The following is a 57,468-nucleotide window of genomic DNA, read 5'->3' as shown; positions in this document are numbered from 1 at the left end:
TCCCCAAGTTCATGAACCTCTTTATATATCCTATCCCTCTTCTGGGAAGTATAATTCTTCATAAAAATTGCCAGCCAGTCCTTTTGGCTTAACTCGAAATCCTGAGATACCTCAGAAGGCCTAAACTGAACTTGAATAGCCGCAGACCAGTTAATATACAGAGGTTTTCCTTTGCCGTTATAGTCAAGAGGTGGTATTTTCATCATATCTACCATGCGAACATCCTCTACAACAACTCCAGCATCCTTCTTTCTGTATCCGAGATCAATATAATACAGAGAGAAGTTAGGGTCTATATTTTTTGAAAGGCAGATTTCTGCCACCTTAGCCAGTTTGCGAGCAGACATGATATTTGGAGGCTGATCACTTTTACCCAAATCATGACTTTTAACGTCAATAAGAAAAACTGCCGACCCATCAAATAGAGAAGAGTCCGAAAAAAGAACTATATCGGCCGTATCGCTTTGCTTACCCGGAACCAGCTCTTCTGGCCAATTAGATAACGCTTTTTTTCCAGGGTTCACCAAAGAATCGACAGCTTCATTTCCAAAAACAAAGCCATCAGGCACTCTCCCCTGTACCACAGTCTCCGAGAGGTACTTATTAACCGCTTCATGCTGCTTGAAGGCTAATCCAGGGTAGGTCTTCGACAAAGCATTATAGACCTCTTCTTCAAGAGGAGTTGCTATCCTATGCCCAGAGGTTTCCTGATTCGGCTTTAAATTTAAATCAATATAGCCTCGATTCACAAAATATTCTCGAATAGCTTTTTCGACATCCTGCATTTTAAGAGTCACCCTTAGCTCCCCTCTGAAATATTAGTATCATAGTGAATGTTGCGATTCTTAACTGATTTAAACAAATTAATAATACGCACAATAATCTCCTCATAGGCTACATTTTCTGATACACTTTCTCGAATTGTATTCGTTACAAGGTCATGGAACGCGATATCTTCATCATCATCCCAGTCGATATATCTGAAAGGTATCGACGCGAGGGGCTTTTCCGAGAATTCAGCGATTCCGCCCTTCATAAGTCCCTTGTATCTGTACCAAGCCGTAACACGCGGATGAACCAAGTAAGCCAGGATATACTCTATTGATTCCTTCGTCCCCTCCAGAGGAGAGAAAGCTGTTACGTCCTGAGTTGCCACAACACCCGCGGGAACAAGGCAGAACCGTGCAGATTCTTTATTCGTGACACGCTCCTTACATGGAACGAAAATTTTAGGAATCTCCGTATAAAAATACTTTTGAGACCGTTTAAAAGCCCACTCCCAGAACGGAAGAGACCTCTGATACGAGTAACGTTCTACCAGCTTCTCTTTATAAGAAACTAGTTGCTCATACAGAGAGGGGTATTTTGAAGCTACGTCAGATTCCGTAAGGCCCTCCGGAATATCGATATACCTGCTACTTCCTTCCATGTAAACATTTTTAATATCTTTACCTTTAACAACAGTGGCCAAAGCTGCTTGTTCAGCTTCGTTCAAGTTATCAACAGGGGCATCCCAACGAAAGGCTTTATCCAATCCAGAAACCATTCCATTAGCAATATGCACATAATCACCCAATAAAGCCACACGCCGCATCTTCTCATCAAATAGATCATCGGTCTCCGTCATCATGGTGCATGCGTCTTCAAGTTCGGCTATATCGTTCAAAGTTTTCCGGTCAGCAAAAATCCATTGTTCCCCAGCGGTAAATTGAGGAATCATAAATTTCTTAAATTCATCACCATTTAGACTAATTGACTCAGAAACCTTTCGAGGGCCACCATATTCATAAAACTGAATTTCCTGAATCTGGGCATTTTTAACAAACCTAAAAATTATAATTGAGCTTGAAACCCCTTGAAAAACATTACTCTCACCAAAGTTAATAATGTGAGAGAATGTCCCCTGACTCAACATCCAAGACCGAAGATTCTCGGAGTGGAGCGTATGCATCCAAAAGCTTGGAGTAATAAAAATTAATTCGCCTCCGTCACGAAGGTTTCGTATAGCATTAGCTATGAATACAGTCAGGTAATCCGACAAAGAGTTAAATAGCTTACCCCACAAGGGATGTTCTTTAATCTCGTTTTTCTGGAATTCTTCAAGGTTCTTCCATCGGATATATGGAGGATTTCCGATAACGGCAGAGTATTCCCCGTCCTTCATCCACGAAACAAACGATTCATGATAAACAGTATGTATCACATCTTGCTTCAGCGAAGAGTCGATTTCAATTCCTTCAATATTCGAATAACCGGCTTCGTGAAGCACATCCAAAAATACCCCTTCTCCGGCGGAAGGTTCAAGTATTTTGCTTTCTCGGGGAGATTCAATTAAATCAACCATAATTCGAGCTATATGGGACGGGGTAAAGTACTGCCCCAAAACATTCTTTGCCATAAAATCCTCCTTCAATAGTTACACATTATACAGCAAATATTTATCCGCTTATGCCGAATTAAAATATTTCTCACCAGGCCACAAAATATTTAAACCTTATTACCAATAACGGAACAATCACAAAATGAGAAAAATATGAGAATCCCAAGCTACACCATTACCCGATCTTGTCACGGCAACACCGCCCCCTTCTCGCTTCCCTTTTTAAGATATGGGGATGCGCGCAAGCAGTCCGCTCAGCGTAAGGCTATCGCGTATGCGCGCCTGCCCCTGCAGTTGCCGCTGATTTGCAACGCGCTGAAGATCTGGCGCCACTCCAAGTAGCACCTTCGCCGTAGAACAACGGCACCTCGGTGTTTTACACGTAAAACACCGAGGTGCCGTTCACCTTAACATACCCGTTGTTAAGCCTCCCGTAACCGGCATTGCCTACACTTGATGTAAAGCCAACCTGTCACAGCGGCAGGTGCACGACCCTTGGAGACAACGATGGACGCTCTTATCACTATGGTTATTACCGGTGCAATTATCGGTGTGATTGCGCGCTTCTTCATGCGAGGCCGCCAGAACATTTCGATTCTTTGGACCATTGTCTGCGGCGCTATCGGCGCGGCTGTCGGCAACTGGGCGGCAACCCAGCTGGGCGTCGCCGCCACCGCAGGCATCGACTGGATGCGCTGGATCCTTTCGATCTTCGCGGCGATGCTGACCATCTCCCTGTACCTGGGCATGACCGGCAGGAAGTAACAATCTGAGCTATTGAGGGCTCACTGAGTCTCTCATGTACAAAGGCGGCGCCTCCCCTAGCGTGAGCTAGTGCGGGAGGTGCCGCCTTTTCTGCGCCTCACAGGAGGCGTTTTATGTCTTCTTGGCTTATATCGCCTTGGGCTATGCCTTCTTGGCTTATGCCTTCTTCACGACGGAGGACTTCAGGTACATCTGGCCTGCGCCGGGGACCTTCGCCTCAATGTCGTGGCCGTTCACGGGGGATTCGAGCAGGCGGATGCCGCGCACCTTGGTGCCAGCCTTGATATCTGCGCCGCCTTTGACCTTCAAGCCCTTGACGATGGTGACGGAATCGCCGTCGACGAGCTCGTTACCGACGGAGTCGAGAACCTTGGAGCCTGCTTCTTCTTCGGTTTCGCCTGCTGCGGTGCGTTCCCATTCGTGGCCGCACATGGGGCATGCCCAGAGTTCACCCATCTCGTAGGTGTAGTTTTCGCTGCATTCGGGGCAGGCGGGTGCTTCGATTTCGTTGAGGTTTTCGCTCATGGTTCCTTCTTCGAGCTGTACGGATGCGCCGCTCCCCTGCACCTAGTTACCGCGGCGTTGGGCGGTGGTGCTGCGGCGTATGGGCGCGCGTCAGCGAGGGCGGAGGTGCGACGGTGGTGGGTTGCGAGGATTCTCGCGTTCGTGCCGACTATACCATTTGGCGGGTGCGAACCGCATGTGTGGGGCTGGTTTTTACCGGTCTTTTGGAGTGGGTTCGGGGCGTGGGTGAAGCCGAAAATAAAATTTGCATGGTTCGTGCGTAATATTTACGAAAAATCGGGTTTTTGCTCATTATGCAGAAGATAAGGCGTGTAAAGTATCTAGAGCATTTGTACGTTTATTGAGTGAAAGGCACGGCTTCATGAAGCTTTCTGCACGTAACCAGTTCGCTGGCAAGGTTGTTGAGATCACCGAGGGTGCAACCAACGGCATCGTTAAGATTGAGATTGCTCCCGAGGTTGTTATCTCCGCTTCGATTACCAACGAGTCCATTAAGGAACTGGGTCTGAAGGTTGGCGAGACCGCGTACGCAGTCATCAAGGCTTCCAACGTTATGGTTGGTGCTGACCACTAATCCCGGCCGATAAGGCTTACACCCGGCGGCTGCCTGCTGTAGCGCGCGAGGGTTAATAGGGCGGAGCCCGCACTGTGTGTACAGTGCGGGGCTCCGCTTTTATGTTTTATCGCTTAGACGTTGAAGCGGAACTCCATCACGTCGCCATCATACTTGGCTATCCTCATGACTCTTTTCATCAGCTTCCTCTTTTGGAGGCATAAGATACAACTGAGCATTATAAAAAGCTCTCCGCATACCTGGATTGCCCCTTACAATATTCATCTGATTTTCAGAAGAAAATCCAAGCTCTTTCAAGATATTTAAAAGCACAACACACGTAGTCACTAAAATAATAGCCTTCTGCGCATTCTCATCATAATGTAATACATGCCCCTCATGAGAAATCTTATTGCGCGATTTTGCAGCCGCTTCTGCCCAATATTCGACATCAGGAACCACTAAAGAGATGATATTTTCACCAATACGATTTGCAAGCTCCTTAAGACGAACTTTTAGAAGTTTTTGCTTCCTGCCTTTATTTACCTTAGGCACAGATGCTACTCCTTCTTTCTGATTCTCGACATCTTTTTCACCTGATTTTTCAGTCCGAGACTCTCGATCCGACTGACATTCAGCCATCTCTTCAACTTCTGATATTTTTCCTTGCTTCTCCAAGTTAAAATGCAATATCTCAGCTGAGTTAACGGCAGTCAGAAGCGCATTTTTATCAGATATCTTAGGGGAATAATGTAGACTCAAAATTTCATTGGCAGCATTCTGTAATTGGCCATATAGCTCATACCAAAGAGGAAGAACTTTATCAACTGAAACAAGCTCACATGTAAAAAGAACACTCTGAGAATCCGCCCCTTTAGAATCAGTGCAACCGACATTGGAGAGAGAATAAAGAACATCAACAGGTTGACTTTGGTCCGAACTTTCACCTTCAGAGCTATAGAGACGAAGTGAAATAATGCCTACAAAACGAGAGACAGCGAACGAGATTAATTTCTGAAGTATTCCAACTTCTTCTAAGACTTTCTGTAAATTATTCGAATCAACATAGTCAACTTTCATGCAAACTTTATCGCTAATGGTACCAACCGTCTCTCCTGCTAAATACTCAATCTTACCCGGTGAAAAAGAGTGGATAATATTATATAAGTTACCGCTCACCACAGCAGCCGGCATCGGCTTAACAGATAATGAAATTCCACATTTTTTCTCTCCGATTTCATCAATATCTTCATATTTAAATTCAGATTTAGATGATTTAACCCAAAGATTTAAATCCTCTATACCTACTTCGAATCCACTAAAAATCTTATCCTCTTTATCCAGAATATGCGCGCCAACAATCGCTCTATCTACGACCGCAACCTGAAGTACTGCACCAGGATTTCCGGAGAAACTCACATTGGATTCAGTAGTAGAAACCCCAAATAGAGTAATTTCACTATTCCCAGAAGTTCCATAAACAATACCCCAATTCTCCAAGCCTGGGATATACAGATTTCCATCGGAATAGTTAAATCCACTAAAGCTACCAATTAGTTCAAGGAATATCTTGCCTTTACCGTCGTATTTAAGGACCCCCGGGACTAAATTTCTAGGGTTCTCTGGTAGCCACCAATAACCCTGCCACTCATGTTTTTCACAAAGCAATAAGGGTGATTTCATCATCCAAAACTCCTAAAATGTACACCTGCAACACGTATACATATACGCATTCAAATCAATGTTCATCGCATCCATCATAGACTATCGATTGTATCCTCTTCTCAATATCTCAAAAATGGTATCCACAAATATTTGCAGGGCCAGGTTTTATAGTCTGCTTGAAATTTGTTGGGGAATCTAATAATGAAAATGCACAAGAATTGTCAAAGTTCAGAATTAGACACCATTTCAGCTTGCATTTAAAGGGTACAAAAAATCCGGTGACAGTGAGATGAATTTCGTCATCCCTCCGTCACCGGAATCTCAAAGTCCTATCGACCCGTCAGACTTAGACGTTGAAGCGGAACTCGACCACGTCGCCGTCCTGCATGATGTAGTCCTTGCCCTCCATACGGACCTTACCGCGAGCCTTCGCCTCCGCCATGGAGCCAGCCTCATCCAGGTCATTGAAAGACACAACCTCAGCCTTAATGAAGCCGCGCTCAAAATCAGAGTGAATCACGCCAGCAGCCTGCGGCGCAGTATCACCCTTATAAATAGTCCAGGCGCGAGCCTCCTTCGGGCCAGCAGTCAGGTAAGTCTGCAGGCCCAGGGTCGAGAAGCCCACGCGAGCCAGCTGGTCCAGGCCGGACTCATCCTGACCGTTCATCTCCAGCATCTCGCGAGCCTCCTCCTCAGACAGCTCCACCAGATCAGCCTCCAGCTTCGCATCCAAGAACACAGCCTCAGCCGGCGCCACCATGTCACGCAGCTCCTGCTGCTTCTCCTCAGACGCCAGAATGCCCTCATCCGCGTTGAACACGTAAATGAACGGCTTAGCAGTCAGCAGGTTCAGCTCCTTCAAGTGAGACAGCTCCAGCTTCGCGTCCTTCGCACGAGAAATGATGGTGTCACCATCCTCCAGGATCTTCTGCGCGGTCTTGTAAGTCTCCAGCTGAGCGGCGTCACCCTTCTTAATCTTCACAGCCTTCTCCAGACGCGGAATAGCGTTCTCCAGAGTCTGCAGGTCAGCCAGAATCAGCTCAGTGTTAATGGTCTCCATATCGGAGGCGGGGTCGACCTTGCCGTCCACGTGAATGACGTCCGGGTCATCAAACGCACGCACCACCTGCGCGATAGCGTGCGCCTCACGAATGTTCGCGAGGAACTTGTTACCCAGGCCCTCACCCTCAGAAGCGCCCTTCACAATACCCGCAATATCAACGAACGAAACAGTCGCAGGCAGAATACGCTCCGAACCAAAAATCTCAGCCAGACGGTTCAGACGCGCATCCGGCAGGTTCACCACGCCCACGTTCGGGTCAATGGTCGCGAACGGGTAGTTAGCCGCCAGCACAGTGTTGCCGGTCAGAGCGTTGAACAGGGTGGACTTGCCCACGTTAGGCAGGCCAACAATGCCGATAGTTAGAGCCACAAGTTTTCCTTCGAATCATGTGCCGCGCCAAACACTCAGGATGCGCCGCGTAAGTGATGCGGCGGGTGCGGGCGGGCACAGGGCGAAAATGGTGCCCGCTTCCAAGCGCGGCACCGTCGGTCTCAGGAAGAAACGGGTGCGGGGCGCCTGCGGGCATAGACACTACCATTCTACCGTGTTCGCGCAGGAGCCGCCCCGAGTGCAAGGATAGGCACCGGTTAGGAGAAAGTGAGGGCGAAAAAACTGAGGCGAGGAAGCACCGCCGCTCCCCCGCCGGGGTCAATGAGAAAGAGATGAGAAGCTGCGGGCTAAAGCCAGCCGTTCTCCGTAGCGATACGCACCGCATCCTGACGGGTCGAGGTTCCCGTCTTCGCCATCGCCGCCGACAGGTAATTGCGCACCGTACCCGAGGAGAGAAAAAGCTCCGCGGCAATCTGCCGGGCCGTACCGCCCGACGCCGCCTGCCGAAGAACCTGCGCCTCACGCTCCGTCAACGGAGAAGCACCCGTCACCAAAGAATCCGCCGCCAACGACGGATCCACCACGCGCAACCCCGCATGCACGCGACGAATCGCCTCCGCCAACTGGCGAGCACCCGTATCCTTCACCACAAAACCACTCGCACCGGCCTCCAGAGCGCGGCGCACATAGCCCGGGCGGCCAAAAGTCGTCACAATCAGCGTGCGCACCGGCTCACCCGACTCACTCAAAGCACCCGCATCACGCAACGCCGCAGCCGCCTCAATACCATCAGCCAGCAAAGTACCGGGCATCTGCACATCCAACAGCACCACGTCCGGCTTCAACAGGGCGACCGCACCCAACACCTCATCACCACTACCGACCTGACCCACAATCTCCAGGTCAACCTCCAGGCCCAGCAGAGCGGCAAGAGCCTCACGGATGAGCTGCTGATCGTCAGCGAGCAGAACACGAATCATGGGAACCTCCCAAAGGGCGAAGACGGGGTGATAACGGCGGGCGGAACAACCGCGTGAGGTTGTCTACCACCACCATACAGGGGCGGGTAGCTCCCCCGTCCAGGGCGCGGCGCCAAGTTCCACAATCTACAGCAGCGAAGAATCGCCGTCCATGCTCACTCGGATGCGTGTGCCCACCCCACCGCCGGGGTTCTCCGCCAGCCACTGTTCGGGTGCCGGTTCAATCACCACGCTACCGCCGGATGCCGCCACACGCTGAGCCATGCCCGTCAGGCCGTTACCGCGCGCATCGCCCGCGCCCACACCGTTATCGAGGATGTCCAGACCGGTTGCACTCAGACGCACCCGCGCCGCGTTCGCGCCCGAGTGGCGCACCATGTTCGTGACCGCCTCACGCAGCACCCAGGAGAACAGCTTCGCGTTCACGCCAGCCACCGCGAGCGCGCTCTGGGCCTCCGGCAGTTCGGCGCGGATACCGGCGGTCTGCAGGGCACGGCCCGCACCCTCAATCTCACCCGAGAAGTCGGGCACGCGCAGGCGCGTCACGGTGGAGCGGACCTCCGCCAGGGATGCGCGGGACAGCTGCGCGATAGCCTCCATCTCGGCGCCGGCGCGGGCGGGGTCAATCTCCAGCAGGCGCTGGGCCAGCTCCGCTTTGAGGGTGATGACGGTCAGGGAGTGTCCGAGCACGTCGTGCACGTCGCGGGCAATCTCTTCACGTTCCTCGGAGAGCGCCAGGGAGGCACGTGCTACGTCCGCGCGTTCGCCCAGCTCAATCAGGTAGGAGAAGCCCAGCATGCCCACCATCGGCGCACCGATAAAGAGGGAAATACCGCTGTGTGCGGTGACGTCAAAGCTGGTACCCACCATAAAAATTAGCCAGCAGGCCAGGGCAATCGTCGCCGCTACACCCAAGCGCAGGCGGTACGGGGCGATTGTGCCAAAAATCCAGAACGCCACAAAGTACATGCTGAACGACAAGAACACCATATACGCCGATTCCAGCCGCAGCGCCGTCAGGCCAACCACAGGCAGCGCCATCAGTAGCGTCCAGATGACGCTTCGACGCACCGTGGAGGCGACCGGCACCAGCCACGGCACCGCGTACGCCGAGCAGTTCACCACCGCAAACAGTGCCACCAGCGCCACACCGGCCCAGCGCACCGGCCCCAACTCCGGGGTGGTGAGGAAGCTGTCCAGCGGCATGAGCAGAAACACCAGCCACGGGGCACTGAAGCCCAGCGCCAGCCAGTTCACGTTGCCGCTGCGTTCGCGGTGGAGGAAGCGGAAGCGGTGCTTGCCCAGGGTGCGCTTCGCGGCGGAGGGTGCCGCCTCGTTCTCCGTGTGGGGGTGTTCGTTCTCGTAGGAATGGGTGTGGGTTTCGGTCATGGTTCTAGCCTAACGTGCGGGTGCCAGGGGTCCAGGTGCCACGGGTGCAGATGCCACCGGCGCGGCGGTGTCAGTAGCGGCAGTGTTAGTAGATGCAGTGTGAGTGGATACGGTTTCCGCCGCAGCCTCGGGAGCCCCTGATACTACGGAACCCTTGAGACTGCGGCGGGAAGAATCATTTAGCGGCGGGTTGCGCGGCGCATCAGCAGGGCAGAAACACCCAGGAAGATTGCCGCCCACACGACCAGGCTCACCACTGCGTACCAGAGCGGCTCGGTCACGAACCAGTCCTCACCGCCCAGAATAATGGTCTGACCTGCGGTAAAGGGGTAGCGGGCAATCTCGGCGGCACCGTACAGCGGGGTGAAGCGGGCGTAGTTCAGCAGGTCGGTGCTCAGCGGGGAGAACACGGTACCGAAGAAGCTCATAATCACCAGCAGACCGTTCGCAATGGACACGGCGTTCTCGTTACGAATCAGCAGACCCATCATGATGCCGTAGAAGGCGAACACCAGACCGCACAGCACCGTCAGCGCGCCAGCGGCAAGCTGCTGGTTCACAGGGATCTCAACGCCGGTGAACATGCCCACAATGTTCACCGCAATCACCGGCACCGCAGAAATCACCAGGGCGGTCAGCGCCTTCGCGCCCAGGTACCTACCGGTAGTCAGCGGGGTCAGTGCCAGCTGGCGGTTCCAGCCGCTGGAGAGCTCGGTGACGGTGCTACCGCTAATCGCCACGGTGTTCTGCACGGCGCCGTACAGCGCCATGCCAATCATGACGTACGCTGCTACGTTGCCGTCACCCATCGGCTGGGAGGAGTAGTCCTGCATCGCGCCAAAGAGCAGGAAGAAGACGATGGGCAGTGCCACGCCGAAGAAGAAACGGTCGGTCGAGAGAATAGAAGCGCGGATGTCGTAGAGTGCGTAGCGGAGCATGATATTTTCCTTGAGGTGTGTAACGGCGGCGTAGCGTTTAGATGGTGTGGTGTTTAGGCAGTCTGAATGTTTAGGCGTCGGATGCCTTGGAGGCGGCGGCCTGCTCGGTCAGCAGGGTGAAGGACTCGTCCAGGGAGGGCTTGGTGACCTCCAGGTCGCTGATGCTGTAGTTGTTCAGCAGAGTGCGCAGTACCTGCTCAATCTCCAGCACGGAGATGCGGTGGCGGTACCCGCCGGACTCTTCGGTCACCTCGACCGGCACATCCAGGTCGGTGATGGGCGCGGGTGCGAGGAAGGAAAGGTGGCGGTGGCCGGTCAGGGCGCGAATCTCATCGGAGGAGCCGTCAGCGATGATGGAGCCGGAGGCCATGAGCACGATGCGCTGGGCGAAGTTCTGTGCTTCTTCCAGGTAGTGCGTCGCAAAAAGAATGGTCGTTCCTCGTTCTGCGATGGCTTCCATACGCTCCCAGAAGGTGCGGCGCGCATTCACGTCCATGCCGGCGGTCGGCTCGTCCAGGATCAGCAGTTCCGGCGAGTGCATGGTCGCCAGGGCGTAACGCAGACGCTGCTGCTGACCGCCCGAGCACTTGCCAACCTTACGCTTGGCGATATCGGTCAGATCGGCGCCGGCGAGTACCTCATCCACGTCAATGGGCTTGGGGTACAGCGCCGCAATCATCTCGACCGTAGCGCGAATCGTCAGGTCCTTGAGCAGGCCACCGGTCTGCTGCACCGCACCGAGCAGACCGGCGCGTGCCGCCTCGGAGGCGTTGCGACCGAAGACGCTCAATTCGCCGCCGCTGGGCTGGGTCAGACCAAGAATCATGTCGATGAGGGTGGTCTTGCCTGCACCGTTGGGGCCGAGCAGGGCGATGATTTCGCCGCGCTTGACGGTCAGGTCAATCGAGTCGACGGCGACCACGGTGCCTGCCGCACGGGTGGTGAAAACTTGGCGGAGGGAGCGGGCGGAAATAACGGTTTCTGCGGTGTTGTGCTTGCTGTTCTGAAGTGCTGCGGTGTTCATGTTTCTATTACACCGCCGGTTTTCGCGCCGTTGCGGTACAGAGTGTCATGACCTGCACATGACAAATGTCATGAGTTCGCGGAGAGGCTGTTATGACGCGGTAATTTCCGGGGTAATAGGCCCTGGGCAACGAGGCGGCAGCGGAGGCGGTCACGCGAAGCGGGAGCTCCGTCCTCAAGGCGCCTGTATCAATCGTTGTTGGGGCACCGCAGAGGGGGGGGCACTGCCTGCGGCGGAGGTGCCGGTTACGCGGAGCGGAGGCTCCGTCCTCAAGGCGCCCCAGCGCCGCAGAGGGGGCACTCCCCCGCGAGCGGAACCCGGCGCGTACCGCCGTCCCAAACAGTGCATCCCCGCACATCAGACGCAAAAACCCCGCGTCTTCTCCCCACGTAGGGAAGATGACACGGGGTCATAGGCTAAAAGTATTAGCGGTTGGGCTTAGCGCCGCGGCCGCCGAGCTGACGGCCCACGTTCTCGTCGTTCTTCAGGGCGGAACGCAGCTCCTTCGGCAGGGAGAAGAGAATATCTTCCTTCGCGGTCTCAACCTCTTCAATGGTGGTGTAACCGTACTCGGCCAGCAGAGCCAGCACCTCTTGAACCAGCACCTCGGGCACCGACGCGCCGGAGGTCAGGCCCACGGTCGCCACGCCCTCGAACCAGGACTCGTCCACCTGGTGTGCAAAGTCCACACGCTCGGCACGCTTGGCGCCGTACTCAAGTGCTACTTCCTTCAGGCGCACGGAGTTCGAGGAGTTTGCCGAACCCACCACGATGACCAGGTCTGCGCGCGGAGCAATCTCCTTGATAGCACCCTGGCGGTTCGAGGTTGCGTAGCAGATATCGTCCGAGGGCGGATCCTGCAGCGAGGGGAAACGCTCACGCAGACGCGCCACGGTCTCCAGGGTCTCATCCACAGACAGGGTGGTCTGGGAAATCCACACGACCTTCTCGGGGTCTCGGACGGTCACCTGGTCCACCTCATCGGGCGAGTTCACAATCTGGATGTGCTCGGGCGCCTCACCGGCGGTACCCTCGACCTCTTCGTGGCCGGTGTGGCCGATGAGCAGAATGTCGTAGTCCTGCTTGGCGAAGCGCACAGCCTCGCGGTGCACCTTGTTCACCAGCGGGCAGGTCGCATCAATCGTGTTCAGCGAGCGCTCGCCGGCAGCAGAAACCACCGCGGGGGACACGCCGTGGGCGGAGAAAACGGTCACGGAACCTTCGGGAACCTCGTCCACCTCATCCACGAAGATGGCGCCCTGCTTCTCGAGGGTCTCCACCACGTGGCGGTTGTGCACAATCTGCTTGCGCACGTACACGGGCGCGCCGTAGTGCTCCAGCGCCTTCTCAACGGCAATCACGGCGCGGTCGACGCCGGCGCAGTAACCACGGGGAGTGGCCAGCAGGACTTTCTTCTCGCCGTTCACGGGCGCGGCGGCTTCGATGTCGGCGCGGCTGCGACGTTCGCGAGGAACGGGCGGCAGGCCCAGGGCAATAGTTTCAGTGGACATGGTTACTATCCTAGGTTATTCGGACTTCTAGTGTGTGATGACTGTGGCATCGCTCGCAGTGGTGCGGCCCAGGTGGACCAGGTGCACGAGAATCCCCACCAGCAGCAGGATGACCGCCGCGGCGAGACCGTAGCTTGCCGCAGCTCCCAGGTGAGATGTCGCCAAGGGCCGGGTTACGTTCCACGCCCCGTCGATAAACGCGGTTCCGGCGGCGCTACGGCTGGTAATCCCCAGGGAGGCGGGGGTCTGGGCGCCCAGCCAGGAGGCGGCGCCCCAGCAGGCCAGGGCGTACAGCAGGGCGGAGGCGACCGGCACCAGCACGCGGCGACGAGGCGCAACCAGGACGGCCACGAAGAGCAGAACTGCCGCCAGAACAATCAGGGTTCCGGTGGCCTGCCCAATTGCGGCGACGCGTTTAATCGCCGAGTGGACCACCCAATCGCTATCCTGCGTTGCGCTCCCCTGGGCCACGCCGTCCCGGACCCTGTCAATGTTCAGGGTTTCGGGGCCGAGCTTCGTCAGGTCCGGGTCGAAGGGACCGATCGAGCCGACCTTTTCGTCCAGGGCCCGGTAGAAGGGCGTGAGCACGATAACGGCGGGCCCGTCGTGGCTCAGGTTGTACCGCCGAGTCTCTTCCGCGATATCGCGCCAGAGGCTTCGGTATTCCTCAGTTTTTGAGAGCTCACCGGCGGCGCGGTTGAGCATGGAGCGAATCCCGTCTTCGGTGGGCTTCACCAGAATGGAGTATAAGCCGCTTGCTTTGGTTCCGTCGAGGAAGGTTGTCATAGCTTCGCTCTTCATGAGGTCTTCGACCGCGCCGTCAGCGATGCGGGTGGCCAGCTGCTGGTCGCTGGCCAGGTTCGCTGAAATCTCCGAAAAGCCGGTCTCGGAGGCGATATTTGCCCTCACCCAGGCACCGCCCGTGGCGCCCAGGGCGCACAGCACCGAGAGCAGGCTCAGCACGAGGGCGATAACCGTACGCAAACCCGCCGCAACGGGTGCGTGCGCGGGAGGGGCCGCCGCGGACTGTGCGGCGGGGCTCAGTAAGCCGCCGGCCGGATAGCCCGATGCCGGCATCGCGCGCGTGGGCTGCAGGAGCGAGGTCTCTTCCTCGTCCAGGTTGCGGGTGGCGTTGTGATGATCTGGTGAACGCATGAGCCTAGCGTACCGCCTCAACCTTAAGGTCACGAGGCGACTCGATGAGAATGTGCCATCAGCTGAGGGATTCGCCCGCTCCCCGTTCCGCTCGCCCGGAGCCCCGTCACCGTTCGGCGGGCAGAAATTCGGCGTATCGGCGACAATAGGAACATGAACTTCTACAACCCCTCCGCAGCACGGCCGACGCTCGTGGTGCCGCCCGTGCACGAGCGGCAGCTTCCCGCGAAATCGCAGGAAACCACCGCCACCAACCCCTGGCCGCTGGCTTTGCTCGCGCAGAACCTCAAAAACTATGTGGACAAGGTTCCCGAGCTGTGGGTTGAGGCGCAGGTTGCCTCGCTCAACGGCCGCGGAGGCAACGTCTTCATGGAGCTCAAGGACGTTCAGGAGGATTTTTCCTTCACCCTCGCGCTCTTCGGCCGCGCCGGTAGCGGCCTCGCCGCCGACGTGACCGTGGGCTCGCGCATCGTTACCCGCGCCAAGCCGAGCCTGTGGAAGAACGGCAAGCTCTCCCTCATCGGCAAGGAAGTGTACGCGGTCGGCACCGGCAACCTGCACGAGCAGCTACAGCGTCTGCGTGAGCAACTCGCCGCCGAGGGGCTGTTCGCCGACGCCCGCAAGAAGCCGCTGCCCATGCTTCCCAACCGCGTGGGCCTGATTACCGGTCGCGACTCCGATGCTGAGAAGGACGTTATCCGCAACGCCTCCCTGCGCTGGCCCGGCGTGTCCTTCGAGGTGCGCAACACCCGCGTGCAGGGCGAGGGCGCGGCTCAGGAGGTCATCGCCGCGCTCGCGGAGCTGGATGCCCACCCCGAGGTGGACGTCATCGTCATCGCCCGAGGCGGCGGCTCCTTCGAGGACCTGCTCCCCTTCTCCGAGGAATCCCTCATCCGAGCCGTCGCGGCCGCCGTCACCCCGGTGGTCTCGGCGATTGGCCACGAGGCGGACTCCCCCATCCTCGATGCGGTGGCCGATTTGCGCGCCTCCACGCCCACGGATGCGGGCAAGCGCATCGTGCCCGATATCTCCGAGGAGGCGGCCCGCATCGCCGAGGCCCGAGCCCGCCTGGACCGCGCGGTACTCGGCTATGTGGGCATGCAGATGAGCTACATCGCGCAGCTGCGGAGCCGCCCGGTGTTCACCCATCCCGATTCGGCGCTGCTCATGCGTGCCGACGAGGTGAATCGCCTGCGCGAACGCGCCCTGCGGGCCACCGAGCACCGCATCGAGCGAGAGTCGGGAACGTTGGAACACACGATTGCGCGCGTGCGGTCCCTCTCCCCCGCCCAGACCCTCAGCCGCGGCTATTCCATCGTTCAGAATTCTGCGGGCGCTATTGTGCGTGACGCCTCGGTGCTGCACGAGGGCGAGCAGATTACGGTGCGTGCGGCGACCGGTTCGGCGCAGGCGACCGTGACCTCCACGAATCCCTCGAACATCTCCTAAACCTCGATACCCCTAAGTTTCACCCCCAGTTTTTACCCCTGAAAGGTTCCTCAATGAGCGAGAACATTAGCTTCAACAGCGCCGAGCTGGGCGCACCCGTCGAAACTCTCGGCTACGAGCAGGCCCGCGCCGAGCTGGAGCAGGTCGTGCGTCAGCTGGAGTCCGGCACCAGCAATCTGGAAACCTCTATTGCCCTGTGGGAACGCGGCGAGGCCCTGGCCGCCCGCTGCGAGGCGTGGCTGAAGGGCGCGCAGGAGCGCCTGAACGCGGTGCGCGGCGAGCAGGGCGGTCAGGAACCCACGGCCAACTAGCGCGCCCCTCCCCGGCTCCTCCGACTAACGATAAAACGGCCTGCCCCGCAGCTCTGATGAGCTGCGGGGCAGGCCGTTTATATTCCGGTAGGGTTCGCTAAGCGGCCGGCGAGATATCCCTCGCTAGTGCTTCTGCTTGTAGTCGGCCATGAAGTTACCCAGACGCTCCAGGGCGCTGGTGAGGGTCTGCGTATCGGGCAGGTACACCAGGCGGAAGTGGTCGGGGTCCTTCCAGTTGAAGGCGCGGCCGTGGCTGAAGAGAATCTTCTGGCTCTTGAGCAGGTCGAGAGCGAACTGCTCGTCATCGGTAATGTCGAAGCGCTCAATATCAATCTTCGGGAACAGGTACAGCGCACCGTCGGCGGGGGTGCAGCTGATGCCGTCAATCTCGTTGAGCATCTTGTGGGCCAGGGTGCGCTGCTCGTACAGGCGGCCGCCAGGAGCAACCAGCTCGTTGATGGACTGGTAGCCGCCAAGCGCTGTCTGGATTGCGTGCTGTGCCGGGACGTTGGAGCACAGGCGCATGGAGGCGAGCAGGTGGATGCCCTCAAGGTAGCTTGCGGCGTCCTTCTTCGGGCCGGTGATTGCGACCCAACCCGCACGGTAACCGCACACGCGGTAGGCCTTAGACAGGCCGGAGAAGGTCAGGCAGAGCACGTCGTCGCCGGTGAGGGTTGCCATGTTGATGGCCTCTGCACCATCGTAGGTAATCTTTTCGTAAATCTCGTCGGAGAACACGACCAGACCGTGCTCGCGAGCCACATCCACAATCTGCTTCAGAATCGAGCGCGGGTAGACGGCACCGGTCGGGTTATTCGGGTTAATCACCACGATGCCCTTGGTGCGCTCGGTAATCTTCGACTTAATGTCTTCGATATCGGGGTACCAGTTGTTTTCCTCGTCGCAGAGGTAGTGCACGGGCTTGCCGCCCACCAGCGCGGTGGATGCGGTCCACAGCGGGTAGTCGGGCATGGGGACCAGGATTTCGTCGCCGGTCTCGCATAGTGCCTGCAGGGTCATCGGGATCAGCTCAGACACACCGTTACCCAAGTAGATAGACTCGGTGTCCAGGTTCATGATGCCGTGGTTCTGGTAGTGCTGCACAATGGCGGTACGTGCGGAGTACAGGCCGCGGGAATCGGAGTAGCCCTGGGTTTCGGGCAGGTGACGAATAATATCCATCATGATCGCGTCCGGCGCCTCAAAACCGAAGGGGGCGGGGTTACCGATGTTCAGCTTAAGGATGCGGTAGCCCATCGCTTCCATGCGGTTCGCCTCGTCCAGAATCGGTCCGCGAATATCGTAGTGGACGTTGTTCAGTCGGGAGGACTGGCGGTACTTCGTCATGATGTTTTACTTTCTAGGGTGATCCAAAATGAATTGCGCTGCGTCGTCATCGGCGATGGGGTTGGATCCGCTGGTGAGCTGCAGCAGGAACGAGAGGTTACCCGTGTCTAATGTAGATGATACGCGGTTAACCGCGTTGCGAGCGCTATCTGGCAGGGTGCGACGAATAATCGGCACCAATTGTTGTTGCAACATGGCACTGGAGGGGTCCTCCAGCACGACCAGGCGGTTGTCGTCGATGGCCGGGTTCACGCTGTGCAGCAGGGTCACCTGCACGCTGTCGTCGGTGAGGGCACGCACGCGCTCGGCGGGGTCATTCTGCTGCGTGACGGCGCGGGCCGTGAAGCGGTAGAGGCTGCGCAACGACTCAATGCCGTAGGTCCCGACCGAGTAGCTATCGGGAATGGAGAAGCCCAGGGTGGATCGCACATCGCGCAGGCCGACCAGCGAGGTGAGCTTGTAGCGGGCGCTGACGGCGCGGGTGGTGACCAGCACATCCTTGTTGGTGGCGCTGGCGCCGTTCAGCAGGTTCAGCCCCTCGGGTAGGATGCGCGAGATGGCGTTAGTCATGTCGGTGGTGGTCATGGCGCGCAGATTGATGGGATCCGCCGAACGGGTCGCGGAGGCGCTGGCCGTCGGGTCGGCCGAGGAATCCGCGGAAGGGCTTGCGGTGCCGGAGGCCTCTCCGGTCGCTCCGCTACCGGAGGCCGTATCGCTCGGGGTGGGGCTCTGCGTAGGAGCCGGGGGCAGGGTCACGCCGGCGGCGGCCGCGGAGGCGGTCACCGAGGCCGCCACGCGCTCGTTCTGTACGGCGGCGGGGCTGAGCTTGCCATCATCGGTCAGGTAGAGCAGCAGGTCGCCGCTGTAGTCGATGACGATATCCAGCGGGTCAACGTCCTGGGCTTCGACGGAGGCGGCCCCGCGGTCCACGGGTAGCGCCTCGTAGGCGGCGGTGGCTTCGGCCTCGCTCACCTCGGGGGTGGTCGATTCGGTTCCGGTGCTTTCCTGGCGTCCCGAGGGCGCGAGGAGGGCGCGCAGGGCCAGGCTGCGGCTGTGGCCCGTTTCAACCAATTCGACGGTGTAGCCGACCCTCCGCAGGGCCTGAGCATACACGTGGGCCACTGCGTGCATTTCGCGCAGGGCACCGTAGCCGATGCGCAGGGTGCCGTAGGTGGGGGCGGAGGGGTCGACCTGCGGCATCGCGTCGTGGGTGGCGCAGGCGGCCAGTAGCGGGGCAAGCGCCGCGGAGCCCAGCAGGGCGCGGCGGGTTAGGGTGCGGCGGGTCATGAGGTGAGCTTCCTGGCGTTCTCATCGGCGAGAAATTCGCGATATTCTCGGGCCCAGCTTGCGGCGTTGGTGTACCCCATCATGGAGGCCACCTCGTCGATGAGCGTGCCGTAGCGAATCGTATCGAGCTCGGCGATGGGCACCCAGCGCGCGGTGTCGGAGGAGCCGTTCACCTCGTGGCGCAGTTCGCCGGTGACGATGTGGGCACGGAAAACCACCCGCAGGGCGCAGAAGGGTAGCGCCTCCGGGTCTTTTTGAGCCTGAGCCGAGCGCACGGGGAAGTGACCGGCATGCACGCCCAGGATGTCCTCAATAGCGACGCTGTATCCGGTCTCTTCGAGGGTCTCGCGCAGCGCCGTTTCGTCGGCCTGCTCGCCCGGTTCCATGCCGCCACCGGGCAGCGACCAGAGGGGGCTGAGGTTCCGGTCTTCGGGCACCCAGTGGGTCATGAGCAGCTTACCCTGCTCGATGATGACCGCGTAGGCCGCGGGTCGGGTTTCCATTGATAATGCCATGGTTCGATTTTACCGCCTAGCGCTTCTTACCCCGGCGCGCTGAGGCCGTCTTGGAGGTCTGGCGGGCGTTGCCGTTTTTCTTGGCGTTGGCGCGCTTCTTATCGCGTGCCTCGCGGCGTGCGTTAGCGGCGCGGGCCTTCGCCTTGGCCTTGGCCTTTTCCGCGGCCACGCGTTCGGCGCGTGCCTGGCGAGTTTCGGTGCCGCGATCGCTGCTGGCGGTACGCCCGCGCACGATGCCGATAAAGTCCTGCAGGAGAGCCTCGAGCTCCTCGGGGCGCGGCTCCCCCTTGGGCGCGCGCGGCCAGACCAGGTGCACCGGGTAGGTGTCCAGATCGGGCACAGGGCGGTAGGTGAGGTCCTTGCGGTGGTAGAAACGCGCGATGGACATGGGCACGATGTACAGGCCCACGCCGGCGGCCACCAAATCGATAGTCTCCTGGTCGTTCAACCCCTCGGGCACAATGCGGCCGGAGCTTTCACGCCAGGAGCGGGAAACCTCCTCGTAGGCGGGAATATCGGAGGCGGGCTGAAGCAGGAACTCCTCGGCCAGTTCGGCCACGGGCACTTCGTCGAGCACGGTGAGAACGTGGTCCGTCGGCAGGATGACCACGGGCAGCTCCTCGTAAAGGCGGATGCTGTGGTACTTCTCGCCGTCGGTGCTGGCCGGCTCGCGGTAGGGGCGCAGGATGCTCATGTGGGCGAAGGGGTTCTCGGGAACCTCCACTCGCTCGATAGGTGCGGGCTCTGCGTTTTCTGCGGGGCTTGCCGTTTCGGAGCCTTCCGCAGACTCCGGGTCGATCAGCTGCAGGTTCTGGTGAAGGGAGTCCAGTCCGCGCGCCTCGCGCACGGGCACCTCGGCCAGGGGCACGCGGTCGCCATAGCGTTCGTGCCAGCGGTTGAACCACTTGCCGGGCATAATGCCGGGTACGTAGCTCACGCGCAGGGCCGAGCGCTGCAGAACCGGCACGGGTAGAGCCTCCGGGGTCTGAATCGTGGCCAGCTGCTCGGGGTGCAGGTACACGCGGCTGGGAGCCTCGGAGGGCGCTTCGGCGCTGGCCGCCTCAAGGGGTGCCGTCTGCTCTGCATGATTCTCGCGGTGCTCTGCGGGAGCTGCGAGAGGCTGCTCGGGGGTGCCTGCGGTGGAGGTGTCGGTTGAATTCATCCCTCCACGCTAACACATTCGTCCGGCGAAACTAGTCGCGCTGGGTGCCGGTCCGAGGCAGAGCATCGGTGTCGTCGAGATCCTCGGCCGCACCTTCGCGGTCTAGGCGCTTCTCGCGCACCGCAGAGATGATAACCGCCCCGGCCACCACAAAGGCCAGGGCTACGGGGAACATCCAGGGTTCCAGGCCCAGGGCGGCGAGAATGGCAAAACCAATCGTGGTGTAGATGCCGGCCCACATGAGGGTGCCAACCAGCATTGCGGGAATCCAGCGGCGTAGGGGCATGCGGGTAAAGCCGGTGGTGACGATGACTGCGGTCTGAAAACCCACGGTCAGAAAGCACAGGGGCACGGCGATAACGCCCCATCGGTTAATGAAGGCGCGGGCCTTGCGGTAGAGGGGACGTTCCATTGCCTCGCGGATGCGGTGGAGGCGCGCGCTCCCCTTCGCGGCCAGGGCCGCCACCCAGTAGACCAGGCTGGTGCGGACGATTCCCACAATCCACATGAAGAGTAGGGCAACCTCAATCGGTAGAGAGTTAATCCATTCTTTCACCCGGCCATTCTCTCACGAACAGACTCGCCAGTCCTCCCCGAGCGCGAATATGCCTATTCCGTGACACGCATCGGGGATGAGCCTCGCGAAGCTCAGACGAGTGCCCAAGGGCGATTCGGCGAGCAACGTTTTCCGACGGTGTATACCCTTCTGATATGGCCCAACGAGCTTCGAGCGGCCTCCCGAAAATTTTTTTAAAGATTTTTATGCACCCTCGATGCCCCGCTCTTCCCAACAATGGCGCGGATTTTATTTAGGGCAACCTTAGTTTAGTGACAGACCGTCGCTATTTTCAGTTTGTGCACCCTCTCGAATTAGGTTATATTTTTATTACCGAATGGGGCTGGCCTTGTGGGAAGGCCTCCCCGATCGGTCTAGAAGACTTTCTTCCTGTGTGTGATGCTGGAAAGGGAGCCCCATTGACGGGGCTCCCTTTCTTTTTGTCTCTGCTACTCCCCCGACAAATAATCACGGTGATACACCACCGAATACGCAGAATGTCCCGAAGGACTCTATCCTTCGGGACATTCGTTCATGGGAGCTTCTAGGCAATGCACGCAACCGGCGGTAGCCCTCAGGTGCCTGCCCAGCTACTTCTTGGAGTTCTTCTCGTCGTTCTCGCGGTGCAGGGCGCTCAGAGGCTTGGGCAGCTGCACGGGGTTCCAGGTGTTGCTGACCGCCTCAAATGAGGAACCACCACCGGGATGACGGCTTCCCGCGCGACGGGATACGCCGAGCGACGAACCAGGCTGGGTTGCGGGGTTGTTCAACGAGGCGATATCCAGGGCGTCGAACTCAGAATCGTCCAGAACGTCCGGCAGGGGAATCTCCTCCGGAATCGGTGCGGGGGCCTGCTGAGGCGCCTGACGCACCGGGGAACCGTCGCGCAGGGCCGGACGCGGCTGACCCTGATTCGACTGGTTCGGGTGCGCCGCCTGCGGAGCCTGCTGAGCCGCTGGGCGCTCCTGTGAAGTGCCGGCAAGGCGAGGGGCGGAGAAATCGGTCGGCACACGCGGCGCGGGCTCGCGAGCGGGGGCAGCCTGGTGCACAGCCGGCTGCTCCGTGGCTTCGGCCCGGGGAGCAACGCGCGGGGCCTGCTGAGAGGCCGTCTGCTGAGGCGCCGCCTGCGGAACCTGCTGCGCGGGGTGGGGCTGAGCGGATTGCACGGGCTGCGTGTGCTGAGCCGCTACTGCTCGCTCGGCCGAAGACTGAGGTTCAGCAGCTCGAGGTGCTGGCTGAGAGTTCGCCCCGCTACCGCTCTCCTGGTCGAAGAGAACGCTACCGCGGCGGATGGGCTGGAATCGGCTCGGGCGCTGGGGGCGGCGCTGCGGATGCTGTGCGTGGCGCGAAGCCGCGGGACGGCCCTCTGCTCGGCGGTGGGCCGGCGCATCCTGCTCGGAGTCGGCACTCTCAGCGGCACGGGACTCATGCACTCGAGGCTCATGCACTCGGGGCTCGGGTGTGCGGGGTTCAGCGTCACGACGCTCAGCTGCAGGCACCGAAGTCTTCGGGGACGAAGCCTCAGAGGAACCCTCACGACGGACGGGCTGTGCGACGGGAGCCTTGGGGGCGGGAACCGGCGCGGGGCGAGCCTCAGCAGCCGAAGCGGGCTCTTCGGCTTCACGGTCAAGCTGCTCATCATCGAAGTCGACCTCGGAGCGCTCGTCTTCGTCATCGTCGCCCTCGCGGTGAGCGAGACGCTGACTCAAGGTATCTGCCAGACCAAAGCGGCCCGCGGCCCAGGCCAGACCACCCAGCACGGCGAAAATCACGAACCATGCCCAGGAGAACAGACCAAAGAGGGCCAGAAGCAGGCACAGCACTGCGGCAACGCCAGCCCCGGCGGCGACCAGGTAGGCCACACCAGAGGGGGTTGAAGTATCGAGGGAGGAGAGCAGGGACTGCTTGGGCTCTTCCACCACGGGAATCTCATCCGTATACGGGGTCACCGGGGAGGAATCGCGAACCTGCGAAATGGACGCTGTCTGCGGTGCCGCGCCGTCCCCCACCGCGTGCGAGGAGGAAGAGGAACGCGGAAGAGCAGAAGAGGGCAGGGAGGTACCCGGCGCCACGGCGTGGTCAGAAGACTGGTAGGCTTCCGATTCGTTCAGCAACACGCCGGCGGAGGCAAGAATGTCCTCAGCGGTGCGTTCGGCGCTAATCAGGGGTCGTTCGGGCTCAACCGTGTGGCCGGCGGGCGCGCGACGCAGGCTCCTGGGTACAAACCACAGCAGCAAAATCACGGTCAGAATTACCAATACACCCGAGGTGTTCAACAACGTCATGTTAGGTCGCCCTCTATCGTCCCTAAATCCCTAGACTTTAATCATACCCTTATATTCCCATTTCTTTCCATAAAAGGTAAAAATGGGATGGATGAGCGCATATACCCCGGACGGCATACACAACGTTATGCGCAATATCGCACGCATATTAGTCACTCCGTCTCCCCAAAAGACAGAACGACCAAATAAATTGAGGAAGGCGCCCCCGCTCGGCAAGCCGACAAGGAACGCCTTCCTCAGCGTATCAGGTGATTGATACCCCGTAACCGGGGTGGTGTTACGAAAGAACGGCCTTAGCAGTTCTCTGCGACAAAGTCCTTCAGCCAAGCGCGCAGGTCGTCGCCGAACTCGGGACGCTCAGCAGCAAGAATAACGTTTGCCTTCAGGTAAGACAGCTTGTCACCAGTGTCGAAACGGCGGCCGGAGAAGACCACGCCGTAGACACCCTCGCCTTCGCCCTCACCCTGAGCCAGGGTCTGCAGGGCGTCGGTCAGCTGAATCTCGTTGCCGCGGCCCGGAGCGGTATTCTCCAGAACCTCGAACACCTTCGGGCTCAGAACGTAACGGCCAATCACCGCGTAGTTCGAGGGGGCCTCGTCAGCGGCGGGCTTCTCTACCAGACCGGTGATCTTAACAAAGCCGTCTTCGCCTTCAACGGTCTCGATAGCGGCAGCGCCATAAGCCGAGATTGCCTCGCGGGGAACCTCCATCAGAGCAACGACGGAACCGCCGGTACGCTCCTGGACCTCCACCATGCGGGAGAGCAGGTCTTCCTTCTCATCAATCAGGTCGTCACCGAGCAGAACGGCGAAAGCCTCGTCGCCCACGTGGCGCTTTGCGCGCAGCACGGCGTGACCCAGGCCCTTCGGGTCACCCTGGCGCACGTAGTGCAGGTCGCCGCCAAGCTCGTTAGTCTCAAGGACCGAAGCCAGCAGGGCGTCCTTACCCTGCTCGGCGAGCTGACGCTCCAGAACGGGAACACGGTCGAAGTGATCCTCAAGAGCGCGCTTATTGCGACCGGTAATCATCAGAACATCGTGCAGGCCGGCACGAACAGCTTCCTCCACCACGTACTGAATCGCGGGGCGATCAACGACGGGGAGCATTTCCTTCGGAGTGGCCTTCGTGGCGGGCAGGAATCGGGTGCCCAAACCGGCGGCAGGAATAACCGCCTTAGTAACAGACTTAATTTCAGTAGCCATGCCACAAGAATACCCTAAGTTGTAAAGTACTTAGGTCGAATCGTGAAACTATGACGTGAAAAATCCCTAACGTGATTAACTGCATACAGGCTCGTGCAGATACCGAAAATATCAAAAGATCGGCACGCCGCTCTTTCTTTAAATCGTCCTATACTGAGAGAAGTGTGCCCCTTCACAAATCTCCACCATTCGCGAGATTTGGGGCCTACGCCGCGAGTCTGTACCTCATGTCCAAGACACCGCTCACCCCGCAACGACGATGGGACCCCCATGCACTTCAACACCGCAGTAGCCACCAGCACCTCCGATTCGGGCGCCAGCGCCGAGGATATCTCCCTGGATAAGAACATCCTCCGTTCGCAGATTCGTCCCCGACGCCTCATCGCTCGCAGCGAGCGCGGGCCCGCCGGACAGCAGCGAGTGCGGGACCTCTTCACCGAGAATATTCTGCGCGAGGTGCGAGAGCGTCTGCACTCCCCCGGTACGGTTGCCGCGTACCTACCCACCCCCTCGGAACCTCCCATCACCGAGGCGCTTACCCGCCTGCACGAGGCCGGACACCGCATCATCGTGCCGGTCGTCCGTCCCCGTCGAACCCTCGCCTGGGTTGAGTGGGATCCCACCATTGACCACCCCTGCAGCCCCATGGGAATCCCCGAGCCCGAGGGCGAAGAACGCGACGTACAGGCATTCGTCGAGGCCGATGTGCGCCTCATCCCCGCCCTCGCCTACGATGCGGCCGGGCATCGCCTCGGCCAGGGAGGCGGTTACTACGACCGAATCATCCCCCTGCTGAGCGAGGAACAACTGCGTGAGAAGACCCTCGGCATCGTCTTCGCCGAGGAAATCTACGAAACCGTCCCCTACGACCGCTGGGACAGTATCCTGCCGGTTATTCTGACCGAAGAAGGAACCTACCGCCCGGCAGAACGCACCGCGCAGAACCCCTCATAACGAATACGCCGCGTTACTTTTAGTCGTGGGAAGAAAACAAAATACCCCTCACGATTCAAAAGCGGTACACTCAAACCACGCAATTAACCGTAATCAACGAAATATCAATGGGCGAAGGAAGTTATGCCGGTTTACGTTTACCAGTGTAAGAATTGCAATCACGTATTTGAACAGCGCCAGTCCTTTAGCGACGATGCCCTGCGCGTCTGCCCCCAGTGCGGTCAGGAGACCCTGCGCAAGCGCTACAACACCGTGGGCATTACCTTCAAGGGCTCCGGCTTCTACAGCACCGATAAGAACTCAAACTAATAAGAATTCAAACCAGCTGCCGCAGAACGCGACGGATGGATAGCGCCGACCGGCTCGGCGTTCGATAACACGCTAGGGCGGCGGGTACCGAACAGGTACCCGCCGCCCTAGCGTATATTGGATGATGGCTCGCGGCCTCATGCCACCGAAGCCTAGACGATGTTGTTACCCCAGTGCGGGGGACGCTGCTGGCGCATCCACTCCAGGCGCTCCTTCTCCTCGGGGGTGAGGGTCTTCGAGGCGCCGTGGGCGGTGCGCTTCTTCCGCGAGCTACTGCCGGAGCCACCGCCGGAATCGGCAGTTTTTGGCGCGGCCGACCGGTCGCCGGGCACCGCGGCGGCGGGGGTCCCCGATGACGGATCCAGACCCGCAAGACGGGGTTCGGCACCTCCCACGGTTCCGCCCCCGCTCACCCGGCGGTTACCGCGTCGGGGTTTGGGCACGGGCGAATAGTTAGCCACGGTCCTCAGCATCCTCGTCCATGTCCAGGTAGTGTAGGATGCGCGCCACCACGCCGTCCGGGTCGGAGAAGACCTCCAGGGTGCCCAGCGTGATGTAGTTCCAGCCGGTGCGACTCAGGCGCTCGGGTAGCAGGCGCGTACGCTCGCGCACCGAGGCCCGCGCGTAGTTCTGCTCGCCGTCGGAGCAAGCCACCAGAGGCATCGCGGCGGGAGCGCTCGGGCCGGAGGAAACCACGGGAGCCACGCCCAGGGCGGGCACGGGCTCGGCCACGAGCTTTTCGGGGGCGTGCGCAATCAGCGCGATGTCACCCTCACCCTGCGTCACGCGTACGCCGCGGGCCTGCAAACGCGCTACCAGATCGTTGAGCAGCCAATCGCCCAGGTCGGGGGTTTCCTGCTCGTCGGTAGCCAAGAAGGCATTGCGCGGCAGAGTCTCGGGCACGCGCTGTGCCTTCGCCTCGGCCTCTTCGCGGGCCTGGCGCTCCGCGTGCTCACGCAGCAGGTGGTAGAAGTCGACCGCGCCGTGGTGTAGCTTCTGCGGGTCCAGCTCGGTCGGGTCGATGCACGAAACGATACGCAGGGCCCGGCGGGCGCGAGTCAGCGCCACGACAAAGCCCTGACGGCCGTGCTCGGTGGAGAGCTGACCCAGGTCATAGGAGGCCTGGCCCAGGCGGGCGCGTCCCACACCCAGCGAGAAGATTACGGTGTCGCGTTCGAGGGTCTCGGCGCGTGTCAGGTCGACCACGCGGAAAGACTCCTCGCCGGCGGCAAAGAACGGGGCGAGCTGCGGGTACAGGTTCAGGGCGTGACGCACCGATTCGGCCACGCGCTGAGCATGCTTGGGGCTGGCCGTCACGACCGCGAGGGAGCGGTCGGGGGTGCGGTAGGCGTGCTCCAGCACCAGGTTCGTGACGCGCTCGACCTCAACGCCGGGCGAATCAAGGTTCGCGTTATCGCTCACCTTGCCGCGAGTGTCGATGTACTCCACGGTCAGGGTTGCGGCCGGCTGCGAGGAGGCGCGGCTCACCGGGGCGGCGTGCAGCTGCGAATCGTAGAACTCACGGTTCAGGTAGTCGAGAATCACCGGGTCCATGCTGCGGTGCAGCATGGCCAGGGTGCGGTTCGGCAGTACCGTGGCGAGCACGTCGAAGGTACTGTCCAGCTGTTCATCGGCGGGGTCCGGCGCTCCGAAGGTCGGTGCGGACACGATGAACGGCGAGGGGTATCCCGAGTGCGGGTCGCCCAGGGCGATCACCTGGTCGGCGCGGGTGATAGCCGGCAGGTTGGCCGCCAGCGGGGTGGATTCAGAGTCCAGCAGGATGGCCGCGTCAAAACGCATCGAGGCCGGCACCTTGCGGGCCAGGGCGAAGGGGCTGGCGGTCCACAGGGGCAGCAGGGTGCGCGCCATGACGGGCGCGTGCGTCAGCAGCTCCTCCAGCACGAACTCGTAGCCGCGCAGCTGGCTCTTCAGGTAGGCCGCCTGGTCGTGCTCGGATTCGATGCGGTCGGTCCACACGCGCGCGACCTTTGCCAGAAGGCGGGCCGGGGCGCTGGTCATGTGGGCGTAGTCGGCGCGACGGAAGCGGGATTCGGTGTCTCGCAGGCGGTCGCCGTCCAGCAGTTTACCCTCGTGGCGTTCCAGCAGGTATTCCAGCGCGGACTGCCACCAGGCGAGCTCCAGCTCGGCCGCGACAACTTCGGTCGGTACCTGACGGGCGTACAGGTCATCCAGCAGCTCGGACAGGCCGCGTTCGTGAAGCTTCTGCTGGAGCGCGTCACGTTCGGGCAGGGTCATGAGCAGGACGCGGTCGTCCATGAGGGCGTCCAGGCGGGCGTCCAAAACGTCCAGGTCGGTGCGCACAAAGTCGGTGCCGTCGATCGTATCGGCAAGCACGATACCCAAGCCCGCCAGCTCGGACACCAGGGAGTTCAGGGCGTCGGCCAGCTGATCCAGGTTCTGCGGAATCTGCGGGGTGCGGGGTGCCTCGATATGGCGAATCCACTCGGCACGTTCGGTCTGCACAATCTTGAGCTGTTCGTGCAAATCCCCGATGTTCACGCCGGGCAGGATGTACTCCTTCGCCGCGCGACGCAGGCGGGAGCGCTGCATACTGCTCATCTCGATGCCGTTCTCGCGACGCCACGCACCGGAGGCGGTTGCGGCAATCAGATCGGTCACGGGGCGGTCGTACACATCGGCGCGGAAACGCTTAAGCGTCTCGCGAATGCGCATCAGGATCGCCAGCTGCGACTCCCACTCGGCGATGGTACGACCCGTGCGCAGACCCAGCATGGCGCTGGTGCGGTTCATTGCCTCGCGCAGGTTCAGCAGGGAGGACTTGAGGGTAATGACCAGGGCGTACGCCTCCGCGGCCTCCTCGTCATTGACCAGGCGGGCGCGGTACCACGGCGAGGTGCGCGAGGCCGCGGCGAATCCGTCAATCTCGCCCAGGCGCACGAGCTCGGCGCGTACCTGATCGCGTTCCAGGAGGGAGTCCAGCATGGGGCGGTCGAAGCGTACGCGGGTGGCCGGGCCGTCCTCGGATGCGGTCAGCTCGGCCAGACGCTGCAGGGCGGCGTACACCGAAATCTGCCAGTGCGGGTCCTTCGTGAGCAGAGCGCGGGTGTGGTCGATGAGGGTCTGGCGGGTGGCGCACAGTTCCTCGTTGAGGTCCTCGGAGTTCGGCTCCTCGGCACTTTCGTTGCGTACGATGGCGCGGATAAATTCGGCTCGCTGCGCCTCCGAATCGTGTTCGGCCAGCAGGTCGTAGCGCAGGCTGTCGATGCCGGTGCGCTTGAGCAGGGCCGAGAACTCGGCGAGCGTCGAACGCTTCTCGCCCACAACCAGCACGGATTTGCCGCGGCCGATGAGGGCGGAGGCAATATTCACGGCGGTGCGCAGCGGCTCGGTGCCGGGGGCCGCGGTCACGGTGAAGGAGAAACCGCTCACCGCGGTGTCGATAATATCCTGGGCGTTTGCGTCCGCGTCGAGCAGGAGCATCTCCTCGGCGGGGTCGCGCTGGTCCAGGGGCTGCTGCAGGTTGTGGGCGTTCAGCTCGCGCGGCTTCACGCCGGGCACCTTCAGCGCCGCCACGTCACGCACGAGCGGGGTGATGGCGGTGTGGGGTAGCTCGCCCAGGCTTTCCTTCAGGTCGGCAAAGGTCGAGATGAAGTACTTCGACTCGATGGTCATGCCCGGGATACGGCCGGCCGAGGCGCGCATGCGCTCGATGACCGGCTCCGGATCCAGACGAGACATGGAGTTCGCCAGCTGGGCCACGTCCATGGTGCCCAGGTCGATGCCGTACTCCTGCTTGATCTGGCGGACCATGGCGGGGTTCAGGCGCGCGGAGCCGGCCAGGCGCAGCTCGAAGTCGTCATCCTTCGGGTGCGGGGTGATGCTCAGCGGCGCCATGAGGATCGGCGCGATGAAGCGCTTCTCGTAGGCTGCGGCGGCCTCGCGGGTGTCGTGCGAAAGCCAGGATGCGGTGCCCGCCACGAAGTAGCCGGAGTCCAGACCGTGGTCGGTGGCAAGCTCGTAAATCTTGGTGCGCAGGGTGCGGGCGGAGCGCATGCCCGCCTCCAGCTGCGACTTTTCGCGCAGGATGGTGGAGAGGCGGGTCTTACGTCCGGCAAGTAGCTGAGCCAGGCCGGAGGGGTTCGCCTCCGACAGGTCGATGTGCACGTAGTCGACCTGGTTGAAGTCAAGCATCGCGTCGGGGCCGGTGTAGACGTCCATCTGTTCGGCCCAGCGTTCAAGCCCCGCCGAGGGGTCGAAGTCCTCGTGGGCGGGGTTCAGGTGCGGGGGAAGCTCGGCGATGCTCATCTCGGGTTCGGTCGTTTCGGCAAGCTGTGCCTGTTCTTCGGGGGTCGCCGATGCGACGGGCACCTCGGCGGTATCGCTCGGGGTTCCGTCGGTGTTCTGCATGTGAACAGAATCAGGAGTATGATTCACGTCTCGACTATCCTTGTATGTCAGTGTGATGCACGGCGTGCAATCCGGTGGTGCTTCGTGAGCGGTCCTCGCGCTCAGGCGTTCTTCAATCTACGATAGCGTCCTAGCCCAGCGTCATCGAGAGATTAGCCATGGTGAGCACCAAAGCCACCATGACATAAAACGCCACGGCCGCCAGCAGGACCCAGCGATACCTGGGGGCCAGTTCACCCTCCAGGTTACCGAAGCGCAGGGAACGGAAGAGGAAGAAGGACAGGAGCGCGCCGGGCAGGTTACCGATGACGGCCAGCAAGATAATCAAATACAGAGCATAGGCTCGTTCGGTGCGCTCATTCTCGATTCCCGCAAGCTTAAGGGTACCGCCCAGCAGCAGGCTCAAGCATCCGTTCATGAAAGCAACCGTAAAGAAGGGAATCTTCATGGCGTCCTGGAAGCTCATCTGGGAGTTTGCCGCACCCACGGCAATCCACAAGAAGAGGAGGGCCGGAATAATCATGAGGTACCAGAAAAGGTACTTACGCATCTTCTCGGAGTTATCAATCAGCGCCAGGATTGCGGTCACGAAGGTGTCTCTTTCGGGTTCTGTTCAGGAGGTAGATTCAGGGCAGCGGGAATAAATTGGCTCCGGGCAGGAGCGCCCGCAACTACGGGGTGGTTTCGGTGCCTCCGTCGAGGGCATCCTCAACCTGCTTGCTGAGGGATTCTCGGCGCGCGGTTTCCGAGTACTCAATGTAGCGACGCACCACGTAGTCCAGCACCACCCAGAGAGCCACGAACGAGTGGTAGGGCTTGCGCTGGGTGCTGATGTGGGTGGGGGTCGCCTGGTAGTGCAGGGAGTACTCGGCGTGCGAGGACATGTAGTTCACGCCAATCGCGGTCACCGCAACCATGGGAATACGGCGCAGCGACAGCATCTTGATGTGCTCGCGCATGTTCTCGGTCTGGCCCGAGAACGACACGATAATCACCACATCGTCCTGGGTCATGGTGTTCATGGCGCTCTCGAACTCGTTGCGAGCCGGAATAACGTGGCAGAATTTGCCGCAGGCCTGCATTGACTTGGCGAACTCCTGCACCGCGTTGCGCTGAGCGTAACCGGTGCCAAAGCAGTAGACGGTGCGCGCCTCGTAGATGCGTTTAAGCAGACCGCTCAACTCCATGTGGTCGAGGTAGTCGTAGGTGCGCTGAATATCCTCGCGACCGCTCTCGATGAAGCGGGGGTTGAAGGGCTCACTACGGCTAAGGGAAGACTTGATGAAGTACTTCAGCTCAGCGAATCCTGAAAAGTTCAGCTTCTTCGTCAGTCGAATAATCGAACTGGTCGAGGTGTAGGTTTTGTGCGCCAAAGAATTAATCGTCGACTCCGCGACGAATTCCTCGTTCTCCAGCATGAAGGCCAAAATTTCCCGTTCAGTTTCGCTGAACCGGTGCTGATTCGCATTCACGACGTCTTGTAAATCCACTCAGAGCTCCTGAATCCGATGGTGAGCAATATATAAATATTACACGCTTCGGATTCCACAGCCCGGTTCTGCCGTATTGTTCCCGCTCACGCAGAACCTTTCGAGAGAGGCCCACAACCGGGGCCAAGGATACCCAAGATACAGCTTCGCCGGCGGCACCGGATGTATCCGGTACCGCCGGCGAAGCGGATTATTCACTGCCCGATGCGCGAACTACGCGGTGAGCAGAGGGGAGATCTCTAGACGTTGGTCTTGGAGCTGTTCACCATGGTCTCGAAACGCTCACGGACCTGGGGAACATCCATACCGACGATCACCTGGAAGGCCTTGCCCTTGCGGACGACACCCAGGGCGCCAGCACTCTTGAACTCTGCATCCGAGGTGCTGACCAGGGACTCATCGGCCACGGAGACACGCAGGCGGGTTGCACAGTTGTTCACGGTGGTGATGTTGTCTGCGCCGCCGAGCAGCTCGAGGAAGCCAGCCGCACGGGGTGCGTACAGGTCGGCGCCTTCGGCGTCACCGGCAGCGGCTGCGCCGCCGTCCTTCTCAGCAGCCTTAGCAGCCTTGTACTCTGCCTTGCTGTAGAGCTTGGTCTCGCCGCCGTCCTCTTCACGACCGGGGGTCTTGAAGTCGAACTTCAGAATCATGAAGCGGAAGATCACGAAGTACAGGACGGTGAAGCACAGGCCCACACCAATCTGCATGAGGTAGGTGCCGGAGTGGTTTGCCCACAGCGGAATCCAGTTCTGGAACAGGAAGTCGAGCAGACCGCCACCCATGTAACCAACCAGACCCAGCTGGTACATGATTGCTGCCATGGATGCTGCCAGGATTGCGTGAACCAGGAACAGCGGGGGTGCCAGGAACAGGAAGGTGAACTCGAGGGGCTCGGTGATACCGATCAGGATCGCGGTGAGGCAGACGGGAATCATCAGAGCGAGAACTTCCTTGCGCTTCTCAGGACGAGCAGTGGTGTAGAACGCCGCTGCGATACCGATGGGTGCGAAGACCTTCGAGTTACCGTGCAGTGCGAAGCCGCCGCCGGGGAACAGTTCCTTCAGGGGCTTGTCGCTCTTTGCGAACTCGGTCAGGTGGGTCGGCCAGTCCTTAGCGATACCGTTCGGGGTAACAACGTTACCGAAGACGAACGGGGAGTAGATGAAGTGGTGCAGACCGGTCGGAATCAGGAAGCGCTCGAGGAAGGTGTAAACCCACACGCCGAGTGCGCCGGATGCGATGAAGAAGCCCTGCAGGGAGGAGATGCCGTGCTGAGCGTAGGGCCACAGCCAGGAGAACAGGAAGGCGATGGGCATCATCAGGAAGAAGCAGACGCCGTAGACGAACTGGGAACCCTGGAAGATACCGAGGAAGTCGGGCAGCTTCTTGTCGAACCAGCGGTTGTGTGCCCACACCACGATTGCGGAGATGATGATGGCACCGAAGATACCGGTGTCCATGGTCTTGATACCGGCGATCATCTTCAGACCGGTACCTGCCGCGCTCTCAGAGATGTCGGTGGTGTAGTCCAGGTCGAAGAAACCGGTGCCGCCCTTGCCCCATACCTTGAGCATGGTGCCGACGAAGTAGTTGAAGGTCAGGTAGACCATTGCAGCTTCCATCACTGCACGTGCGTTAGCGGTCTTTGCCAGTGCAATGGGCAGACCGATCACGAAGAGCAGTTCCATCTGGTTGAAGACGGTCCACGCACCGGACTCCCATACGGCCCAGAACTGGGACCAGAGGTTGTTCTTATCGGCGGCCAGGCCAATCAGCTGGTCGTTCTGCGCGATGATCGCGATACCGACCGCGAGGCCAGCGAATGCGAAGAGAAGAACGGGTGCCAGCATGGCAGAGCCGAACCTCTGTACTTTTTCCATCATGAGGCTATACGCCCTTTCGGGTATCGAGTGAGCGGGCGCAAGGGGCGGGCGGTCTTTGCCCGCCTGGGCTAACGCATCTTTATAAACACCCTTGAAAGTGTATGAGATGCACACCACACGACCTGCGCGCGCTAAGTGTCGAATGTGTTTTAGACAGAAATAATAATGCCACTTCATTCCGACCCATAGGCGCCCGAAGGACAGTTCTGAAAGAGTTTTTCACAACCTGAAACATATCCCGGCACCGGGTAAAAATACTGGGGAATAATCAAGCTTTTCCCCTGTCTGCCGGGGCCCAGACTCGATAGCATGAACATACTTGCGCGGCCGGAGACTGCCCTCCACCACTCAGAGCTTCCACAGGGAGAGCCATCCGACGCGCCCACCCCGTACCCCTACCCGAAACCCAATCGAAACTTATATATATGCGTTTCCTCACCCTCAACACCCACAGCTGGTGCGAAATCCATCAGATTGACAAGATCCGCACCCTCGCGCAGTTCATCGTTGATCAGCAGGTGGACGTTATCGCCCTCCAGGAGGTCAACCAGCTGACCTCCACCCCCGTGGTGGAACATCCCCTCCACTTCCGCGGCGGCGCGGGTATTCCGGTCCGTGAAGACAACTACGCCCTGCTCCTCGTGCGCGCGCTGGAGGCGCTCGGCGCCCGCTACGAGTGGACCCTCACCGAGACCCACCTCGGGTGGGAGCGCTACGACGAGTGCGTGGCCGTCCTCTCGCGCATGCCGATCCGCGGCATCAGGCCCATCGACATGTCCCCCGACTACACCTACTTCCAGGTGCAGCGCCGCGCCGCGCAGGCCGCCCTCATCGAGACCCCCTCCGGTCCTTTCTGGTGCGCCCCCACCCACATGTCTTGGTGGGACTTCGACGGTGAGCCCCTCTTCGCTCAGGAATTCACCCGCCTCTCACAGGCCCTGGCCGAATGTGCCGAAACCGCCCCCGTACTGCTCGGCGGCGACTTCAACTCCGCCGCGCACCTGCCCGACGAGGGCTACGCCTTCGTGACCTCTACCGGCCTGATCGATACCCGCACCATCGCGAAGCACACCAAGGGTGAGAACACTGTGCACCGCGAGATTGCCGGCTGGGAGGGCTCCTCGGATGCCAAGCGCATCGATTTCGTGTTCACCGACCGCCTCGTCGACGTGGCTTCCCACGCGGTGGTCTTCCGGGATAACTCCCCCGAGGCGATTTCCGATCACAGCGGCCTGCTCCTGGAGATTGACCCCGCAAGCTGGGCCCCTCAGAGCCTCCTGACGCCCCTCACCACCCAGCACTAAGGGCATCAGACTTTAGCCGCCCACAGAGCGGCCCCACACAACACTCATCCATACCAAGGAAAGGAAGAACAATGACGACCCAGACCCAGTGGTGGCAGGAACCCGTTGTCTACCAGATTTACCCCCGCTCCTTCAACGATTCCAACGGCGACGGCATCGGCGACCTGCCCGGCATCACCGAGAAGATTCCGTACCTGGCAGACCTGGGCATCGAAGTACTGTGGCTCTCCCCCATCTACGCTTCCCCGAACGATGACAACGGCTACGACATCTCCGACTACCGCGCCATCATGACCGAGTTCGGCACCATGGAAGACTTCGATGAGCTACTCGAAACCGCACACAAGCACGGCATCAAGCTCATGATGGACCTCGTCGTCAACCACACCTCCGACGAGCACGAGTGGTTCAAGCAGGCACGCTCCTCCAAGGACAACCCCTACCGCGACTACTACATCTGGCGCGACCCCAAGGGCTTCGACGAGGACGGCAAGCCTATTCCGCCGAACAACTGGATTTCCTGCTTCAGCCCCTCCGTGTGGGAATGGGACGAGGCGACCGGCCAGTTCTACCTGCACTACTTCTCCGTCAAGCAGCCCGACCTGAACTGGGAGAACCCGAAGGTCCGCGAAGAGGTCTACGACATCATGCGTTTCTGGCTGGACAAGGGCGTGGACGGCTTCCGCATGGACGTCATCAACCTGATTTCTAAGGACCTCTCCTTCCCCGAGGATCCGGCAGTCCTCGCTGGCGGCCTCGACAACTCCCTGGCTGTCGCAGCCAACGGCCCGCGCGTGCACGAATTCCTGCAGGAAATGAACCGTGAGGTCCTCAGCAAGTACCCGGTCATGACCGTGGGCGAAACCCCCTGCGTGACCGTCGACGACGCCGCGCTCTACACCGGTTTCGACCGCAACGAGCTGCAGATGGTGTTCCAGTTCGAGCACATGGACGTGGATGCCTCCGAGGGTGGCGTGACCGGCAAGTGGTCCGACCGCCGCTTCGACCTGGTGGACCTGAAGAAGGTGCTCACCCACTGGCAGGAGGGTCTGCACGGCCGCGGCTGGAACTCCCTGTACTGGAACAACCACGACCAGCCGCGCACCGTCTCCCGCTTCGGTAACGACTCCCCCGAGTACCGCACCGTCAGCGCCAAGATGCTCGGCACCGTTCTGCACCTGATGCAGGGTACCCCCTACATCTACCAGGGCGAAGAGCTGGGCATGACCAACGTCTTCTTCGACGATGTCAAGGACTACAACGACCTGGAGATTCACGACTCCTGGCGCAAGTACGTTGAGGAGTCCGGCCGCGTCTCCCCCGAGGACATGCTGCGCTACATCAGCGCCTCCGGTCGCGATAACGCCCGCACCCCCATGCAGTGGACCGCTGGCGAGAACGCAGGCTTCACCTCCGGCACCCCGTGGCTGAAGCTGAACCCGCGTTACACCGAAATCAACGCGGAGTCCGAGCTGGCTGACCCGGATTCGGTGTTCTACCACTACCGCGACCTGATTAAGCTGCGTCACGAGCACCCGATTGTCCTGACCGGCGAGTACCGCCTGCTGGATGAAGAGGACGACCAGGTCTACGCCTACCTGCGCGTGAACTCCGACGAGGACGCAGCCGCAACCGGCGAGCGCGCACTGCTGGTCGTCGCGAACTTCACCGATGACACCGTTCAGCTGAACTACGCGGGTGGCAACCTGGATTCGGTGGTGCTGACCAACTCGCAGGCACTCTCCCCGACCGAGCTGAAGGCTATCTCGAACGTTCCGCAGCTGATTAGCTCGAACTACCGCGATGAGAACCGCGAGTTCACCGACGAGGGAACCCTGCTGCGCCCCTACGAGGCGAAGGTGTACCTCTTCGGTAACGCCAAGTAGGCACGCCCCAAAATAATGGTGCGCGAGGGGGACCAGACGCGGACGTTCCGGTCCCCCTCGCCCTATACTTCAATCACAGACTCCTTTTTTCTCTTCGGCGTAACCCGCCGGTACAGAAAGGCAATTATGAGCAATTCCGAGGCATACCAGGTTCCCTCCTACGAAGGCCGCCAGTGGTGGAAGGAAGCCGTGGTGTACCAGGTGTACCCCCGTTCCTTCAACGACGCAAACGGCGACGGCATCGGTGATCTGAAGGGCATCACCGAGAAGCTGCCCTACCTGGCTAAGCTGGGCATCAACGTCATCTGGCTCTCCCCCGTGTTCGACTCGCCGAACGTGGACAACGGCTACGACATCTCTGACTACTTCGCCATCATGAGTGACTTCGGCACCATGGAAGACTTTGACGAGATGCTTGAAACCGCTCACAAGCACGGCATCAAGATTCTGATGGACCTGGTCGCGAACCACACCTCCGATGAGCACCCCTGGTTCAAGGAGTCCCGCTCGTCTAAGGACAACCCCTACCGCGACTACTACATTTGGAAGGACCCGAAGGGCTTCGACGAGGACGGCAACCCGATTCCTCCGAACAACTGGGCGTCCGAGTTCGGTGGCCCGGCGTGGGAGTGGGACGAGGCGACCGGCCAGTTCTACCTGCACATCTTCTTCAAGGAACAGCCCGACCTGAACTGGGAGAACGAGAAGGTTCGCGAGGACCTGTACTCCATGGTCCGCTGGTGGCTGGACAAGGGCGTTGACGGCTTCCGCCTGGACGCTATCAACATCATCTCCAAGCCCGAGGGCTTCCCGGATGACCCCTCCACCGACTTTGAGAAGCACACTTCCTCGATTCCGTTCGTCATCTCTAACGGCACCATGGTGCACCCGTGGATGAAGGAACTGACCCGCGAGACCTTCAGCCGCTACGACGTGATGACCGTGGGCGAGACCAGCGCGACCAGCCCCGAGGACGCTAAGCTGTGGGCTGGCTACCACACCGGTGAGCTGAACATGATCTTCCACTTCGATCACATGGGCGTGGATAACGACCCGAACGGCTCTCTGGGCGGCAAGTGGTCCTACGCGCCGTACAAGCTGACCGAGCTCAAGCGCATCCTGAACGACTGGCAGACCACCCTGGAGGGTAACGCCTGGGGTTCGCTGTACTGGAACAACCACGACCAGCCGCGTGTGGTCTCCCGTTTCGGTAACGATTCGGATGAGTTCCGCACCCTGTCCGCTAAGCAGCTGGCGACCACTCTGCACTTCATGCAGGGCACCCCGTACATTTACCAGGGTGAAGAAATCGGCATGACCAACGTGAAGTTCGATTCGATTGAGGACTACCGCGATGGTGACTCGATCCGCTTCTACGAGGACATGCACGTTGACCACAAGCGTCTGAGCCACGAAGAGGCGATGCAGGCGATCTACATCAAGGGCCGCGATAACGCTCGTACCCCGGTTCAGTGGGATGCTTCGGCAAACGCCGGCTTCAGCCCCGAGGGTGTGACCACCTGGATTAACGTGAACCCGAACTACCCGGCGATTAACGCTGAGGCAGTTCTGGCGGATGAGGACTCGATCTTCTACCACTACCAGCAGCTGGTGGCTCTGCGCCGCGGCGAGCTGAAGGATCTGATGGTTTACGCCTCCTTCGCTCCGGTGGATTCGGTTCAGGTTCCGCACGATGAGGACGAGGCCGTGTACGCCTACACCCGTACCGGTGGCGCGGATGGTTCCCCCGCGAACGAGTCTCTGCTGGTGATTTCGAACTTCACCGCCGAGGAGCTGGAGCGCGACTTCGCCGTGCTTGCTGAGGCACGCGAGTCTGGCGCCCGCGTCGAGCTGGTGAGCTCAAACTACAAGGACGACGCGGGTTCGACCCTGCGCCCCTACGAGGCAAAGGTCTACCACATCGTTCGATAGCGAAAGCTGTCCGACGGCTGCTGACCTCTAGGTCGGCGTAGAACCGCGGGAGGGCGGGGATTGTACGATCCCCGCCCTCCTTTTGCTGTACCCACTCGTTGTGTGCTCGTTTCGGCTCCGGCTAACCGGAGAACGCAAGCTGAAGAATCGGCACCGCCAGCGCGATAAGACCGACGCTGACGACCGCCCCTGCGGCGATGACGGGGGCTGCGGTGCCCTCGTGCCGGTAGTGGGTCTCAAGGATCACGATATTGGCGGCAGGCGGCAGGACTCCCAGGATGAAGAGCACCTGCGGGTAGGCCAGTAGCTGGTCGAAGTGTACGCCCGCCGCGTCGTGCGCCCAACGGGCGAGCGCCAGCACGCCGAGGCTGTAGACGCTCACGAGCGCGGTGCGGAGCACCCCCCATCCGGCGGCCCGGGTCAGGTCTGCGCGGTGCAGCTTGGCGGCCCCGAGCCACATGCCCAGCACGATCATCCCGATAAAGCTGAAGACCCAGGTCAGCACCCGGTAGAACCCGGCTCCGTGAACACTCAGGAAGTGCCCTGCGGGCAGGCAGAGCAAGCCGATTACCACGGCGATAACGGGTGGGCTCGTGCGCAGCCCTCGCAGTACCCTGCGGATGGTTGCGCCGCGGCTCGCGGCGGTAGCCGTACGGGGTGGGGAACCTTCACCCGATTCGGCCCTCGAGTCGCCCCGTAGCAGCGAGGTACCCAGAATATTGCCCATGATGGAGTTGCCGATATACGCGCCGATGTAGACGCGCACGGCCTCATCGCCCCAGATGCCCGCGACCACGGGGATGCCGAAGAGCCCGGCGTTTAGGTACACGAAGGCGAGCTTCTGCACGGGATCTCGGGTAATCCGCCCGGCACCGAGCACACCGAGGAGCATCATAACCATGGTGGACGCGGCAACAAAGAACAGCTCGGGGCGGCTGGTGGCAACCGTGTAGATGATGACGGCGGGAATAATCCAGCGGGTCAGCAGGGCCGAGGCCCATTCCTTGAGCCGTCTGCCCCGGTGCTCGGGCAGGGTGAGGGCCAGCGTCAGCCCTGCAACCAGGTAGATGAGGGGCAGGATGATTCCCACAAGACGCTCCTTCGGTCACCGCGTTGGCCCTTATTTTGGATGCGCACCGCGCCGTTGCGCTAAGCCGCCTTTCCATGGTCTCACGTTCGGGCACCGAGGACGGGCCGGCGAGGAATATTCTCGGGAATGTGAGCCTGTCTAATATCGCCCGCCTATACATTCAGATTAAGGTTGAGCATTTCACGGGATGCCATTTCGAAATTTTCGCGTCATATTGCATCATATTTGCCGAAACCCTCGTATTTTTTATACATCAAATTTACTCTAGAAATACGCAGAGATTGCATTTTCTACCGTATGAACTCGTCTGCCGTCCATACCCTCACGAAGCGAACTCAGCAGGATTGGTTCCCTTCAAGATCTCGCCGGGAGCACGCAATGCAGCAGCCTTACCTCTCCAGCCCTTCCGACTCCGGGGGTGTCCCCTCCCCCAAGGTAGCGCGTCAGAAAACCCCGCACCGCGCCGCCCACCCCCACGCCGGGGTGCGTATCCCGCGGCGTTCCGCGTCCGCCGCTACGAGCGCCTCAGCGGTTACCCCCGCATCCCGTGTTACACCCTCAGAAGCCCTTGTCGAGGAGCGCACGTTCAGGGTTCCGCACCCGGTACTGAGCCTACTGTCCTGGTTGATTGCGGTGGCAAGCGTCGTATGGCTTGCCGTTTTGGGCGTAAACCTGACTCACCTGGTACTCTCCGGCCTGGAACACGACTCCGATTTCCTGGTGCTGACCTACGGCGTGTACATGGCCTGCGCTTTTGGATTCCTGTGTTTTGGGGCCTTCTTTGGTCTGCATTTTGGCCTGGGCTCGAGCGCACATTGGCGTAGTTCGATTCGCCACCCGAATCGGCCGTATTAAATATTTCTGTCCCGCTTAGTTTTGCGGAATTTTCCGGAGCGTATTTCTTTTATTTAGACTCGCAGTTTAAAAAATAAGCGGTTTTCTTTAATTTCGAAGAAAATATCCGTTTCGCATTAATATTTCTCTGCCCCATAGCTAAAGCCGCCCGGCGCATCCACAGCAGGATGCACCGGGCGGTTCCTTCCTAATCTAAAACTCTGGAGAAGGACGCTGCAAAGCAGAGCGTGCCACCAAGGGGAATTCTTCAGGATTTTCTACGTCATCTGAAGAGCTGGGTAAGCTGGCGAAAAATTCATATAAGGAAGATTTAGTCTCCTGCTTTTGAGCGTGCTCTTCATCGATTTTCGACGTCATCGGTCCCTCCTTATGATGTTAGGCCAGCGCTCAGCATGTATCAGGCCAACATGCATATACACATTATATTTCCGTTCATCCTCGGCATCCGTAACACACATACGTATATAAGAAGCCGCCCGGCGCATCCACAGCAGGATGCACCGGGCGGCTTCTTCACGGGAGGAGCTTCACTCCCACTCGGGGATCACTCCCACGCAGGGATTACTCCCACTCAATGGTTCCCGGGGGCTTGGAGGTAACGTCCAGCACCACTCGGTTAACGTCCTTGACCTCGTTCGTAATGCGGTTCGAGATCTTAGCCAGCAGGTCGTAGGGCAGGCGCGACCAGTCAGCGGTCATCGCGTCCTCAGACGAGACCGGGCGCAGAACAATCGGGTGACCGTAGGTACGGCCGTCGCCCTGAACGCCCACGGAGCGAACGCCAGCCAGCAGAACCACGGGGCACTGCCAGATGTGCTCGTCCTGGCCAGCCGCGGTCAGCTCTTCACGCACAATGGCGTCAGCTGCGCGCAGGGTTTCCAGGTTCTCGCGGTTAACCTCACCGACGATGCGGATACCCAGGCCGGGACCGGGGAACGGCTGACGTGCCACGATCTTCTCGGGAACGCCGAGCTCGCGACCGATAGCGCGGACCTCGTCCTTGAACAGGGTGCGCAGCGGCTCAACCAGTTCGAAGGTCAGGTCGTCGGGCAGGCCGCCCACGTTGTGGTGGCTCTTGATGTTTGCGGTGCCGTCGCCGCCGCCGGACTCGACAACGTCCGGGTACAGGGTGCCCTGGACCAGGAACTTGATGTCTGCGCCCTCTTCGCCGGCCTCTGCAATCAGCTTGCGCTGTGCCTCCTCGAAGGAGCGGATGAACTCGCGGCCGATAGCCTTACGCTTCGCCTCGGGCTCGGTAACACCCTCGAGCGCGGAGAGGAAACGCTCCGACTCGTCGATGGTGATGACCTTAATGCCCATGGATGCTGCGTAGTCCTGCTCGACCTGTTCGCGCTCACCTTCACGGAGCAGACCGTGGTCGATGAAGAAGCAGGTGAGCTGGTCGCCAACAGCCTTGTGCACGAGTGCTGCCGCCACGGAGGAGTCAACGCCGCCGGAGAGCGCGCAGATGACGCGGTCGCTACCGACCTGCTCGCGAATCTTAGCGACCTGCTCCTCGATGATGTTATTGGTGGACCAGGTGGGCTTCAGGCCTGCCACATTGTAGAGGAAGTTCTCCAGGGCGACCTGGCCGTAGTCGGAGTGCTTCACCTCGGGGTGCCACTGCACGCCGCCGAGCTTGCGGGACTCGTCCACGAATGCTGCCACGGAGGCGCCGGGGGTCTTGGCCAGAACCTCGAAGCCCTCGGGGGCTTCGGTCACGGAGTCACCGTGAGACATCCACACGTTCTGGGTGGTGGGGGTGCCGGTGAGGAAGGAGGAGTTCTCAGCGCAGACCACAGCGTCGGTTGCGCCGTATTCGCGCAGACCGGTCTGGGCGACGGTGCCGCCGAGGGTCTGGGCCATCACCTGGAAGCCGTAGCAGATACCGAAAATCGGCACGCCAGCTTCGAAGAGGGCCTTGTCGCCCTTGGGTGCGCCATCGGCGTAGACCGAGGAGGGGCCACCGGAGAGCACGATGGCTGCCGGGTTCTTGGCGAGCATCTTCTCGGTGCTCATGGAGTGGGGGACGATTTCGGAGTAGATGCCGGCTTCACGCACGCGACGAGCGATGAGCTGCGCGTACTGAGCACCGTAATCTACCACCAGGACGGGACGCTCTTCGAGCTGGTCCAGGTTCACAGAGTTGGTCACGAAAATTACCTCAACGTGTTGGTACTAATCCGCGCACTTGCGCGGGGATATATCTATTTTACGCTATCGCGGTGTGAGCTTGAACGCCCGTGGCGCGGGGACTATTCCGCCTACGACCGTTCTTTTTACGCTGCAGATAGCAGGCACCGCCCGGCGGCCGCGGGGATAGCCCCGTAGCCGCCGAGCGGTGATTCATGACGCTACATTAGCCGCGGTAGGAAGGGACCACGGTCAGTTCGGCCTTCTGGAACTTCTTCAGCTCCAGGTAGCCGCAGTTAGCCATTGCGCGCTTGAGCGCACCGACAATGTTGCTGGTTCCGTCCACGTGGTGCGAAGGACCGTACAGGACCTCCTCCAGCGTGCCGACGACGCCCAGCGGGGTGCGCACGCCGCGCGGGAAGTCCAGCGAGTGCGCCTCGTTGCCCCAGTACAGGCCCTGACCGGGCGCCTCGGAGGCGCGAGCCAGCGGAGCGCCCAGCATCACGGCGTCAGCACCCAGTGCAAGCGCCTTCACCATATCGCCGGAGCGGCCCAGGGAACCGTCAGCAATCACGTGCACGTAGCGGCCGCCGGACTCGTCCAGGTAGTCCGAACGTGCCGCAGCCACATCGGCTATGGCGGTTGCCATCGGTGCGGAAATGCCCAGGCCCTGGCGGGTGGTCTGAGCGGAACCGCCGCCGAAGCCCACCAGCACACCGGCGGCACCGGTACGCATCAGGTGCTTAGCCTGCGAATAACCGGCCACGCCACCGACAATGACGGGAACGTCCAGCTCGTAGATGAACTTCTTCAGGTTCAGCGGCTCGTGCGAGGTCGAAAGGTGCTCGGCAGAGACGGATGCGCCACGGATGACGAACAGCTCAACGCCGGCCTTCACCACGGTCTCGTAGTGCTCCTGAGTATTCTGCGGGCTCAGCGAACCGGCAACCACCACGCCGGAATCGCGAATCTCTTCCAGGCGTGCGGTAATCAGCTCCGGCTTGATCGGCTCGGAGTAAATCTGCTGCATGCGGGTGGTTGCGGAGGCGGGGTCCGCCTCGGGCAGCTCAACAATCTCGTCGAGCAGCGGCTGCGGGTCTTCGTAGCGGGTCCACAGGCCCTCGAGGTTCAGCACACCCAGGCCGCCCAGCTTGCCCAGGGCAATAGCGGTCGCCGGGGACATGACCGAGTCCATGGGCGCACCAATAATCGGGGTGTCGAACTTGAAGGCGTCAATCTGCCAGGAGGTGTCGACATCGCGGCGATCGCGGGTACGGCGGGTGGGTACCAGCGCCACATCGTCCAGGGAGTAGGTGGGGCGGGCGCTCTTGGAGAGGCCAATCTGAATTTCAGACATGGGTGAATCCTTTCGAATTCGGTTTGAGGGGTGCCGCCGGGCGTTATTCGCACCGATGCCCGCCCCGGCACCCGGGAGGGTACGGGACGGGCTCAACGGCGCGCGGTGTGCACGCCGTGCGGCGAATCATCGTTGGTGATGCGTCTTAGCGACGGTAGTTCGGTGCCTCAACGGTCATCGTGATGTCGTGCGGGTGCGATTCCTTCAGGCCCGCGGGGGTGATGCGCACGAACTGTCCCTTGTTCTTGAGCTCTTCGATGGTGCGCGAACCGACGTAGAACATGGTCTGGCGCAGGCCACCTTCGAGCTGGTGAATCACGGCGGAGAGCGGGCCGCGGAAGGGAACCTGACCCTCGATACCCTCGGGAATCAGCTTCTCCTCGCTGGAGACGTCGGCCTGGAAGTAACGGTCCTTCGAGAAGGACTTGTGGCGGCCGCGGGTCTGCATAGCGCCCAGCGAACCCATGCCGCGGTACGCCTTGAACTGCTTGCCGTTCACGAGAATCAGGTCGCCGGGGGATTCGGTGGTGCCGGCCAGCAGGGAGCCGAGCATCACGGAGTCGGCGCCGGCCACCAGGGCCTTGCCAATCTCACCGGAGTACTGCATACCGCCGTCGGCAATCACGGGAACACCGGCGGGGATAGCTGCCTTAGCGGCCTCGTTGACCGCGGTCACCTGGGGCACGCCCACGCCCGCAATGATGCGGGTGGTGCAGATGGAACCCGGGCCCACGCCAACCTTCACGGCGTCGGCGCCGGCGTCAATGATGGCCTGAGCACCCTGGCGGGTTGCGGCCTGGCCACCGATGACGTCCACGTGTGCGGCGGCGGGGTCCTTCTTCAGGCGGGCAATCATGTCCAGCACGCCCTGGGAGTGGCCGTTTGCGGTATCCACGAAGAGGGCATCCACGCCGGCCTCGACCAGGGTCATGGCGCGCTCGTAGCCGTCGCCGAAGAAGCCGATAGCGGCACCCGCGCGCAGGCGGCCGTCCTCGTCCTTGGTGGCGCGGGGGTACTGCTCGGTCTTCACGAAGTCCTTGAGGGTGATCAGACCGGCCAGCTTGCCTGCCTCGTCCACGAGGGGCAGACGCTCAATCTTGTTGTGGGAGAGCAGGGCGAAAGCCTCGTCCTTGGAAACGCCGGGGCGGGCGGTCACCAGCGGCATGGGGGTCATGATGTCGCGAACGCGGATGTTCTCGAAGTCGCCGCGGGACATGTAGCGGATATCGCGGTTGGTGATGATGCCTTCCAGCACGCCCTCTTCGCTCACGACGGGCAGGCCGGAGACGCGGTAGTAACCGCACACCTCGTCGTACTCGGCGATGGTGGCGTCCGCGCCGATGGTCACGGGGTTGATAATCATGCCGGATTCGGAACGCTTCACGCGGTCCACGTGTGCGGCCTGGTCCTCGATGGAAAGGTTACGGTGAATCACGCCGAGACCACCCAGGCGCGCCATGGCGATGGCCATAGCGGAATCGGTCACGGTGTCCATTGCCGCAGAAATGATGGGGATGTTCAGGTTAATGCGCTTGGACAGGCGAGTGGAGGTGTCAGCCTCGGAAGGAATGACGTCGGTGTTGCCGGGCAGCAGCAGCACATCGTCGTAGGTCAGGCCGGTGAAGCCGAAGGGATCCTCGGACAGAGCGGTGGGGATGGTCATTGTCTACCTTTCGGATGGTGTGCTTCGCCGGTGCGATTTTGCCGTGGGGAAGCGTTTTATACGGTGTCGCGGTATGTACCCCACTCCCCCGGCGCGAGTACCGGGCGGAGGCCCACGCGGGTTCTGAGCGGGCGCGTCCGCCGGATGCTCCGGAGGGTGCGGAAACGGACAGTCTACCTTCTATGATAAGCCGCTTAGGGTTTCTTCGCTCGGAAGATACCGAGCCGCCCGAAGAATGGCGGCGGGCACCGGGTTCTTGCACGCGAAGACCCCGATGCTGCGGCGTTGAGGGGATAGCTAGTGCCCGGTACCGCCTCCAGTTCAGGGGGCAGTACCGGGCACACACACTATTTAGTCTTCTTCAGTTTCTTCGGGCTTCTCAACCACCAGGGTCTCGGTGGTCAGCACCAGAGCCGCGATGGAGGAGGCGTTCTGCAGGGCCGAACGGGTCACCTTCACCGGGTCAATCACGCCGGCCTCAATCAGGTCGCCGTACTCGCCGGTCTTGGCGTTGAAGCCGTGACCCACGGGCAGCTCGGAGACCTTGGAGACGATGACGTAGCCGTCCTCGCCGGCGTTCTCCGCAATCCAGCGCAGCGGCTGGACCAGGGCGCGGCGAACGATCTGCACGCCCACGTTTGCGTCGTGGTTATCCAGCTCCAGGCCGTCCAGCGCCTTCAGAGCGTGGACCAGCGCGGAACCGCCACCGGAGACGATGCCCTCTTCCAGGGCTGCACGGGTGGAGGACACAGCGTCCTCGATGCGGTGCTTGCGTTCCTTCGCCTCAACCTCGGTTGCGGCGCCGACCTTGATGACGCCCACGCCGCCGGCCAGCTTAGCCAGGCGCTCCTTGAGCTTCTCGCGATCCCATTCGGAGTCCACGCGCTCGATTTCGCGGCGCAGCTGCTGCACGCGGTCCTCGATGGCCTCGGGGTCGCCGCCGCCATCCACGATGGTGGTGTGGGACTTGGTCACGGTCACGCGGCGTGCCGAACCCAGGTGCTCCAGGGTGACCTGCGGCAGGTCAATACCGAGCTCGCCGGTCACGACGGTGCCGCCGGTCAGAATTGCCAGGTCCTGCATGATTGCCTTACGGCGGTCGCCGAAACCGGGGGCCTTCAGAGCAACCACGTTGATGGTGCCGCGCAGCTTGTTCACGACCAGGGCGGAGAGCGCCTCACCATCAACGTCTTCTGCGATGATGGTCAGCGGCTTCTTCGCCTGAACGATCTTCTCGAGCACGGGCATGATCTCTGCGATGGTGGAAATCTTGCCCTGGTAGAGCAGCACGAGGCTGTTCTCCAGCACTGCTTCGCCGCGCTCAGCGTCGGTGACGAAGGAGGGCGAGAGGTAGCCCTTGTCGAACTGCATGCCCTCGGTAATCTCCAGCTCAATTTCGGTGGAGGAGCCGTCCTCGATGGTGATAACGCCGTCCTGGCCGACCTTCTCGAAGGCGCGAGCCAGCAACTCACCAATCTGCTCGGACTGGGCGGAGATAGCGGCAACGTGCGCCACCTCGGGGCCCTGCACAGGGCGTGCGTTCTCGAGCAGGCGTGCGGAGACAGCCTCCACGGCCGCCTCGATGCCGCGCTTGACGTCGGCGGGAGCCGCACCGCTGGTCACGTTGCGCAGACCCTCGTTCACCAGCGCCTGCGCGAGCACGGTTGCGGTGGTGGTGCCGTCGCCGGCAACGTCGTTGGTCTTGGTGGCGACTTCCTTCGCCAGCTGGGCGCCCAGGTTCTCGTACGGGTCGTCCAGTTCAATCTCGCGGGCAATGGACACGCCGTCGTTGGTGATGACGGGCGCACCCCACTGCTTGTCGAGCACAACATTGCGCCCGCGCGGGCCAAGGGTTACCTTGACCGCGTTTGCCAGCTTATCGACGCCGGCCTGCAGGGATTTGCGGGCTGCATCGTTGAATTCAAGCTGCTTAGCCATGTGTTCGCTACTCCTAGTGCGTCACAGAAAGAAAATGAGGGGGCAGATGATAGCTCATGCGCCGCACCGGGTGAACGGTACGGCGCATGAGTATTCGAAGTAATTAGTCGACGATTGCCAGAACGTCGCGTGCGGAGAGAATCAGGTACTCCTCGCCCTGGTACTTGACCTCGGTGCCACCGTAGCGGGAGAACACGACAACGTCGCCTTCCTTGATGTCAACGGGGATGCGGTTGCCCTTCTCATCCACGCGGCCGGGGCCAACGGCGACAACGCGTGCTTCCTGCGGCTTTTCCTTCGCAGTCTCGGGGATGACCAGACCGGATGCGGTGGTCTGCTCAGCCTGTTCGATCTTGATAACGACGCGGTCTTCCAGCGGCTTGATGGCCATAATCGGTTCCTCCGGATTGTGGATTAACGTTTGATGCGAGACGGCGGCGCGGTGATGCGCCAAAAGGCCGCCTCGAGTGCTACCTCAACTCTAGTTTCACCGGTGCTTTCGGTCAAGAAAACCCGCCCTCCGCCGGAGCGTTTCACCGCAAGGCGAACAGGGGTCGGCACCGGGTCTGGGGCGGCCCGGCGGGCGGGCTCCGGCAGGGGGCACAACTCCCCGGGCGAAGGCCCGTAAAATGGGGACATGCCCCACAGCCCTAACGCATCCCCCGGAGCTCTTCCTGTAGAAGAATACCCGTTCGGTTTTTCTCCCGCTCCTCCGCTGCCCCTCAGCGACAACGCGCTCGCGGCAGCCGATGAGCTCTACCCGCTGGGCTCCGACACCCTCGGCGCCGTCACCTCCCTGCGTTCACGCGGGTTCAGCCCCGAGGAGTCTGCACAGATTATTTCCCTGGCGCAGGCTCGCACCCGTGCGCGCACCAAGTTCGGCGAGCGCGCCCGCACCCTCATGCTCACACAGGAGGCCTCCGAGCAGGCCACCCGCCCGGTGATTGCGCACTACCGCGCCGACCGCCTCGCGCGGGTTCCAGGACTCGTGGCCGATCTGGGGTGCGGTATCGGCTCGGATACCGCCGTCTACGCCGCGGCTCGCGGTTCCGTCGTGGCGGTGGAGCTCGATCCGCTGACCGCCTCGTTCGCCGCGGCAAACCTGGCGTTCTGCCCGCGGGCACGTGTGTACTCGGGCGATGTCACCGCCTACAACCCCGCCAGCGGTGCGGGCTCGGAGGCTCCCCTCACCGATAGCGCGGGCGCCTCCCCCGCCATTCTGTGGTTGGACCCGGCCCGCCGCGAGCTGCGCGGTGCGAAGAAGGCTCAGACGGAGCGCCTGTTTGATCCGGAGGCGTTCTCTCCCCCGTTCTCGTTCGTGCTGAATCTGGCGCGCACCGGCATGCCGATGGGTGTGAAGCTGGGGCCCGGTTTTCCGCACGAGGGTATCCCCTCCCCCGAGAATATTGCTTCGGAGGCGAACCCCGCACCGCGCATTGAAGCGGAGTGGATTCAGTCGGAGGGTTCCCTCGCCGAGTTGGTGCTCTGGTTTAACGCGCTGGCTCAGGAGGGCGTGGCTCGCACGGCAACCTCGGTGCGTGAGCTGCCCGCCGGCCCCGCTGATAGGGTACCGTCCGCAGCCGAGGCGGCCGGCAAGGTTGCCGACCTGCTGCCACCCTACGAGGCGGTGAGCTTCCGCAGCGCCCTCACGGCGGCCGAGGCCGAGCGGAGCGTGGAGGTTCCGGTATCCCTGCCGCAGCCGGGTGAGTACCTGCTGGAGCCCGCCCCCGCGATTGTACGCTCGCACCTGGTGGCCGAGTTTGCGCAGAGTATTGGCGCGCAGCTACTGGACGAGCACCTGGCCTATCTATGCTCAACCGAGCCGGTGGAGCATCCGCTGGTCACCTGCTACGAGGTACTGGAGGAGATTCCCCTGCAGGAGAAGCAGTTGAAGCGATGGGTGCGCGAGCAGGGTTTTACCGCGCTAACGGTTAAGAAGCGCGGCGTGGATATTGTTCCCGAGCAGCTGCGTGCGCGTCTACTGGGTTTGGCGGGCTCTAAGCCTTCTAAGAAGAAACAGAAAAAGAACGCTAATTCTTCTGGTGGTGCGCAGGAGTCCTCGTACCGCCCGGCGACGCTGGTCTTCACGCGCATCGGCGCGGGCAGAGATTCTCGCCGAGTCGGCTGGCACGTGCGTCCGCTCTAGCCTCGTCCAACCCCGACTGCCCAGTACCGTACTCGGTTACCGTTCGTGACGATTCGTTACGGTACCGGTTCCGGATTCTGCGCTCGACAGGGCGTTGAGCACCGCCAGACCGTACACTAGATACGGTGCCTAATAAAGATACGGGGCCTGATAAAGACATGCTGCCCAGTAGAGGTACTCCCCCGCGGAGTAGGCTCTCACCAGCTAGTCCCCTGCCGGGCAGATCTCACCGATAGCAAACTTCCGTAGTCGGCACTGTGTACGACACTATTTCCAGACGCAGGAAAGGTCCTATGATCGACTTTGCTTCCTCCCCTCAGTCTACCCTCGGCGTGGAATGGGAGATTGCACTCATCGACCGTGAAAGCGGCGAACTGACCCAGCGCGCCGCAGAGGTGCTCGGCATCCTGCGCGAGCGCCGCCCCGAACTGCTGGAGCCCGCCTCCGACCGGGCACACGTGACCGGGGAATTCCTGGAGAACACCATCGAGGTCATTACCGGCGTCTGCACGACCGTGGCGCAGGCCTGCCGCCAGCTGCAGGAGTTGACCGACACCATTCGCGAGATTACCGACGGGCTGGGTATCGAGTTCTACCCGGCGGGCACGCACCCGTTCTCCCGCTGGTCCGAGCAGCCCGTCGTGGCCAAAGAACGCTATCGGCGCGTCGTGGAGCGCGCCCAGTATTGGGGCCGCCACATGGTCATCTACGGCGTGCACGTGCACGTGGGTGTGGATTCTCGCGATAAGGTTCTGCCGCTCGTTGACGCGCTCACCAACTACGGGCCGCACCTGCTGGCGCTCTCCTGCTCCTCCCCATACTGGGAGGGCATCGACACCGGTTACGCCTCGCACCGCACCCAGCTCTACCAGCAGCTGCCGACCAACGGCCTGCCCTTCCACTTCGACACCTGGGAGCAGTACAGCGAGTACCTGGATTCACTCGTGGCGACCGACGTGATTAACGACCCGAGTGAGGACCGTTGGGATGTTCGCCCGGTTCCGCGCTACGGCACCATCGAGATGCGCTATTGCGACGGCCTGGCCTCCCTGCCGGATGTTGCCGCGGTTGTGGCGTTCACCCAGTGCCTGGTGGAGTACTTCTCCCGCCGCATTGAGGCCGGCGACAAGCCCGAGGTGCTGGCCCCCTGGCACGCGCAGGAGAATAAGTGGCGCGTGGCCCGCTACGGCCTGGAGGCAAAGATCGTGGTTTCCAACGCGCCGGAGCAGCGCACCTTGCGCGAGGACTTTGAACTGCTGCTGCCCGAGCTGGAGCCGGTGGCCCGCGACCTGGACTGCGAGGTGGAGCTGGCACAGGTGCGCCGCATCCTTGCGGAAGGTACGGGAGCCGACCGCCAGCGTGCAGTGTTCGAGCGCACCGGCTCGATGCGTGAGGTGGCGCTAGACGTTGCCGCGCAGTCTCGTGCGCGAGCGCTGCGCTAACCCCTCGCGGGAAGAAAACTTAGATACGTAAAATGCCTCGGCGCAGTCATCATGAGACTGTGCCGAGGCATTTCTACGAGCTTTTTTAGAAGCAGGCAGTTTAGAAGCAGACGGTGGTCACCGGCAGCGAGGAGTCCGTCGTGAAGTCCACGCCCGAGGGCTCGCGGCCCGCGGCGACCAGGCGGGCGCCCAGGGCGGCAACCATCGCGCCGTTGTCGGTGCACAGGGTGAACTTCGGAATGATTAGGCGCACACCCTCGGAGGCGCATCGGGCGGCCAGCAGCTCGCGCAGACGCGAGTTTGCCGCCACGCCACCGCCGAGTAGCAGGGTCTTCATGCCCTGCTCGCGGCAGGCGAGCATCGCCTTCTTGGTGATGACGTCCACGACCGCTTCTTGGAAGGAGGCGGCGATATCAGCAACCGGGACCTCTTCACCGGCGGCTTCGAAGCTCTCAATCACGCGCGCCACTGCGGTCTTCAGGCCCGAGAAGGAGAAGTCGTAGCGATGCTCTCCGGGGTTCTCGGCGGTGCCCATGAATTTGCGGTTCGACAGGCCGCGCGGGAACACGAAGGCGTTGCGGTTGCCCTCTGCGGCGGCGCGGTCGATGGCGGGGCCGCCCGGGTAGTTGAGGCCGAGCAGGCGGGCGATCTTGTCGTAGGCCTCGCCGGCGGCGTCATCCAGGGTTGCGCCGAGCAGGCGCACATCGGAGGTAATGTCGCGCACCTGCAGGATTTCGGTGTGACCACCAGAAACCAGAAGCGCGCCCAGGCCGCCCGAGCCGGCGTTGGCCAGCAGGTCGGAGCCGTCCTCGGTGCCGTTGTCCTCGAGCAGGCCAACGCCAACGTGCGCGACCAGGTGGTTAATGCCGTAGAGGGGCTTGCCGGTGGCGATGGCGAGCGCCTTTGCCGCGGAAACACCCACCATGAGGGCACCGGCCAGACCGGGACCCGCGGTCACGGCGATGGCGTCCACTTCGTCGAGGGTAATGTCCGCTTCGGCGAGTGCCGCCTTGAGGGCGGGAATCATCGCATCCAGGTGGGCGCGAGAGGCGATCTCAGGAATTACGCCGCCGAAGCGCACGTGCTCCTCCATCGAGGAGGAAATGGTGTTGCTCAGCAGCTGCGCGCCGCGCACAATGCCGATTCCGGTCTCGTCGCAGGAGGATTCAATGCCCAACACGAGGGGTTCGCGAGTGCTCATAGTTCGTCTTTCTGTCGCGCGGCCTCACGTCGGCCGCGCGTAGTAATGCTGTGGTGAAGAAAATGGCTGAGGAATGAGGGGGAATACCGTGCTATCTAGAACGCACATTCCATGATAATGGCGTCGGTCCCGTCATCGTAGTAGCGGCGGCGCACGTGAATCTGGCGGTAGCCGTTACGTTCGTAGAGGCGCTGGGCGCGCGGGTTGTCGGCACGCACCTCCAGCAGGATGCGCTCGGCCCCCAGCTCGCTGGCTCTCGCGTGCATCTGCTCGAGCATGGCCCGGCCGAAGCCGTGCCCCTCGTACTCGGGAAGCACACCGATGGTCTGCACGTCAGCGGTATCGGCGACCACCATGGTGCCGCAATAGCCGATAGCGAGCCAGGTATCTTCCCCATCGGTGAAGTACCGTTCGGTAACGGCCTCCGAGTCATCACCCACCGCGTTCTTCGCGGGGATCTCCAGCAGGTAGTACGTGCGGGTCGGGTGGGTGATTTCCGCCAGGAACATGTCGATGTGCCAGGCGTCGGCGGGGAATAGGGTGGTCTCCATGGCATGCATGGCCTGCACATCGGGCAGCTCAGCCACGCGCAGGCGAGCACCTATGGCCAGACCGTCCCGCACGATGTTTTCAGAGTTCTCAGTGGAGTTCTCGGCTGCGCTCATTAGCCCTCCCTCTGCCCGACAGTTTGTGCGGTAGCCCGTGCGGCCTGCTTCTGCTGGCGGGCCAGCATCGCGGCGGGGATCTTCGCATCGGAGTCACGCAGGTACAGGGCTGAGGTGTCGGGGCTCAGGGCGTCAAGGCCCCGTCGTGCCGCGGCAGCCAGCAGGTACTCGGCGTGGGGGTGGATTCCCTCCCCCGCTTCCACAAGATCCCAGCCCAATTCGCGCAGGGTTTCGGCGTACAGGCCGGCACCGTAGCCGTAGGCGTAGGAGGGGCCCTCACCGGGCAGAATTTCGGAGGCGGGGCTCACGGTCGGCCCGTCCACCAGGCTGTAGCCCTCGGCGTTGACGCGGTAGCGTGCGGAGTAGACCTCGCGGCGGCGCGCATCGGAGGCGACCAGCAGCTCAGCGCCTTCCGCCTCGCCGGCTCCCCCGCCCTGAGCGAATACCCGTTCTTGATAGGCACGCTCGGCCAGAGCGGTCAGACTCATCATGCCGTACACGGACACGGACCAAGCAAATCCCAGGGCGCGCGCGGTGACAATACCGGCGCGCAGGCCGGTGAAGGGGCCGGGCCCGGTACCGGTCAGAATCGCGTCCAGTTCCTCGCCGCGCACGCCGGCCTCCTGCAGGGCGGCGTGGGCGAAGGGGGCCATGACTTCGGCGTGGGAGCGGGTATCTTCGCTCTCGAAGCGGGCCAGAATATCAAAGGAAGCACCGGCTTCGGAGCCGTGCACGCGGGCGAGCGCCACGGATGCGGTGGCGGATGAATCAAGGGCAAGTACTAGCACCCTCCCATTCTAACGCGCACCCGCCGAGGCCCCCGGCGGGTGCGCCGGGAGCGATACGCGGTACCCGAGGGGCTCCGGGAGGCTTATCCCTCAGCGGGCCGCCCGCCATATCTGTGGGGGGGGGCTACGCCTCGCGGAGTCGGTCGGCGAGCTCCTCGAAGGTACCCTCCCAGCGGGGGCCGAAGGCGCGCACGCGCAGCAGGCGAGGCTCGGGCACATCCGCCTCGAGGTCCTCACCATCCGAGCCGTCCTCGGCTACGCTCTCATCTTCGTCGTCCCAACTGAATTCCTCCGAGTAGGCAAAGCGCGCATCGGCACCGGTCAGGCGGGTAAAGTCCAGCTCTAGGCGGGAATCGCTCAGGTGCTCGGCCTTGCCGCGACCCCACTCGATGACGGTCACCGAGCGCGGCAGGGAGAACTCCAGGTCCAGGTCGTCGAGCTCCTCGGCGCTGGAGAGGCGGTAGGCGTCCACGTGCACCAGGTCGGGTCCGCCGGGCCGGGGGCCCCCCGGCAGGTTCGGGTGCACGCGGGAGAGCACGAAGGTCGGGGAGATAACGCCCTCGCGCACGCCCAGCCCCTCCCCCAGGGAGCGGGTGAACGTGGTCTTGCCCGCGCCGAGCTCACCGGAGAGTAGGAGCACGTCCCCGGACTTGAGGTATTCCGCCAGGGCGAGCGCCAGGCGGCGCGTGTGCTCGGGCCCGGTCACGTCCAGGTCGAGGGCGGCAGAGACATACTCAGACATCTTTACCCCTCGCGCTCTTCGTTTGCGGTCTCGGCGGTCTCGGTGCCCCAGAGCCCGTCGAGTTCGGCCTCCACCCAGGAGCCGCCCACGTACACACGGGGCACGCGGTACGAAATGCGGGTCACGATTTCGTAGTTAATGGTCTGCGCAGCATCCGCCCATTCTTCCACGGGCGGGTTCTCACCGGCACCAAAAAGGATGGCGGGCGCACCCAGGTACCCCAGGGCGGGGTCACTCAGGCCAGGTTCGCCCAGGTCGACAACCATCTGGTCCATGGCGATGCGACCCACCACTCGGTAGTTCTTACCCTCCGGTCCCGCGGGGATACGCCCGGCCGCTTCGTCCTGTGCGCCGGGGTAGATGCGCACCGGCGCGTTCTCCGCGATGCGGGGCACGCCGTCGGCGTAGCCGAGGGGCACCAGAGCCAGGGTCGTGGGCTTCTCGGTGTGGTAGCGCAGGCCGTAGGAAACGCCCTGACCTGCGGGAACTTCCTTCACGTTGGCGATGTAGCTGCTCACCGTCATGGCCGGTTCAAGCCCCAGGTCCGCGGAGGTCGCCTCGGGAAGCGGAGAGAGGCCGTAGAGGGCCAGGCCGCAACGCACGCCGTCGACGAGCAGGCTCTCGTCGGCCTGCCAGCCGTCCAGGGCGGCGGTCAGGGTTGCGGGAGAGTTGGCCAGGTGCACGAGCTCGGGGGTCAAACCTGCATCCTTCGCCCGTGCGACGAAGCCCTCCAGAACCTTCAGCTGCTCCGCGGTTTCGGAGCGGAGGGGTTCGTCGGCCACGGCCAGGTGGCTGAAGATTCCCTCCACGCGGACCAGGCCCTCGCGTTCCAGCTGGGCGGCGCGGGCCACGAGGGCCGGCCACTCTTCGACCGTGGCGCCGTTGCGGCCCAGGCCGGTATCGGCCGCCAGATGCACGATGGCGCGCTCGCCGGTGCGTTCGGCGGCGGCGGCAACCGCCTCCAGGTCCCAGCCGGAGACGCCCAGGCGAACGCCCTCGCGCAGGGCCGCGTCAAAGTCGGTGGAGGGGGTGTGCAGCCAGGCGATGAGGGGGGCTTCGATACCGTCGGCACGCAGCTCCAGGGCCTCGTTGACGTGCACGAGACCGAGCATGTCGGCGCCGGCGGCCAGAGCGGAACGAGCCACCGGGTAGGCACCGTGGCCGTAGGCGTCCGCCTTGACGATGGCGATGAGCACGCGGGGGCCAATCAGATCCTTGAGGCGGCGCACGTTGTGCTCGATGGCGTCGAGGTCAATGTACGCGGTGCGTTCCTCATGCTCGGGGGTGCAGGGCGGGCAGTACAGCGGTGCGGCCTGTTGCTCGGAGGGGTGGGTCATGTCCGTCGAGGTCTTTCTCGTGGTGGGTTCTTTCGTGGGCCGCCGTGAGGCGGCTAGTCTGTACTAAATTCTAGACCTCCCGACGTGCGAAAGTCCTGTCGCGATACACTAGGCGGGTAGGTCTTTGCGCTGTGCTATAGAGAGGAAAGCGTCGATGAGTAGCCCCGAGGCAGTCCGAACGGTTCACGTGTACTCTATGCACACCGACCCCTTTGCACAGCCCGGTAGCGGGGATGCGGGCGGCATGAACGTCTACATCGCGCAGTCCGTGCGGGCCATGCTCACCATCAATCCTCAGCTGAAGGTCGAGGTTTTTACGCTGAACCGCACCCCGCAGGCTCCCGAACGGGCGCACGTCGAGGACCCCGAGTGGGGTTCGCGCCTGGTACGTCACTACATTGACGTTCCCGCGGCGCGCGAAGCGACAAAGAATGACCTTGCCGAATACCTGGAGGACTTCGCCCAATCCTGCGTCACCCAGGCCATGAATGTTCCCGATGTGATTCACGCGCACTATTGGCTCTCCGGCTGGGCTGCGGTGCAGGCAGAGGGCGCGTGGAGCCGCAGGCTCTTTCCCGGGCGGGTTCCCGACGGAGCCGACGGCTCCGGCAGCTCCGATGGTTCCGGCGAGCATCGCCTCTCGACCAGGGCCGTCGCAATTTTCTTCACCCCGCACACCACCGCGGCCGCTAAGGATGCGCGGCGCGGCCCGGGCGAACCCGCCGAACCGCGTATTCGCCACAGCATCGAGAACCGGCTACCGGCCTTCGTGGACGGGTACATTGTGAACACCCCGCTGGAGGCCGAGGAACTGGTGCAAAGCCACCCCAGCCTCTCCGGGCGAATCAGCATTATCACCCCGGGAGTTGATACCGACATCTTCCGCCCGCTCCCCGGCGTTCACCCCGATCACGACACCTCCGAGACCCGGTGCCGCATCGTGTTTGCCGGCCGACCCCAGCCGTTGAAGGGGCCGCACCTGCTCGTGGAGGCGCTCGCCCTGCTCCCCCGTGACCTCCAGGTGGAGCTCGATATTATTGGCCGTTCCGAGTCGGACTACGAGCAGCGTCTGCTGGAGCGCGCCGCCGAGCTCGGCCTCGCCGATCAGGTTCGACTGAAGGATCCGGTACCGCCGGAGGAGCTCGCCCGCATCTTCCGCAGTGCCGACATCGTGGCCTGCCCTTCCTCGTCTGAGACCTTTGGCCTGGTCGCTCTGGAGGCGCAGGCCTGCGGTGCGGCGGTCCTCGCCTCCGACGTTGACGGCCTGCGTTTTGCCGTGGAAAACCACCGTACGGGTCTGCTTGTGGCGCCCCGCACCGCCGAACGCTGGGCGGTGGCTATCGAACGCCTCGTGCGCGCCCCGTACCTGCGCCACTCCCTGGGGGCGAACGCGGCGGCCCGCGCCCGTTCGATGAGCTGGGAATCCACGGCCCGCAAGACTCTGGACGTCTACGAGACCGCTGTGCCGGTGCCTCGGCCCGCTGAAACATAGCCGCTTCGCGAAGCTTACATCACCCTCGACTTTTCTACTTCCACCAATTCCCCAAAGGAGCTTTCATGTCCTTTTCCATG

General features: G+C 61.5%; 50 protein-coding genes (2 of these 50 cut by a window edge). 15 read left to right on the top strand and 35 right to left on the bottom strand.

The window, feature by feature from the left end:
* Both ADJ95_RS09090 and ADJ95_RS01945 read right to left on the bottom strand, forming a co-directional pair.
* Positions 1-797, bottom strand: the 5' portion of a protein-coding gene (locus tag ADJ95_RS09090) for a HincII family type II restriction endonuclease (RefSeq protein ID WP_080974916.1). It extends 232 nt beyond the left edge of the window; the window shows 797 of its 1,029 coding nt (coding positions 1-797); its start codon is at positions 795-797; its stop codon lies beyond the left edge, outside the window.
* Positions 798-799: 2 nt separating this feature from the next.
* Positions 800-2,398, bottom strand: a complete 1,599-nt coding sequence (locus ADJ95_RS01945; RefSeq protein ID WP_049332039.1) for an Eco57I restriction-modification methylase domain-containing protein — start codon at positions 2,396-2,398, stop codon at positions 800-802.
* 135 nt (positions 2,399-2,533) lie between these two features.
* On the opposite strand from ADJ95_RS01945, the gene ADJ95_RS01940 reads away from it, so the two are divergent.
* Positions 2,534-2,722, top strand: a complete 189-nt coding sequence (locus ADJ95_RS01940) for a hypothetical protein (protein WP_049332037.1) — start codon at positions 2,534-2,536, stop codon at positions 2,720-2,722.
* A 165-nt stretch (positions 2,723-2,887) separates the two neighbouring features.
* Entirely contained in the window at positions 2,888-3,145 is a 258-nt protein-coding gene (locus ADJ95_RS01935; RefSeq protein ID WP_049332035.1) for a GlsB/YeaQ/YmgE family stress response membrane protein, read from the top strand.
* Between the two features lie 156 nt (positions 3,146-3,301).
* On the opposite strand, the gene ADJ95_RS01930 is transcribed toward ADJ95_RS01935, so the two are convergent.
* Positions 3,302-3,670: a zinc ribbon domain-containing protein YjdM gene (locus ADJ95_RS01930; protein ID WP_005508467.1), complete on the bottom strand. Its 369-nt coding sequence runs from the start codon at positions 3,668-3,670 to the stop codon at positions 3,302-3,304.
* Between the two features lie 361 nt (positions 3,671-4,031).
* Here ADJ95_RS01930 and ADJ95_RS01925 point away from each other — a divergent pair, with 361 nt between their 5' ends.
* Positions 4,032-4,244 (top strand): TOBE domain-containing protein, encoded by a 213-nt coding sequence (locus ADJ95_RS01925; protein WP_005505155.1) that lies wholly within the window; start codon positions 4,032-4,034, stop codon positions 4,242-4,244.
* 147 nt (positions 4,245-4,391) lie between these two features.
* On the opposite strand, the gene ADJ95_RS09225 is transcribed toward ADJ95_RS01925, so the two are convergent.
* The 8 genes from ADJ95_RS09225 to ADJ95_RS01890 all read right to left on the bottom strand — a co-directional run bounded on the left by ADJ95_RS09225 (position 4,392) and on the right by ADJ95_RS01890 (position 14,278).
* Positions 4,392-5,909 (bottom strand): HEPN domain-containing protein, encoded by a 1,518-nt coding sequence (locus ADJ95_RS09225; RefSeq protein WP_152691681.1) that lies wholly within the window; start codon positions 5,907-5,909, stop codon positions 4,392-4,394.
* A gap of 325 nt (positions 5,910-6,234) precedes the next feature.
* Complete coding sequence (gene ychF / locus ADJ95_RS01920) at positions 6,235-7,320, bottom strand: redox-regulated ATPase YchF (protein WP_049332034.1); 1,086 nt, start codon at positions 7,318-7,320, stop codon at positions 6,235-6,237.
* 308 nt (positions 7,321-7,628) lie between these two features.
* Positions 7,629-8,261: a response regulator gene (locus ADJ95_RS01915; RefSeq protein ID WP_049332032.1), complete on the bottom strand. Its 633-nt coding sequence runs from the start codon at positions 8,259-8,261 to the stop codon at positions 7,629-7,631.
* A 126-nt stretch (positions 8,262-8,387) separates the two neighbouring features.
* Complete coding sequence (locus ADJ95_RS01910) at positions 8,388-9,650, bottom strand: sensor histidine kinase (protein ID WP_049332030.1); 1,263 nt, start codon at positions 9,648-9,650, stop codon at positions 8,388-8,390.
* A gap of 179 nt (positions 9,651-9,829) precedes the next feature.
* On the bottom strand, positions 9,830-10,588 hold the full coding sequence (locus tag ADJ95_RS01905) for an ABC transporter permease (RefSeq protein ID WP_049332028.1): 759 nt from the start codon (positions 10,586-10,588) through the stop codon (positions 9,830-9,832).
* A gap of 70 nt (positions 10,589-10,658) precedes the next feature.
* A complete protein-coding gene (locus ADJ95_RS01900; RefSeq protein WP_049332026.1) occupies positions 10,659-11,612 on the bottom strand; it encodes an ABC transporter ATP-binding protein in 954 nt (317 codons plus the stop codon).
* Positions 11,613-12,037: 425 nt separating this feature from the next.
* Positions 12,038-13,123 carry a 4-hydroxy-3-methylbut-2-enyl diphosphate reductase gene (locus ADJ95_RS01895; protein ID WP_049332024.1) on the bottom strand — a complete coding sequence of 362 codons (1,086 nt, stop codon included), beginning with the start codon at positions 13,121-13,123 and terminating at the stop codon, positions 12,038-12,040.
* Between the two features lie 27 nt (positions 13,124-13,150).
* On the bottom strand, positions 13,151-14,278 hold the full coding sequence (locus tag ADJ95_RS01890) for a hypothetical protein (RefSeq protein ID WP_053088801.1): 1,128 nt from the start codon (positions 14,276-14,278) through the stop codon (positions 13,151-13,153).
* 153 nt (positions 14,279-14,431) lie between these two features.
* Here ADJ95_RS01890 and xseA point away from each other — a divergent pair, with 153 nt between their 5' ends.
* Complete coding sequence (gene xseA, locus ADJ95_RS01885) at positions 14,432-15,727, top strand: exodeoxyribonuclease VII large subunit (RefSeq protein WP_049332022.1); 1,296 nt, start codon at positions 14,432-14,434, stop codon at positions 15,725-15,727.
* Between the two features lie 53 nt (positions 15,728-15,780).
* Entirely contained in the window at positions 15,781-16,038 is a 258-nt protein-coding gene (locus ADJ95_RS01880) for an exodeoxyribonuclease VII small subunit (RefSeq protein WP_049332021.1), read from the top strand.
* Positions 16,039-16,161: 123 nt separating this feature from the next.
* Here ADJ95_RS01880 and ADJ95_RS01875 read toward each other — a convergent pair whose 3' ends face one another.
* The 7 genes from ADJ95_RS01875 to galU form a co-directional block, all read right to left on the bottom strand.
* Positions 16,162-17,385, bottom strand: coding sequence for a pyridoxal phosphate-dependent aminotransferase (locus tag ADJ95_RS01875; RefSeq protein WP_049332019.1), 1,224 nt, complete (start codon positions 17,383-17,385; stop codon positions 16,162-16,164).
* Positions 17,386-17,391: 6 nt separating this feature from the next.
* Positions 17,392-18,672, bottom strand: a complete 1,281-nt coding sequence (locus ADJ95_RS01870; RefSeq protein WP_049332016.1) for a glycine betaine ABC transporter substrate-binding protein — start codon at positions 18,670-18,672, stop codon at positions 17,392-17,394.
* The gene (locus ADJ95_RS01865; RefSeq protein WP_049332014.1) at positions 18,669-19,175 is read right to left on the bottom strand and encodes an NUDIX domain-containing protein; all 507 of its coding nucleotides are present in this window, start codon (positions 19,173-19,175) and stop codon (positions 18,669-18,671) included. Before ADJ95_RS01865 ends, ADJ95_RS01870 begins: the two co-directional genes overlap by 4 nt.
* Positions 19,176-19,203: 28 nt before the next feature.
* Entirely contained in the window at positions 19,204-20,349 is a 1,146-nt protein-coding gene (locus ADJ95_RS01860; protein WP_080974914.1) for a LysR substrate-binding domain-containing protein, read from the bottom strand.
* A gap of 31 nt (positions 20,350-20,380) precedes the next feature.
* Positions 20,381-20,905: a DedA family protein gene (locus tag ADJ95_RS01855; protein ID WP_049332013.1), complete on the bottom strand. Its 525-nt coding sequence runs from the start codon at positions 20,903-20,905 to the stop codon at positions 20,381-20,383.
* Positions 20,906-21,495: 590 nt separating this feature from the next.
* Positions 21,496-23,190 carry a hypothetical protein gene (locus ADJ95_RS01850; protein ID WP_049332011.1) on the bottom strand — a complete coding sequence of 565 codons (1,695 nt, stop codon included), beginning with the start codon at positions 23,188-23,190 and terminating at the stop codon, positions 21,496-21,498.
* Between the two features lie 293 nt (positions 23,191-23,483).
* Complete coding sequence (gene galU / locus ADJ95_RS01845; protein ID WP_049332009.1) at positions 23,484-24,392, bottom strand: UTP--glucose-1-phosphate uridylyltransferase GalU; 909 nt, start codon at positions 24,390-24,392, stop codon at positions 23,484-23,486.
* 270 nt (positions 24,393-24,662) lie between these two features.
* Between galU and ADJ95_RS01840 the strand changes: the two genes are divergently transcribed.
* Both ADJ95_RS01840 and ADJ95_RS01835 read left to right on the top strand, forming a co-directional pair.
* A complete protein-coding gene (locus tag ADJ95_RS01840; RefSeq protein ID WP_049332008.1) occupies positions 24,663-25,346 on the top strand; it encodes a 5-formyltetrahydrofolate cyclo-ligase in 684 nt (227 codons plus the stop codon).
* 123 nt (positions 25,347-25,469) lie between these two features.
* The gene (locus ADJ95_RS01835; RefSeq protein ID WP_049332007.1) at positions 25,470-25,655 is read left to right on the top strand and encodes an FmdB family zinc ribbon protein; all 186 of its coding nucleotides are present in this window, start codon (positions 25,470-25,472) and stop codon (positions 25,653-25,655) included.
* A gap of 152 nt (positions 25,656-25,807) precedes the next feature.
* Here the strand turns inward: ADJ95_RS01835 and ADJ95_RS01830 are convergent, their stop codons facing one another.
* From ADJ95_RS01830 to ADJ95_RS01810, 5 genes are all read right to left on the bottom strand, one after another.
* The gene (locus tag ADJ95_RS01830) at positions 25,808-26,116 is read right to left on the bottom strand and encodes a hypothetical protein (protein WP_049332006.1); all 309 of its coding nucleotides are present in this window, start codon (positions 26,114-26,116) and stop codon (positions 25,808-25,810) included.
* Entirely contained in the window at positions 26,109-29,942 is a 3,834-nt protein-coding gene (locus tag ADJ95_RS01825) for a DEAD/DEAH box helicase (protein ID WP_414706032.1), read from the bottom strand. Before ADJ95_RS01825 ends, ADJ95_RS01830 begins: the two co-directional genes overlap by 8 nt.
* A gap of 232 nt (positions 29,943-30,174) precedes the next feature.
* On the bottom strand, positions 30,175-30,633 hold the full coding sequence (locus tag ADJ95_RS01820) for a hypothetical protein (RefSeq protein ID WP_049332001.1): 459 nt from the start codon (positions 30,631-30,633) through the stop codon (positions 30,175-30,177).
* Between the two features lie 82 nt (positions 30,634-30,715).
* On the bottom strand, positions 30,716-31,534 hold the full coding sequence (locus ADJ95_RS01815) for a MurR/RpiR family transcriptional regulator (RefSeq protein ID WP_049331998.1): 819 nt from the start codon (positions 31,532-31,534) through the stop codon (positions 30,716-30,718).
* Between the two features lie 239 nt (positions 31,535-31,773).
* Positions 31,774-33,414, bottom strand: coding sequence for an alpha-glucoside-specific PTS transporter subunit IIBC (locus ADJ95_RS01810; protein ID WP_275042415.1), 1,641 nt, complete (start codon positions 33,412-33,414; stop codon positions 31,774-31,776).
* A 428-nt stretch (positions 33,415-33,842) separates the two neighbouring features.
* Between ADJ95_RS01810 and ADJ95_RS01805 the strand changes: the two genes are divergently transcribed.
* The 3 genes from ADJ95_RS01805 (at position 33,843) to ADJ95_RS01795 (ending at position 38,539) form a co-directional block, all read left to right on the top strand.
* Complete coding sequence (locus ADJ95_RS01805) at positions 33,843-34,721, top strand: endonuclease/exonuclease/phosphatase family protein (protein ID WP_049331994.1); 879 nt, start codon at positions 33,843-33,845, stop codon at positions 34,719-34,721.
* A gap of 71 nt (positions 34,722-34,792) precedes the next feature.
* Positions 34,793-36,607, top strand: a complete 1,815-nt coding sequence (locus ADJ95_RS01800; RefSeq protein ID WP_049331991.1) for a glycoside hydrolase family 13 protein — start codon at positions 34,793-34,795, stop codon at positions 36,605-36,607.
* Between the two features lie 126 nt (positions 36,608-36,733).
* On the top strand, positions 36,734-38,539 hold the full coding sequence (locus tag ADJ95_RS01795; protein ID WP_049331989.1) for an alpha-glucosidase: 1,806 nt from the start codon (positions 36,734-36,736) through the stop codon (positions 38,537-38,539).
* Positions 38,540-38,660: 121 nt separating this feature from the next.
* On the opposite strand, the gene ADJ95_RS01790 is transcribed toward ADJ95_RS01795, so the two are convergent.
* Positions 38,661-39,629, bottom strand: coding sequence for an AEC family transporter (locus tag ADJ95_RS01790; protein ID WP_049331987.1), 969 nt, complete (start codon positions 39,627-39,629; stop codon positions 38,661-38,663).
* A gap of 378 nt (positions 39,630-40,007) precedes the next feature.
* Here ADJ95_RS01790 and ADJ95_RS09370 point away from each other — a divergent pair, with 378 nt between their 5' ends.
* Positions 40,008-40,484: a hypothetical protein gene (locus tag ADJ95_RS09370; RefSeq protein WP_049345108.1), complete on the top strand. Its 477-nt coding sequence runs from the start codon at positions 40,008-40,010 to the stop codon at positions 40,482-40,484.
* Positions 40,485-40,676: 192 nt separating this feature from the next.
* Here the strand turns inward: ADJ95_RS09370 and ADJ95_RS09365 are convergent, their stop codons facing one another.
* The 6 genes from ADJ95_RS09365 to groES form a co-directional block, all read right to left on the bottom strand.
* On the bottom strand, positions 40,677-40,841 hold the full coding sequence (locus ADJ95_RS09365) for a hypothetical protein (RefSeq protein ID WP_160310624.1): 165 nt from the start codon (positions 40,839-40,841) through the stop codon (positions 40,677-40,679).
* A 204-nt stretch (positions 40,842-41,045) separates the two neighbouring features.
* Positions 41,046-42,638 carry a glutamine-hydrolyzing GMP synthase gene (guaA, locus tag ADJ95_RS01785; protein ID WP_049331985.1) on the bottom strand — a complete coding sequence of 531 codons (1,593 nt, stop codon included), beginning with the start codon at positions 42,636-42,638 and terminating at the stop codon, positions 41,046-41,048.
* A gap of 205 nt (positions 42,639-42,843) precedes the next feature.
* Complete coding sequence (locus ADJ95_RS01780; protein WP_049331984.1) at positions 42,844-43,974, bottom strand: GuaB3 family IMP dehydrogenase-related protein; 1,131 nt, start codon at positions 43,972-43,974, stop codon at positions 42,844-42,846.
* Positions 43,975-44,119: 145 nt separating this feature from the next.
* Entirely contained in the window at positions 44,120-45,637 is a 1,518-nt protein-coding gene (guaB, locus tag ADJ95_RS01775; protein ID WP_049331981.1) for an IMP dehydrogenase, read from the bottom strand.
* A 351-nt stretch (positions 45,638-45,988) separates the two neighbouring features.
* Positions 45,989-47,575 (bottom strand): chaperonin GroEL, encoded by a 1,587-nt coding sequence (gene groL / locus ADJ95_RS01770; protein ID WP_049331979.1) that lies wholly within the window; start codon positions 47,573-47,575, stop codon positions 45,989-45,991.
* A 103-nt stretch (positions 47,576-47,678) separates the two neighbouring features.
* Complete coding sequence (gene groES, locus ADJ95_RS01765; protein ID WP_005505066.1) at positions 47,679-47,966, bottom strand: co-chaperone GroES; 288 nt, start codon at positions 47,964-47,966, stop codon at positions 47,679-47,681.
* A gap of 246 nt (positions 47,967-48,212) precedes the next feature.
* Here groES and ADJ95_RS01760 point away from each other — a divergent pair, with 246 nt between their 5' ends.
* Both ADJ95_RS01760 and ADJ95_RS01755 read left to right on the top strand, forming a co-directional pair.
* Entirely contained in the window at positions 48,213-49,721 is a 1,509-nt protein-coding gene (locus tag ADJ95_RS01760) for a class I SAM-dependent methyltransferase (protein WP_049331976.1), read from the top strand.
* 293 nt (positions 49,722-50,014) lie between these two features.
* Positions 50,015-51,163 (top strand): glutamate--cysteine ligase, encoded by a 1,149-nt coding sequence (locus ADJ95_RS01755; protein ID WP_049331974.1) that lies wholly within the window; start codon positions 50,015-50,017, stop codon positions 51,161-51,163.
* 100 nt (positions 51,164-51,263) lie between these two features.
* Here ADJ95_RS01755 and tsaD read toward each other — a convergent pair whose 3' ends face one another.
* The 5 genes from tsaD to alr form a co-directional block, all read right to left on the bottom strand.
* Entirely contained in the window at positions 51,264-52,364 is a 1,101-nt protein-coding gene (gene tsaD, locus ADJ95_RS01750) for a tRNA (adenosine(37)-N6)-threonylcarbamoyltransferase complex transferase subunit TsaD (protein WP_049331972.1), read from the bottom strand.
* 95 nt (positions 52,365-52,459) lie between these two features.
* Complete coding sequence (gene rimI / locus ADJ95_RS01745; RefSeq protein ID WP_049331970.1) at positions 52,460-53,029, bottom strand: ribosomal protein S18-alanine N-acetyltransferase; 570 nt, start codon at positions 53,027-53,029, stop codon at positions 52,460-52,462.
* On the bottom strand, positions 53,029-53,817 hold the full coding sequence (gene tsaB / locus ADJ95_RS01740; RefSeq protein WP_049331968.1) for a tRNA (adenosine(37)-N6)-threonylcarbamoyltransferase complex dimerization subunit type 1 TsaB: 789 nt from the start codon (positions 53,815-53,817) through the stop codon (positions 53,029-53,031). Before tsaB ends, rimI begins: the two co-directional genes overlap by 1 nt.
* 124 nt (positions 53,818-53,941) lie before the next feature.
* Complete coding sequence (gene tsaE, locus ADJ95_RS01735) at positions 53,942-54,559, bottom strand: tRNA (adenosine(37)-N6)-threonylcarbamoyltransferase complex ATPase subunit type 1 TsaE (RefSeq protein WP_049331966.1); 618 nt, start codon at positions 54,557-54,559, stop codon at positions 53,942-53,944.
* Positions 54,560-54,561: 2 nt separating this feature from the next.
* The gene (gene alr, locus ADJ95_RS01730) at positions 54,562-55,896 is read right to left on the bottom strand and encodes an alanine racemase (protein ID WP_049331963.1); all 1,335 of its coding nucleotides are present in this window, start codon (positions 55,894-55,896) and stop codon (positions 54,562-54,564) included.
* 154 nt (positions 55,897-56,050) lie between these two features.
* On the opposite strand from alr, the gene ADJ95_RS01725 reads away from it, so the two are divergent.
* Positions 56,051-57,388: a glycosyltransferase gene (locus ADJ95_RS01725; protein ID WP_049331961.1), complete on the top strand. Its 1,338-nt coding sequence runs from the start codon at positions 56,051-56,053 to the stop codon at positions 57,386-57,388.
* Positions 57,389-57,453: 65 nt separating this feature from the next.
* Positions 57,454-57,468, top strand: partial view of a phosphatase gene (locus ADJ95_RS01720; RefSeq protein WP_049331959.1) — the 5' end (the start) only. It continues 768 nt past the right edge of the window; 15 of the gene's 783 nt are visible here — the first part of the coding sequence; it begins with the start codon at positions 57,454-57,456; its stop codon lies beyond the right edge, outside the window.

The organism is Rothia mucilaginosa, assembly GCF_001061665.1.
In the GTDB taxonomy this organism is placed as follows: Bacteria; Actinomycetota; Actinomycetes; order Actinomycetales; family Micrococcaceae; genus Rothia; species Rothia mucilaginosa_A.
The sequence above is the reverse complement of the archived record's forward strand: the minus strand, read 5'-3'. Positions and strand labels throughout refer to the sequence as shown.

Excerpts from the sequence above, each read along its gene's own strand:
- ADJ95_RS01945 (WP_049332039.1), bottom strand. The coding sequence starts at position 2,398 with ATGGCAAAGAATGTTTTGGGGCAGTACTTTACCCCGTCCCATATAGCT.
- ADJ95_RS01940 (WP_049332037.1), top strand. The coding sequence starts at position 2,534 with ATGAGAATCCCAAGCTACACCATTACCCGATCTTGTCACGGCAACACC.
- ADJ95_RS01935 (WP_049332035.1), top strand. The coding sequence starts at position 2,888 with ATGGACGCTCTTATCACTATGGTTATTACCGGTGCAATTATCGGTGTG.
- ADJ95_RS01930 (WP_005508467.1), bottom strand. The coding sequence starts at position 3,670 with ATGAGCGAAAACCTCAACGAAATCGAAGCACCCGCCTGCCCCGAATGC.
- ADJ95_RS01925 (WP_005505155.1), top strand. The coding sequence starts at position 4,032 with ATGAAGCTTTCTGCACGTAACCAGTTCGCTGGCAAGGTTGTTGAGATC.
- ADJ95_RS09225 (WP_152691681.1), bottom strand. The coding sequence starts at position 5,909 with ATGATGAAATCACCCTTATTGCTTTGTGAAAAACATGAGTGGCAGGGT.
- ADJ95_RS01915 (WP_049332032.1), bottom strand. The coding sequence starts at position 8,261 with ATGATTCGTGTTCTGCTCGCTGACGATCAGCAGCTCATCCGTGAGGCT.
- ADJ95_RS01910 (WP_049332030.1), bottom strand. The coding sequence starts at position 9,650 with ATGACCGAAACCCACACCCATTCCTACGAGAACGAACACCCCCACACG.
- ADJ95_RS01905 (WP_049332028.1), bottom strand. The coding sequence starts at position 10,588 with ATGCTCCGCTACGCACTCTACGACATCCGCGCTTCTATTCTCTCGACC.
- ADJ95_RS01900 (WP_049332026.1), bottom strand. The coding sequence starts at position 11,612 with ATGAACACCGCAGCACTTCAGAACAGCAAGCACAACACCGCAGAAACC.
- ADJ95_RS01895 (WP_049332024.1), bottom strand. The coding sequence starts at position 13,123 with ATGTCCACTGAAACTATTGCCCTGGGCCTGCCGCCCGTTCCTCGCGAA.
- ADJ95_RS01890 (WP_053088801.1), bottom strand. The coding sequence starts at position 14,278 with ATGCGTTCACCAGATCATCACAACGCCACCCGCAACCTGGACGAGGAA.
- xseA (WP_049332022.1), top strand. The coding sequence starts at position 14,432 with ATGAACTTCTACAACCCCTCCGCAGCACGGCCGACGCTCGTGGTGCCG.
- ADJ95_RS01880 (WP_049332021.1), top strand. The coding sequence starts at position 15,781 with ATGAGCGAGAACATTAGCTTCAACAGCGCCGAGCTGGGCGCACCCGTC.
- ADJ95_RS01875 (WP_049332019.1), bottom strand. The coding sequence starts at position 17,385 with ATGACGAAGTACCGCCAGTCCTCCCGACTGAACAACGTCCACTACGAT.
- ADJ95_RS01870 (WP_049332016.1), bottom strand. The coding sequence starts at position 18,672 with ATGACCCGCCGCACCCTAACCCGCCGCGCCCTGCTGGGCTCCGCGGCG.
- ADJ95_RS01865 (WP_049332014.1), bottom strand. The coding sequence starts at position 19,175 with ATGGAAACCCGACCCGCGGCCTACGCGGTCATCATCGAGCAGGGTAAG.
- ADJ95_RS01860 (WP_080974914.1), bottom strand. The coding sequence starts at position 20,349 with ATGAATTCAACCGACACCTCCACCGCAGGCACCCCCGAGCAGCCTCTC.
- ADJ95_RS01850 (WP_049332011.1), bottom strand. The coding sequence starts at position 23,190 with ATGACGTTGTTGAACACCTCGGGTGTATTGGTAATTCTGACCGTGATT.
- galU (WP_049332009.1), bottom strand. The coding sequence starts at position 24,392 with ATGGCTACTGAAATTAAGTCTGTTACTAAGGCGGTTATTCCTGCCGCC.
- ADJ95_RS01840 (WP_049332008.1), top strand. The coding sequence starts at position 24,663 with ATGCACTTCAACACCGCAGTAGCCACCAGCACCTCCGATTCGGGCGCC.
- ADJ95_RS01835 (WP_049332007.1), top strand. The coding sequence starts at position 25,470 with ATGCCGGTTTACGTTTACCAGTGTAAGAATTGCAATCACGTATTTGAA.
- ADJ95_RS01825 (WP_414706032.1), bottom strand. The coding sequence starts at position 29,942 with ATGAGCATCGCCGAGCTTCCCCCGCACCTGAACCCCGCCCACGAGGAC.
- ADJ95_RS01810 (WP_275042415.1), bottom strand. The coding sequence starts at position 33,414 with ATGGAAAAAGTACAGAGGTTCGGCTCTGCCATGCTGGCACCCGTTCTT.
- ADJ95_RS01805 (WP_049331994.1), top strand. The coding sequence starts at position 33,843 with ATGCGTTTCCTCACCCTCAACACCCACAGCTGGTGCGAAATCCATCAG.
- ADJ95_RS01800 (WP_049331991.1), top strand. The coding sequence starts at position 34,793 with ATGACGACCCAGACCCAGTGGTGGCAGGAACCCGTTGTCTACCAGATT.
- ADJ95_RS01795 (WP_049331989.1), top strand. The coding sequence starts at position 36,734 with ATGAGCAATTCCGAGGCATACCAGGTTCCCTCCTACGAAGGCCGCCAG.
- ADJ95_RS09370 (WP_049345108.1), top strand. The coding sequence starts at position 40,008 with ATGCAGCAGCCTTACCTCTCCAGCCCTTCCGACTCCGGGGGTGTCCCC.
- ADJ95_RS09365 (WP_160310624.1), bottom strand. The coding sequence starts at position 40,841 with ATGACGTCGAAAATCGATGAAGAGCACGCTCAAAAGCAGGAGACTAAA.
- ADJ95_RS01780 (WP_049331984.1), bottom strand. The coding sequence starts at position 43,974 with ATGTCTGAAATTCAGATTGGCCTCTCCAAGAGCGCCCGCCCCACCTAC.
- guaB (WP_049331981.1), bottom strand. The coding sequence starts at position 45,637 with ATGACCATCCCCACCGCTCTGTCCGAGGATCCCTTCGGCTTCACCGGC.
- groL (WP_049331979.1), bottom strand. The coding sequence starts at position 47,575 with ATGGCTAAGCAGCTTGAATTCAACGATGCAGCCCGCAAATCCCTGCAG.
- groES (WP_005505066.1), bottom strand. The coding sequence starts at position 47,966 with ATGGCCATCAAGCCGCTGGAAGACCGCGTCGTTATCAAGATCGAACAG.
- ADJ95_RS01760 (WP_049331976.1), top strand. The coding sequence starts at position 48,213 with ATGCCCCACAGCCCTAACGCATCCCCCGGAGCTCTTCCTGTAGAAGAA.
- ADJ95_RS01755 (WP_049331974.1), top strand. The coding sequence starts at position 50,015 with ATGATCGACTTTGCTTCCTCCCCTCAGTCTACCCTCGGCGTGGAATGG.
- tsaD (WP_049331972.1), bottom strand. The coding sequence starts at position 52,364 with ATGAGCACTCGCGAACCCCTCGTGTTGGGCATTGAATCCTCCTGCGAC.
- rimI (WP_049331970.1), bottom strand. The coding sequence starts at position 53,029 with ATGAGCGCAGCCGAGAACTCCACTGAGAACTCTGAAAACATCGTGCGG.
- tsaE (WP_049331966.1), bottom strand. The coding sequence starts at position 54,559 with ATGTCTGAGTATGTCTCTGCCGCCCTCGACCTGGACGTGACCGGGCCC.
- alr (WP_049331963.1), bottom strand. The coding sequence starts at position 55,896 with ATGACCCACCCCTCCGAGCAACAGGCCGCACCGCTGTACTGCCCGCCC.
- ADJ95_RS01725 (WP_049331961.1), top strand. The coding sequence starts at position 56,051 with ATGAGTAGCCCCGAGGCAGTCCGAACGGTTCACGTGTACTCTATGCAC.